The following is a 40603-nucleotide window of genomic DNA, read 5'->3' on the forward strand; positions in this document are numbered from 1 at the left end:
TCCGCCAGAGTACGCTCCAACAATAGCATTGCCTCACTAGCAAGCATCTTCGGTGATCGGCCAGAAAAAGATGCCGTCAGCGCTTTGGTGCCAGGAATCACTGCTTCGTACTCTTTCCCCAAATCCATGAATCTCGCTTTAGAAATATCCTTTGCGGCCTCCTCAAAATCATCGCTAATAAGCACCGATCTTGACTGGCGCTGAGCTTGATAGAAAGCCGAATTCATCAGTGCAATGACATCTCTAGGTCGGTAAAGCGTGTGCTTGAGACAACTTTTGAAGCCATCTCGCCCATGCAACTCGTTTGCCGTTATTGAGTTCCAAACCTTTACGTCACTTTCCTTAGTTATCCCAAACAAGCTTCTAATCCGCGCACAGACCATGTAGAAAAGTTCCTGCGGATCCCAATGAAGCCTAAGCACCTGAGATTCTAGATTCCTAGAAAAATCATTATCTTCGGTCTCTATTGCGCTAAATATATTATCCCTAATAAATACGACCGCCCTAACGCTTCCACCCAAAGCAGTTCGAACTTCGTCAGTCCCATACAGGATCCCATCAATGAGACCAGTCCCCACATCATCCGGCTCATAGCCTTCGTCAAGTCGATCAGTTAGCACTATGAAGGTCTGAGCGCTATTCTCAGCCACCAACGAAATCAAATTAGTCACGTGATGGAGCGAAAGATAATCAGCAAGATCTGCAATTCTTTCTTCCTCAGCCAGTGAAGTTCCGGCGAATTCCTTCATGGTATGACGAAGTCTGGAAACGATTGTAGCGCCTGCCCTTCTCCATCTAGATAAATGCTCTCTCAGAAGCGGTTCACCTTCAACCCTTGACTTCGACTTGTAGTCGACCGCCAGTGCTTGGAGGACTTCCATCAGAAGTGCGTAACGCCATGCCAAACGCACCCCCGCACGAATCCTCATAACTGAGTTTCCGAACATTCGGCCGATAGGTCGCAGGCCAATTAGCTCATCCTCGTTTGGCGCCACCAAAATGAGCGGAAATTTTCTACCTGACCACACCTTCTTAAGTTGATAAGTAAGCGCACTTTTACCGGCACCTCGACGCCCGACAACAATAAACCTATCGGTAGATTCAAAAAGCGTCTTGTAATCTCGCCACTCAAAGAACGCCAAATCTAGAGCATTGTGATCCAGCTCGGCTCTAACTTCCCCAAATGCATTTGGTCGAGCAACCATTAAACACTCCGGATTAAGTATGCTACAGAATAATCTTCATCGACTAACGCCTCTGCACGTGCGAATTTTGCATATTCCCAATACATCTCTCATGTCATACAACGCATGACTGACCTGCCGAGCCCCGCTTCCATCGGTACCGTGAGCACGTTCTTGCGCTCGCTTGCAGCGCACTGGAGGTACGACAGGTGACGGCGTTTTCGTCTGGCTCTTTGCTGCCAGCGGTGTGCCCTAGTTCAGTCTCACCTTCGCGCGATAAGCAGTACAGCTGGATTGCCAAGCCTGAACGTTGGCGATAGGCAGCCGTCCTCCAGGGACCAACCCAGTCCGATCTAGGCAGCGACACCGCCGCTGCCTCCGTTAAGCGTGCCAATTTCACTCCTTCCAGGGGCGACGAGCCGCCGTGCTTCTTGTGCTCGCAAACCATGGACGCTTCTGGATCTTGCGCCGGGCCATAGTCGAGGTGGTCAGCACGCCGTCGCGTTAGTTGAGAACCTCGAACGCCCTGTAGGCGCCCTCCTCGACGAGGTCGAGAGTGTGTCGACAGCAAAGGTGCCCGGCCCAGGGGGGGCGATGAAGTTGATTCCCGCTCTGGCCAATGCTCGTATGAATGACGCACGCGCTCTTCCTTGGGCGTGGTGATGGTTGAGTCTAATGCAGGAAAACGTCTCAATGCGCCAGCGCACAGACAGTTCCCAGCCACGGCGGGATCGGCCCCTCCCTGCCCCGTTGATGCTGCGCGCTGTAGCGTCAGGAGTCGATATCCCCGTTGGAGTCCGACACGACCCCCATTCGACAAGCCCCTCAAGCGCGAGTGCAGATCGACGACGCGGCCGGCCTGAAGCTCGTGCCCAAGGCCAAGCGCAAAGGCCTTGAATTGCGCTGGACCGAGCTGGCCAGCGGTGATGCGGCGCTGGCGACGGCGCTGCGGGTCTCGCTGGAAGCTCGCTGAATACGCAGGCAGCTGCTGATTGACCGAAGCGCCGCGGTGTGTAGGATACACACCCATGAAGAGCGGAGACCTCATCAAGGCAGTGGAAGCTGCGGGCTGGACGCTGGATCGGATCAGCGGTTCGCACCACATCTTCACCAAGCCGGGTCATTACCCCCTCTCGATCCCACACCCCAAGAAAGACCTCGGCCGGGGACTCGTGGCGAAACTGAAGAAGGCCGCAGGCATCTGAGGAGGCCCCATGCGCTATCCAATCGCAATCGAACCGGGCGATGACGGCACGGCGTTCGGTGTTGTCGTTCCCGATCTCCCGGGCTGTTTTTCGGCCGGCGACACGATCGACGAGGCCATGACGAATGCTGAAGAGGCGATCCATCACTGGATCGAGGTCGCCATTGATCAGGGCATGGAGATTCCTGCCCCCTCCACGGTGGCGCGCTGGGCGAACGAGGACGATTACGCGGGCTGGACGTTCGGCTTCGTCAAGGTCGATCCCGCCGCACTCGACGATCGAATCGAGCGGGTGAACATTAGTATTCCTCGCCGGGTGCTGCATCGACTCGACGAACGTGCCAGGGCGGCCGGCGAAAGCCGGTCCGGCTATATCGCCCGGATGGCGCTCGGCGCTTCCTGAGCGGGCGGCCCATCCCGGCAGGATGCAGGCCCCGCTTTGTGCGGGGCTCTCGTCGCGGCCCTGTTTCTCGCGAATCGCCCGGGCGCGTCCACGCAGCCGGTCGCGCCCTATGGCGCTGCCATCGCGGATCGCGACCGGCATCACGCGCTTTTCCGACGATCGGCGCGCTCGGCGATTGCCAGCACCGAAAAACTGTGCCTAGACTGCCTGCGCGAATGGTGAGGCCAGCCGGGGATGTCGAGCGAGGCGCACGATTCGCGGCAAGGACAGTTGGAACGCAACGGGTGTGGACGGGGTTCGCTCGCTTGTCCGGGGCCGCGTCGACGACAGGTTCCGTTGCTCTCGATCTCATGACGACTCAAGGAGAAAGGATCATGAAGCGTTTCGTGCGTTCGGTGCTGCGTACCGGGTCTGGCCGCCAGACGGCCGTGTGGACATACGCCTACCTCTGGCCGAGCATCTACCTGGGCTGAGTCGCGCGTCGACACGGCGCCGCGCAGCTTAGTGCTGCGCGGCGTTTGCTTTATGGAGAAGGACTTCCATGCTCGACAAGCTCCCCGTCGTGGGCAGGCTCCTGGGCGGCCGCGTGGCCGACGATGCCGGATGGCGGCGTATGGAGGCGTTGTTGCGCAAATGCGAGCGTCGCCCCGTCCATCGGGCGTGGATCGGCGACGTCGTGGTCTGCGATGCCGCACTCGCGCGGCGGGCGCTGCTCGACAGTGAAGGCCGCCTGCAACGCCGGCCGAGTGTCTGGCAGTTCGGCCGCGGTCAGGCGGTCCCCGCCGCCACCGTCACCGAACTCAATCGCTGGCTGCATGGTGCCGCCGCCAGGCATGACGTGGACACGGCCGCACGGATCGCGGTCGAGCGCCTGGCGGCGGCGTCGGGCGACCTGCATCGCGCGTGCCTGCTGGCGGCGCTCGAATCGGTCGCCGGCATGCTGGGCTTCGATCGGCATCCCGAACTGGCGGCGGCCGTGCAGGTCTACATCGGGGAAGTCTTCCACGCCAAGCTCGTCGACGCGCGACTCGACGATGCGCAGGCGGCGCGTGCCAAAGCGCTGGCATCTCGGGTGGCGGCGATGCTCGACGGGTGCGATGCTGACCTGCCGCCGGCCCTGCATACCGACGGGGTGCTGGTCGGCGCCGCGCGCGGCGAGGTCTACCTGCACGCGGTGCTGTCGGTCGTCGGCGCCTCGGGCGTGATGCTGGCTTGGCTGGCCTGCGCGCTGCACATCGATGAGCTGGCCGGCATCGACATGCGCGGCGACGCGCGGGCCCGCCTCTTCGCCGGCAAGCCCGAGCACGTCGCGCTGGAACTGTTGCGCCTGTGGCCGCCCGCCTCGGCGCACGGCCGGCGCGTGCTCGAAGACCACCAGGTGGGGCCGGTCGAGGCGCTGCGCGACGACGACCTCGTGATCCCGGTGTTCGCCCTGCACCGGCATCGTGATGCATGGCCCGAGGCGCGCATATTCTCGCCACAGCGTTGGCAGGACGATCCGCGGCCCACGGCCTTCATGCCGTTCTCCGCCGGGCCGGGCGCCTGCATCGGCTCGCAGTTCGAGATCCGGTGGCTGGCCGCGGTCGTACGGCACGCGGCCACCCTACGGACGCTGCGGCTGGTCCAGGTCGGCCGATCCCCGCGCGCGAACACGATGTTCTCGCCGCCGCTGTGTCGGCTCGAGACGCCGAGTGGGACCGCCACCGGCAGCCCGTAAGCATCGTCGAGGGGCGGCCCGCCCTCGCCTAACCCCGCACCAGCGCGGCGTCCAACGCCTCGCACAGGCGGTTGCGGCTTTCCCGATGCAGGCGCGCAAGCAGCCAGTCAGCTCAGCTCACGGAGCGCAATGCGGCTAGTCGCTGCGCAAGTCGCCAGCCCTCGCAGGCACCGGCACGCGGGTCCTGTCCCGCTCCAACATCTGCTGCCGCTGCGTTTCGCTCATGAGCGAGCCGGCCAGCCAGTAGTCCCCACCCTTGCACGACTCCGGAACTGGAGGCGTCACCTGGATCGGGGCCTCCGGACCACCGGACCCGGCGAGGGCGATCTCATCGCCGACATGCGCAATGTTACCGGTGAAGCCGTCCGTGACGCGCACACGGCCATCCTCGGAGCGCCCGATCGTGCTGTCGTGATGCCAGATCACGAGCGGGCCCGTGCTTGAGCCGTTTCTGGATATGCGCAAGCATCCGGCGGCGTCGACGGTCAGCGTGCCCTGTATCAGTGCTTGACGGGACTCCGTGACGGGTACTGCGTTACGTAGAAGAACAGGTAAGCGTTCATCGCCACTCACGTTGGAGGCTCCTGTGCATGCGGCAAGGCTTGCTGCAGCTGCGATACTCAGTATGCGGATCATTGCTCGCTCCTTGTCGCAATTCATTGGGGTCGGACTCGATACTTTGGTCGACCGCACTGTTCCCGGATTTGTACCCGGTTTATCGAGACGCATGCCTATCGAAAAGTGAGGCGACCGGAAACAGCCCGGCCGCCTCGGTTCAGCTGCCTTCCGCTTCAGTAGAGAAACTGCAGCGCCAACTGGGAATAGGCATAGTCTGTGCTGGTGTACGTGCACAAGCCGGCAGTCGGATTGCCGCTCTTGTGTACGCCTGCGGCGACCGTGGAGATGAACCACGGTCCGCCGCTATCGCCACCCTGGCAAAGACCGGCAGCCGAGTCCAAACCGACGTACGTAGACGCACAGGGCTGAGTGCCGTTCGGACCGCAGGCCGAGCCCGGGTTGTGCGACGTCGATCGCACCGTGGCACAGCCGTAGCCGCCATTACGCCCATAACGGCATATCTGGGCGCCGATCGGGGTGTTGGCCTGGGTCCGCCGACCGGTGAGCTGACGCCACGCATTGGCATAGAACCAAGGGCCGTAGGTTGTCCCTGCGCCACCAGTCATCCAACCTAGGTCCACGGTGCTGTTGTCGAGGCGGGCGACATGGGTCAGGGTATGGAAAGCGCTGTCGATGCCAGTGTATTCGAAGATATTGTTCGACGGCGCGCAGTGCCCAGCGGTGAGCAGGCCATATCGGTTAGTCGAAGGGTGCTGCACCACGAAAGCGCCGGTGCAGACGTACCATGTGCCCGAAAGTTGATAGGAAAGGTGGCCGCTCCCGTAAACTGCCTGGTTCACGTTCGGGGTTTCCAGTTCGACAATCCTCACCGGTACGCCGGCACTACGTTCGATTGATTGGCGGATGTCGCTGACGCTGGCGACGTTCTCGCTACGAAGGACATACAGGACGATCTCTCCAGTCCTTTCATCGACATAGCCCCCCTGCCAGTTGGTCAGGCTTGCGTGCAGCTTCGGCACGAAGCTGTCGAACCAACGCTGCAGTTCGGCGAAGGTGTGCTCCGCCCCCAACTCGTAGGCCACCTCCAGACGATCGGCGCCGAACTGGTGGAATTCCGGCCGGATCGCTTCGTGACCCGTCAGGCGTACCACCAGGCGGCTTTCCGGTTCGTGTTCGATGTAGATGCCCGCGACGCGATCTTTGTGTTCGGAACGAATCCTTTCCGCCAGATCACCTGCGTGAAACTCTACATTCAAGCGGCTGCGCGCCTGCTCCGGCGTGATATTCAAAGCGTTGGCCGTGCCGATCACATCAACGTCCAATGCCTGCTCGAAGTTGAGCAGCTCCGCAGGCGCGATGCCTGTCGGCTCTGCAGCAGAAACAGCTCCCATCATTCCCACGCCACCAACAACTACAGCGCAGGCCATACGGCGAATCCATTTGGCGCTCATCCTTTCTCTCCATCCGTTGGGGAATGCCGCGGCACGGTTTCACCGCCTCGCGACGTTTCGGAAGCTAGAGGGGGATCGGTCGATTTCAGGTGAGGGTCAGATTTCCTGCCCAATGGAACCGTCCACTTCGATCATGCGACTATCGCACTCGCCGTCCGCGCATTGCTGGATACCAAAAATGTCGTAATGAACAGGCCCGCTGTCGAAGCTGGTCTTGCAATGCTTGCAGACGGCGGCGACTTCGCCGACGGCATCATCGCCTACGAAGGAACCTGGCTCGGCGGAGAGACTTTCGTTTCCTTCGGCAAGAATGCAGTCGCGGTACTGAAGAAACAGGGGCAAGTCGCGCAATTGCTGCCTTGAATGCCGGCATCGCCGGAGAACAGGACGTCGTGGCGACCAGGGCCCGCATCGGCGTTGCGTGGCGTCATGGTCCGCAGATACGGACTTTGAAGTGGCCTCAATCAACGTCTCGACCAGCCGGATGACGACGGAACGATTCCAGGGTCGTTGTCCGGCATGGCGAGGCCATCAAGTGCGACGTGGCTGCGGGTAGATGGCCGCTGGCCGGACCGCCGGGCCGGCAAAGCGAAGCCTCCGTAGGACGCAAGGTCCTGGGATGCACGGTCAGACGCGGCGTGTGTCCAGCGCCTCGCACAGGCGGTTGCGGCTTTCCTCAAGCCCCGATTCGGTGCGGTGGATGCGCACCGGGGCGCGTCCGTCGCGGCGGCCGAGGATGCGGCACACGGTGGCCTGCAGCGTTTCGGGGTCATCGTCGAAGTCGCCGTGGCGGGTCGCGGCGCTGCCGTCGGCCACGGCGGCGAGCGGTTCGCGGGCCGGGGACTGGATCCAGTCCAGGCGGTCGGTGGCCAGCAGGTCGCGGATGCCCGGGTGGGCCTCGATGAAGCGGGCCATGCCCAGCAGCGGGGTGCCGTGGCGATGCTCGCTGCGCACCCAGCTGCGCGCGCGCACCTCGAAGGCGTGGGCGACGAGATACAGCAGGGACTTGTTGTAGACCCGCGCGCAATGGTCGTCCTGCTCGGCGCGGTCGGTCAGCGTGAACAACGCGCCGTGGCCGATGCGGCCCTCGTGCAGTGCCGGCAGGAAGGTCCGGTCGAACAGGTCCACGGTCATCGCCGGCGCCCACAGCGTGAGGCTGGCGATGCGCTGGCCGATGCCGTGCATCGCGGCGGCCGGGCCGTCGGCGACGAGCCCATCGGTCGTCAGCAACTGCGCCAGCGGCGCGAGCAGCACGGCGCCGGCGCTGTGGCCGACCAGGTGCAGTTCGACGTCGGGATCGGCCTGCATCCATTCGCCCAGCAGCCGGGCGACCTGGGCGGCGCCGCCGGCCTCGGTGACGGCCTCGCCATCGCGCATGACGGCGTTGGTCGCCAGCAACGCGTTCTCCTTCATCTCGTCCCAGAGCGCCTTGCCGCCCAGCGCGCGGGCGAGCGGCTCGATGGTGTCGTCGACGCGGTCGAGCAGCAGGCCCTTGGCGCGGTCCATCAGGCCCTCGGTGCGCGGGCGCACGGCATCGCGCAGCAAGTTGCCCAGCGTGTTCCAGAAGCCGGTCTTCCAGACGAAGCACAGCGGGTAGACCTGCTGCGGCAGCATGAGCTCGCGCAGGTCGGCGACGCGCTGGATCGCGGCCTCCTCGGGCACGAGGCCGCCGTGGGCATAGAGCGCGATGCGCTTCTTCGGCCAGTCGCGGGTGATGCGCGGCAGGTCCTCGCGCACGAGGTTGCGCACGGCCTCCTGGCTGGTGCCGAAGCGGCCGGTCGTGCGCAGGCGGCCGTCGTTGCCGAGGCTGACGATGTGCGGGCGCAGGTCGGCCTGGGCGTAGCTGTTGGACTGGCGGGCCAGGAACGAGTTGCTGGTCGCCGTGGCCTGTACGCGCTGCAGGCGCACCGGCACCGCGAGCCGCGCGACCCAGACGTCGGTGCCGCGCTGCAGCCATTCGTCGTAGCTCACCCAGCCATGGCCGCGGCGGCCCCAGCGCGTGCTCCAGGAGTTCTGCAGCCAGAAGCCATCGCGGTCGTAGCCGACGATCGCGAACGCATGCCAGCCGGCGACGGGCTGTTCGGCCCAGGCGATGACGCCGCTGGCCGGTGGCGACAGCCAGCCGTCGTGCACGGCGGCCGAGGCGTAGAGCACGCCGACCTCGGCGAACGCGGCGTGCATCGCCACCAGGTCCTTGTGGTTGACACGGTAGTAGGCGCCGGGCGGGTGCTCCTGCGCGGCGCGGGCGCGTTCCTCGGTGTAGACCTCGTGCAGCGGGCCCGATTCGGCCGGCCAGCACTCCTCGGCGCAGACGCCGTGGCGGTGCCAGCCCTTCATCGCGCCGCGGCAGCTCGAGCCGGTGTAGTCCTCGCCTTCCCATTCGTCGTAGCGGCGGGCCATGTCGTAGAGCATCCGGGTGCTCACGCGCCGGGTGACCGGCTGGGGCCGGCGGCGGCGAAGCAGCGTGTGCGCGACGGTCGCCAGGCCGTAGGCGGTGCAGGCGCCGTCGCTGCGCTGGTCGAGCACCGGGACCTTCAGCGCGAGGAAGCGCTCGAGCGGCATCTCGGACGGCACATCCACGAGCGTGGGCTCGAACATGCGGTCGCGGAAATCGGCGGTGTCGGGCCGGGCGTCGAACAGCCGCGGCGTCGTGGCCGCCGTGCGCGGCGCCCTGCCCGCGCCGGTCTTCGTGGTCGCCATGCTGCCTCCTGCATGCTGCGTCGAACGCGGCCGGTGCCTGCCACCGGCCTTGGCGGATCCCCGGGCGCAGTGTGCACCGGTTGGACGACGCCGTGGAGACAACGTGCGCGAGGGCGGTCGCAGGGGCCGCGACCGGTGGCGGCCGCCGCTCAGTCCTTGACCAGACCGCCGTCGACGACGAGGTTCTGGCCGGTCACCGCGCGCGCCCACGGCGAGGCGAAGAACAGCACCGCGTCGGCGAACTCGGCCGGCGTGGTCACGCGGCGCAGCGGGGTGCTGGCGGCGATCAGGTCGAACACCGCCTCGGGCGTCGCGGCGCTGGCGTCGGTGGTGCGCAGCAGGCCGCCGGACAGCATGTTCACGGTGATGCCGTGCGGGCCGAGGTCAGCGGCCATCGTGCGCGTGAGCGAGAGCAGCGCAGCCTTCGCGGCGGTGTAGTCGTGGTACGGCACGACGGGGTTCTGGAACAGGTTGGTGCCGATGTTGATCACGCGCCCGAAGCCGCGCTCGCGCATGCCGGGCACGGCGGCCTGCAGGGTGTTGAGCGCGCCGCGCACGCTGCCCTCGAACTGCGCGGAGAACCGCGCCCAGTCGATGGTCTCGCCCTGCGGGCGGGCGTCGCCGTCGAAGGCGAAATCGACGAGCGCGTTGTTGACCACGGTGGTTACCGGCGCCCCGAACCGGGCGTGGGCTTGGGCGAACAGGTCGGCGACCTGGCCCGGATCGGTGACGTCGGCGCGCAGCGCGAGCGCGCGCTCGGCGCCGAATTCGTCCTGCAATGCCTGCGCGGCCGCGGCACTGCGGAAATAGTTGACCACCACGCGCGCGCCCTGCCCCAGGAACGCGCGCACGATCGCGGCCCCCAGGCCGCGGGCGCCGCCGGTGACGAGGACGATCTGGTCGGAGAGTGGGAGAGACATCGGCGAATCCATCGAGGCGAGAACAGCCGGCAAGCATGCCATTGCTGCGTGGGCCCGGGGGTCAGGCGAACAGCGCAGGGACGTGCATGCGCGCGGAGACGGCGTCAGCCTCGCGGCGTCGTGTGGTCACCTCTCCCGCGCGCGGGGGCGGTCGGGTGGCGGGCGATCCCTCCGCCGATCAGTTGGCTCACCTCCCCCGCGCGCGGGGGAGGTCGACGCGCGCAGCGCGTCGGGTGGGGGCACGGGCCTCTCGCGCCATGATCTGGCCTTCGACCATCACGTCGAACGGCGCAAGCAGCGCCTCGAAGCCACCGCCCGGCTCCAGCGCATCGAGCGCGGCGGCGACGGCCTCGACGGTCGCCAGCGCGTCGGGCGCGCGGGCACGACGGACGCGGTAGCGCGACGGGACCGCCGGGGCGAGCGCGAGCCGCGGCAGGGCGGCGAGCGCGGGATTGAGGCGCAGCAGGCGGCGGGCCTTGCGCCAGGTGCCGTCGGGCACGACCAGCAGCGTCTCCGCGCCCTCGCCCGTCGCCGCCCACGCCGCGGCATCGACAGCCGCCTCGCCCGGGAACAGCAGCAGCGGGCGCACGCCGGGCGCATCCAGCCACGCCGGCAACTCGGGAAATCGTTCGCCCACCCATAGCGTGGCGCGGCGCAGGCCGAGCGCGGCCAGGCGCGCGGTGTTGAGCGGATGCGCGGCCTCGTCGGGGTGCTGCAGCAGCAGGACCCGGCTGCGGCTGGGCAGGTCCGGCAGCCACGCGCACAGGCAGTGCGAGACCGGGCGCAGGCAGCGGGGGCAACGGGGACGGGTCATGGAGACAGGATCGCTGGTGGGGCCGCGGGCTCAGTCGGGAATCGCCAGCGCCAGCGTCTCCTTGATCTCCTCCATCACGATGTAGCTGCGCGACTCGCGCACGTGCGGCAGCGTCAGCAGGCTGCTGCCGAGCAGTTCGCGGTAGGCGGCCATCTCCGGGATGCGTGCCTTGATCAGGTAGTCGAAGTCGCCCGACATCAGGTGGCACTCGAGCACGTTGGGCACGCGCAGGGCGGCGCGGCGGAATTCCTCGAAGATGTCGGCCGACTTGTAGGCCAGGCCAATCTGCACGAACACCAGCAGCCCGGCCTTGAGCCGTGCGGGGTCGAGCCGGGCGTGGTAGCCCTGGATCACGCCCTCGCGCTCGAGCCGGCGCACGCGCTCGGTGCACGGCGTGGTCGACAGGCCGACGCGCTCGCCGAGCTCGGTGAACGAGATGCGGGCGTCCTCCTGCAGGATGCGCAGGATGCGGGCGTCGATGCGGTCGAGGTCGCGGTTGCGGGTGGTGCGCGGGGTGGCCATGAAATCTCCGGGCGAGCGCGGCGGCGAGCAGGACAATCCACCACGATTCTCCATTCGAACAGGGAATCCGACTGGCGGCACGCCACTATACTGCGCCGATTGCGTGCCGGCCGCGCCCTGCGCCGGCGAAATGTCTTGTGGAGCTGCGCGCATGCGGGTGTTGGTCCTGGGAAGCGGCGTGATCGGCGTGACGAGCGCCTGGTATCTGGCGCGCGCAGGGTTCGAGGTCACCGTGGTCGACCGCGCGGATGGCCCGGCCTGCGAGACCAGCCACGCGAACGCCGGGCAGATCTCGCCGGGCTACGCGTCGCCGTGGGCGGCGCCGGGCGTGCCGTTGAAGGCGATCGGCTGGCTGATGCGGCGCCACGCGCCGCTGGCGATCCGGCTCACGTCCGATCCGCAGCAGTACCTCTGGCTGGCGCAGATGCTGCGCAACTGCACCGCCGCGCGCTACGCGGTGAACAAGGAGCGCATGGTGCGGCTGGCCGAGTACAGCCGCGACTGCCTGGACGCGCTGCGCGCCGAGACCGGCATCGCCTACGAGGGTCGCCAACTGGGTACGTTGCAGGTGTTCCGCACCCAGGCGCAGCTCGACCATGCCGGGCGCGACACCGCGGTGCTCGACGAGGCCGGCGTGCCCTACGAACTGCTCGACCGCGCCGGCATCGCGCGCGTGGAGCCGGCGCTGGCCGGCGTCGCCGACCGCCTGACCGGCGCGCTGCGCCTGCCCGACGACCAGACCGGCGACTGCCGGCTGTTCACCGAGCGGCTGACCGAACTGGCGCGGCGCGAGGGCGTGACGTTCCGCTTCGGGCAGACCGTCGAGCGCATCGAGGGCAGCGGCGACCGCATCGACGGCGTGCGCATCGACGGGCGGCTGGAGACCTTCGACCGCTACGTGATGGCGCTGGGCAGCTGGTCGCCGGCGCTGCTGCGCCCGCTGGGCCTGGACGTGCCGGTCTACCCGCTCAAGGGCTACTCGCTGACGATCCCGATCCGCGACCCGGCGATGGCGCCGGTGTCGACCGTGCTCGACGAAAGCTACAAGGTCGCGATCACGCGCTTCGACACGCGTATCCGCGTCGGCGGCATGGCCGAGGTCGCCGGTTTCGACCTGCGGCTGGATCCGCGCCGCCGCGAGACGCTGGAAAAGGTCGTCGGCGATCTCTATCCGCACGGCGGCGACGTCGCCGCGGCCGAGTTCTGGACCGGCCTGCGCCCGGCCACGCCCGACGGCACGCCGGTGGTCGGCGCCACGCGCTACCGCAACCTGTTCCTCAACACCGGCCACGGCACGCTGGGCTGGACGATGGCCTGCGGTTCGGGCCGCTACCTGGCCGACCTGATCGCCGCACGCCCCACCGCGATCCGCGGCGACGGGCTGGACCTGTCGCGCTACGGCCACGCGCGGGACGCTGTGTCGCTGGCGGACACGCGCAGCGTCGCAGGCGCGACAATGGCGCGCTGAATTTCCTGCTGCAAGGACACCCGCAATGCGCCCCGCCCGCGCGCTGATCGACCTCGACGCCCTGCGCCACAACTATCGACTCGCCCGCCGACTCGGCGGCGGCAAGGCCCTGGCGGTGATCAAGGCCGACGCCTACGGCCACGGCGCGGTGCGCTGCGCGCAGGCGCTCGAGGGCGAGGCCGACGGGTTCGCGGTGGCGTTCCTGGAGGAGGCGCTGGCGCTGCGCGAGGCCGGCATCGCGGCGCCGATCTTGCTGCTGGAAGGCGTGCTCGCCGCCGATGAGCTGCCGTTGGTGGCCGAACACGATCTGTGGATGGTCGTGCACGCGCCGTGGCAGGTCGAGGCGCTCGCGCGCGCGACGTTGCCGCGGCCGCTGGACGTGTGGCTCAAGCTCGACTCGGGCATGCACCGCGTCGGCATCGACGCCGAGGCCTACGCGACGACGTGGCAGCGGCTGCGCGCGCTGCCGCAGGTCGGCGGGCTGGTGAAGATGACCCACTTCTCTCGCGCCGACGAGCCCGACCACGAGCGCACGCGCGAACAGATCGACACGTTCGCCGCGGTCACCGCCGGCCTGCCGGGCGAGACCAGCCTGTGCAACTCGCCCGCCCTGCTCGCCTGGCCGCAGGCGCGCGGCGACTGGGCGCGCGCGGGGCTGATGCTCTACGGCGCCTCGCCGTTCGCGCACGGCCACGCCGCCGGCGCCCAGCTGCAGCCGGTGATGACGCTCGAATCGCAGGTCATCGCGGTGCGCGACCTGCCGGCCGGCGAGCCGGTGGGCTACGGCGGTACGTTCGTCGCGCCGCGCCCGACGCGCGTGGGCGTCGTGGCGATGGGCTACGCGGACGGCTACCCGCAGTTCGCCGCCACCGGCACGCCGGTCGCGATCGACGGCCGCCCCGGCCGGCTGATCGGGCGGGTGTCGATGGACATGCTCACCGTCGACCTGACCGACCACCCGGACGCCGGCGTCGGCAGCCGCGTCGAGCTGTGGGGCCGCCAGGTCGCGGCGACCGAGGTCGTCGCCCGCAGCCAGACCAGCGCGTATCGGTTGCTGTGCGGGGTCAAGCGGGTGCCGTTGGTGTCGGTGGGAGGCTGAGGGCGCTTGATGGATTCCTGCGCGATGCGGGGGGGTAATCAGCGCGCTGATGCTTTTGGCCCCTTCCCCCGTGAAACGGGGCATTGCGCTCTTTATGGGTGGAAGGTTGGGATGGAGGCGGATTTCCGCGACGAGCCCGTGCCCCCACCCGGCGCGCGATGCGCGCCGACCTCCCCCGCACGCGGGGGAGGTGATTCCGCGCGCGCGCAGGCGGAGGATGTGATCGCGCGCGATGACGGCTTTTAGCCCCTTCCCCCGTTTTTGCGGGGCATTGCGCCCTTTACGGGTGGAAGGTTGGGATGGGGGGCTTTCCGCGACGAGCCCGTGCCCCCACTCGGCGCGCGGTGCGCGCCGACCTCCCCCGCGGGCGGGGGAGGTGATTCCGCGCGCACGCAGGCGGAGGTGTGATCGCGCGCGATGACGGCTTTTAGCCCCTTCCCCCCGTTTTTGCGGGGCATTGCGCCCTTTACGGGTGGAAGGTTGGGATGGGGGCTGCTTTCCGCGACGAGCCCGTGCCCCCACCCGGCGCGCGGTGCGCGCCGACCTCCCCCGCACGCGGGGGAGGTGATCGCGCAAGGCGTCCTTGGTCGCGCAAAACGCGCCTCAGTCGGCGCGGCCCAGTGCGCGGAGGGTGCCGCGGGCCTTGGCGCGGGTCTCGTCGAGTTCGCGCTGGGGGTCGGAGTCGGCGACGATGCCGGCGCCGGTGCGGAAGCGCGCGGTGTCGCCCTCGATCTCGGCACTGCGGATCAGGATGTTGAGATCGAGGTCGCCGTCGCGGTTGAGCCAGCCCATCGCGCCGGTGTAGGCGCCGCGGCCCTGCCCTTCGAGCTCGGCGATGATCTGCATGCAGCGGACCTTCGGGCAGCCGGTGATCGTGCCGCCGGGGAACACCGCGGCGATCGTCCGACCGGGCGTCGCATCCGCCCGCAGCCGGCCGCGCACGTTGCTGACGATGTGGTGCACGTGCGCGTAGCTCTCCACGCACATCAGTTCGTCGACCTCGACGCTGCCGGCCACGCACACGCGCCCCAGGTCGTTGCGTTCGAGATCCACCAGCATCACGTGCTCGGCACGTTCCTTCGGATGGCCGACCAGTTCCTGCACGCGGGCGACCTCGTCGTCGCCGTCGAAGCGGGCGCGGGTGCCGGCGATCGGCCGGGTCTCGACGAGATCGCCGCGCACCGAGACCAGGCGTTCGGGCGAGGCGCTGGCGACCGCCCAGCCCGCGCCCTGCAGCAGGCCGGCGAACGGTGCGGGGTTGTGCTCGCGAAGGCGGGCATAGAGCGCGGCGGGGTCCAGCGGGCCGTCGAACGTCGCGCGCCAGCCACGCGAGAGGTTGGCCTGGAACACGTCGCCGGCGGCGAGGTAGTCAAGCACGCGGCGCACGCCATCGACGAAGCGCGCCGGGGCGTCCTCGTCGAGCGCGACCGGCCCGCGCCACGCTGGCAACGCGGCAGGCACGGCCGCCGCGGCCTCGGCCAAGGCATCGAGCAGAAACTCGTGGCCGGGCTCGGCGACGGCGACGACCTCGCCGGTGGCATGGTCGCGCAGCACCGCGGCCGGGCAGCGCCAGGCCATCGCGACCGGCAGGCCGCCGGGGGCCGCGGGCAGGTCCAGCACCGGCTCGACCTGGGCGGCCAGTTCGTAGCCCAGGTACAGCGCCCAGCCGCCGCGGAACGGCCAGCGCGGTTCGTCGCGGTCGACGCGTGCGGCGCGCCACCGGGCATCGAGGAGGTCGAGGAACGCGCCGTCGAGCGCCCGGCCGTCGGCGTCGCGGGTCGCGCCGTCGTCGCCCAGCCGCAGCGTCGTGCCGTCGGTGGCCAGCAGCAGGTCCCAGCGCGACTGCGCGGTGCCGTGGGCGACCGACTGCAGCAGCAGCGGATGGCGCGCGGGCGCGGCGCGCTGCAGCGCGAGCAGGTCGGTGTCGGCGGGCAGCGGTCGGGTGATCAGCACGGGGCGGCCGTCGTCGGGGTTGCGGTCAGGCGTCGAGTTCGGTCCAGCGCAGGTACGCGGCGTCGAGCGCGTCCTGCAGCTGCTGCAGTTCCTGGCCATGGGCGGCGATGCCGGCCGCGTCGCGCTGGTAGAACGCCGGGGTGTTCATCTCGTCGGTCATCCGCGCGATGTCGGTCTCCAGCTGTTCGATCCGGGCCGGCAGCTGCTCGAGTTCGCGCTGCTCCTTGTAGCCGAGCTTGCGGCGCGCGGGCGTGGCCGGTGATGGCGGTGGCGACGTGGCCTCGGCCGTCGCCCGGACCGGCGCGGCGGGCGTGACGGATGCCGGCGCGGGCCGTTGGCGCAGCCAGTCCTCGTAGCCGCCGACGTACTCGCCCACGCCGCCCTCGCCCTCCATCACCAGCGTCGAGGTGACCACGTTGTCGAGGAAGTCGCGGTCGTGGCTGACCAGCAGCAGCGTGCCGGGGTAGTCGGCCAGCAGGTCCTCGAGCAGTTCCAGCGTCTCGACGTCGAGGTCGTTGGTCGGTTCGTCCATCACCAGCAGGTTGGACGGCTGCGCGAACAGCTTGGCCAGCAGCAGGCGGTTGCGCTCGCCGCCCGAGAGCCGGGTGATCGGCGCGCGGGCGCGCTCGGGCGTGAACAGGAAGTCCTGCAGATAGCCGATGGCGTGCTTGCGCGCGCCGTTGATCTCGACGAACTCCTGGCCTTCGGCGACGTTCTCCAGCGCGTTCCAGTCCTCGCGCAAGGTTGCGCGGTACTGGTCGAAGTACGCGATCTGCAGCTGCGTGCCGGTGCGCACCTCGCCCGACTGCGGCTGCAGCTCGCCCAGCAGCAGCTTGAGCAGCGTGGTCTTGCCGGTGCCGTTGGCGCCGATCAGGCCGATGCGGTCGCCGCGCACGATCGTCGTCGAGAAGTCGCGCACCAGCGTGCGGCCGCCGTAGCCGAATGTCACCTCGCGCGCCTCGAGCACCTTCTTGCCCGACGGCGTCGCCTGGGACGCGGCCATGCGCACGTTGCCGGTGAGGTCGCGCCGCTGCGCGCGTTCGACGCGCATCGCCTTGAGCCGGCGCACGCGGCCTTCGTCGCGGGTGCGGCGGGCCTTGATGCCCTGCCGGATCCAGGCCTCCTCCTGCGCCAGCAGCTTGTCGAAGCGCTGCTGCTCCTGCGCCTCGGCGTTGAGCCGCTCCTCGCGGCGGCGCACGTAGTTGGCCCAGTCGCCGGGCCAGCTGGTCAGCCGGCCGCGGTCGATCTCGACGATGCGCGTGGCCAGCGCGCGCAGGAAGCGGCGGTCGTGGGTGACGAAGACGATCGCGCCGGGCCACTGCTTGAGGAAGCCCTCGAGCCAGTCGATCGCGGCGATGTCGAGATGGTTGGTCGGCTCGTCGAGCAGCAGCACGTCGGGCGCGGCCACGACCGCGCGCGCCAGCAGCACGCGGCGCTTCATGCCACCCGACAGCCGCGTGAACGCGGCATCGCCGTCGAGCTGCAGGCGTTCGAGCACCTCGGTCACGCGCTGCTCGATGCGCCAGCCGTCGAGCGCGTCGATCCGGCCCTGGACCTCGCCCAGCGCATCGAAATCGCCGGCGTGCAGCAGGCGGTGGTAGTCGGCCAGCGCGGTGCCGGCCTCGCCCAGGCCACCGGCGACGACGTCGTAGACGCTGCCGTCCGCGCCGGCGGGCACTTCCTGCTCCAGCCGCGCGACGCGCACGCCCTGCTCACGGCGGATCTCGCCATCGTCGGGACGCAGTTCGCCGTCGATCAGGCGCAGCAGCGTCGACTTGCCGGCGCCGTTGCGACCGATCAGCGCGACGCGCTCGCCGCGTTCGATCGAGAATTCCACGCCGTCCAGCAGCAGCGGTCCACCGACGCCGTAATCGACGCCATCGAGAGTCATCAGAGGCATCCGCACAGTGTAGCGGCCCGCGCTGCGCACCGGACCGCCGTCGCATTCCCGGCAATCGGACGGACCTGAAGCGGCCGACTTAGGGCTTTCCCTAGTTGGACCGCCTCACGCATCGGGGTATCCAGAGCAGGACCCCGATCGCCCGCGCCTCCCGCATCGCGATCCGCCCCCGAAGGAGACGTCGATGAACGCCATTTCCGCCGTCGGCCCGCAGGCCGCCCTCCCCACGCTCGATTCGCCCGCCGGGCGCTCGGTCACCGTCCAGCACGGCGACACGCTGTCGGGCCTGGCCGCGCAGCTCGGCGTGCCGCTCGACAGGCTGTTGGCCGCGAACCCGCAGGTGCTGAACCCGGACGTCATCTATCCCGGCGACGCGATCAGCGTCCCAGGCGGCAGCGCGCAGGCCGCGAGCGGCGCCGGCGGCAGTTACACCGTGCAGCCGGGCGACTCGCTGTCGGGCATCGCCTCGGCCAACGGCACGACCGTGCAGGCGTTGCTCGACGCCAATCCCCAGATCCGCAATCCCGACCTGATCCTCGTCGGCAACCGGATCCAGCTGCCCGGCGGCAGCGGCGGCGGGACCGGCGGTGGCGACGGCCCCGGTCCGGTCGACGGCCCCGACCCGACCCCGCCGCCCGTGAACGGCGGCGCCGGCGGCGTCACCGCCGCCGAGCTGCAGCAGATCGTGCCCACGCTCAGCGCGGCGAAGGCCGAGGCGGTCGCGCCGCACCTCAACGCCGCGATGGCCGAGGCCAACATCGACACGCCGCAGCGCCAGGCGATGTTCATCGCCCAGCTGGCGCACGAGAGCGGCGGCTTCCACTACATGGAGGAGATCGCCAGCGGCGCCGCGTACGAAGGCCGCGCGGACCTGGGCAACACCCAGCCCGGGGACGGCGAGCGCTACAAGGGCCGGGGCTACATCCAGGTGACCGGCCGCCACAACTACACCGAGGCCGGGCGCGCCCTGGGCCTGGACCTGGTCAACAATCCCGAACTGGCCGCGCAGCCCGAAAACGCCGCGCGCATCGCCGCCTGGTACTGGGAGAGCCGCGGCATCAACACCGCCGCCGACGCCGGCGACTTCACCCAGGTCACGCGCCTGATCAACGGCGGCACCAACGGCCTGGCCGACCGCCAGGCGTACTACGCGCGCGCCAGCGCGATCCTGGACTGACCGGACCGATCGACGCGCCGCCGGGCCACCGGCGGCGGGCGGCCGTGAGACGACGCGCCGGCATGCCGAGGTGGGCCGGTGCCACGCCGGCGCACCGCGCCGCCGGCCACCTGCGCCACGCTCAGGGAATCTCGAATCCCGCGGGATCCTTCGGGATCCCCGCCTGCTCGAACAGCGCGGGCCCGATCTGCGACACCGGTTCGCCCTCGCAGCTGCGTTTGGTCGTCGCCGCACCGCCGGCCGGGCCGATCACGACGCCCGCCTTCTCCCAACCACGCCCGATCCCGGTGTACAGCGTGTGCACCTGGCCGTCGTGGTCGAAGCGCAGGAACGCGCCGCCCCCGCCCGAGTACATTAGCGTGTCGCCGCGGAACGCCTGGGCCGGCGCGGTGCCCGCGGCCGGATAGACCACGGCCGGCGCGGACGTACCCTGGCCGGCGCGGTACTCGAGGCGACCGCCATCGGCCGACGCGCACACCGCATCCACACCCGCCGCGCTGCGGCAGCCGAACACCACGGTCTCACCCGCGGGACAGAACGCGGCGGGGTCCGACGCGGCCGATGTCGCCGATGGCGGCGTTGCGTCGGCGGCGGCCGGGGCGGTCGACGCGTCGGGCGCATCCGGTGCCGGTACCGCGCCGGCGTCGGCCGGGGCATCCGCGACCGGCGCGGTGCCGGCATCGGCGCACGCGGCGAGCAGCAGCAGGGAAAGCGAGGCGACGAGCGGTTTCATGCGGACTCCGGGAAGCCTGGGACGGCGCCAGAGTGCCACGGCCCGCAGCGCCATGGCGCGATCGCGATCACGACCGGCGCCACGGCGGCCGCGCGACGGGCCCGTCGCGCAACCGTCGCCCGTGCGGCGGGGTCGGCCGCGCGCATCGGCGTGCCGGCCCGCCCAGCCGTCACGAACTGCAGGACAGCATCGAACACCCCGGCTTGGTCCGCGCCCAGTCGGGCCGGCGCGCAGCGAAGGCCTCGCGCCCCGGCTGGTCGTCGTACGGGCGGCGCAGCACGTCGAGCAGTTCGGCGATGCCGGACGCATCGCCGGCTTCGGCGCGATCGATGACCTGCTGGGCCAGATAGTTGCGCGGCACGTAGCGCGGGTTCGCCGCGTGCATGCGGTCGCGGCGCGCCGCGACCGGTTCGTGCGCCTCGGCCAGGCGGGCAGCGTAGTCGCGCAGCCAGGCGTCGAAGCCGGGCTGTACCGCCGCGCGGCGCTCGGGGTCGTAGAACGCGTCGGCGACCGCGTCGAGCGACGGCGCGCCGGGATCGAGGTCGGCCAGGCCGCGGAAGAACAGCGTCATGTCCACCTCGCCTTCGTGCAGCAGGCCGTGCAGGCGCTGCATCAGCACGACGTCGCCCTCGCGCGCATCCGGCAGGCCGAGCTTGGCGGCGGTGTTCGCGCGGTCGGCGGCGCCGTACGCGGCAGCGTAGGCATCGAGCCCGGCCTGCAGCGGCGCGACTTCGCCGAACAGCGGCGCCAGCGCCTGCGCCAGCCGGCCGAGGTTCCAGTGCGCGATCCGCGGCTGCCAGCCGAAGCGGTAGCGCCGGCCCTGCGCATCGGTCGTGTTCGGTGTCCAGTCCGGATCGTAGTCGTCGATCCAGCCGTAGGGGCCGTAGTCGATCGTCAGGCCCAGGATCGACATGTTGTCGGTGTTCATGACGCCGTGGACGAAGCCCACGCGCATCCACCCGGCGATCATCGTCGCGGTGCGGGTGCAGACCTCGGCGAACCAGTCGCCGTCGCGCGTCTCGCCACTGCCCGACAGGTGCGGGAAGTCGCGCGCGATCGTGAAGTCGGCCAGCCGGCGCAGCAGCGCCAGGTCGCCACGTGCGGCCGGCAGCTCGAAATGCCCGAAGCGCACGAACGACGGCGCGACCCGGCACACCACCGCGCCCGGCTCGGCCGCCGGATGGCCGTCGTAGAACATGTCGCGCACGACCGCGTCGCCGGTCGCCACCAGCGACAGCGCGCGCGTGGTCGGGATGCCCAGGTGGTGCATCGCCTCGCTGCAGACGAACTCGCGGATCGACGAGCGCAGCACCGCGCGGCCGTCGGCGGTGCGCGAGTACGGCGTCGGCCCGGCGCCCTTGAGTTGCAGCTCCCAGCCGACCGTCGGCGGCGACGCCCTCGCCCAGCGTGATCGCACGGCCGTCGCCCAGTTGCCCGGCCCAGTGGCCGAACTGGTGCCCGCCGTAGTTGCCGGCGTAGGGCATCATCCCCGGCGCCAGCGCGTTGCCGCCGAAGACCTGCGCGAATGCCGGCGAGGCGACCGTCGCGTCGTCGAAACCCAGCGCCTGCGCCATTTCGGCCGAGTGCGCGAGCAGCCGCGGCGCGGCGACCGGCGTGGGCAGCACCGGCGACCACAGGGCGCCCTCGACCTGCCGCCGCCGGCTGCCGGCCTCGGCATCGCCGGGCAGCTCGCGCACGAAGCGGTTGTCCAGTTGCAGGCCGTGCGCGAGCGCGACCTGCGGCAATGCGGGTGCGGACGCGCTCACCGGCCCAGCTCGTAGGGGCCGCCGACCTCGAGCGCGCGCCGGTACGCCGGGCGCGCATGGATCCGCTCGACGAAATCGCGGATGGCCGGACCGACGTGTTCGCCGGCGCGCGCCACTGCGGCCTCCAGCGGAAAGCTCATCTGGATGTCGGCGGCACTGAAGCGTGCGCCGAGCAGCCACGGGTGCGCCTGCAGTTCGCGCTCGACGTAGCCCAGATGCGTCGCCAGTTGCGGGCCGACGAAGGCCTGCATCGTCCGGTCGGCGATGCCGCGCGCGACCGGCCGCACGAAGAATGGCATCGGCGCGCTGCGCAGGCGCGCCATCACCAGGGTCAGCAACAGCGGCGGCATCGCCGAGCCCTCGGCGTAGTGCAGCCACTGCCGGTAGCGCAGCCGCGCGTCCTCGTCGCCGGGCTCGGGCGAGAGCGCGTGGCCGGTGTCGAAGCGCTCGACCAGCGTCTCGACGATCGCGCCCGACTCGACCAGCGTGCGCCCGTCGAGCTCGACGACCGGCGACTTGCCCAGCGGATGCACCGCGCGCAGCGCCTCGGGTGCGAGCATCGTGCGGGCGTCGCGCTGGTAGCGCACGACCTCGTAGGGCTGGCCGAGCTCCTCGAGCAGCCACAGCACGCGCTGGGAGCGGGAGTTGTTCAGGTGGTGCACGCGGATCGTCGCCATCGGGTCCTCGAGAAGTTCGGCACGTGGCGCCCATGATGCGCCAGCGCCTGCGAAGCGCCGAAGATGCCATCGGTCACTTTCGCGCACCGTCGCGATCGCGCCGGTACGGCGACAGCCGGCTGCAACGTCTGCGCGGCGTGAACGGCAGCCGGCGCGCTGTACGCGCCCGCCCACGGCGACCCGGCCCACGGGCCGGCCGCCGGTTACACTATGCGGTTCCCCGACCGGCACCGTGCCGGCGCTGACAGAGTCTGCACCATGAGCGCCGAGACGCCCATCGCTTCCGAATCCTCCGCCGCCCCCAAGTTCACCGACCTCGCCCTGCCCGAGCCGCTGCTGCGCGCGCTGGCCGGCGTAGGCTACGAATCGCCCTCGCCGATCCAGGCCGCGACGATCCCGCCGCTGCTCGACGGCCGCGACGTGCTGGGCCAGGCCCAGACCGGTACAGGCAAGACCGCCGCGTTCGCGCTGCCGATCCTGGCGCGCATCGACCCGGCCGCCCGCAAGCCGCAGGCGCTGGTGCTCGCGCCGACCCGCGAGTTGGCGATCCAGGTCGCCGAGGCGTTCCAGAAGTACGCCGCGCACATGACCGGCTTCCACGTGCTGCCGATCTACGGCGGCCAGGGCTACGCCCAGCAGTTGTCGGCGCTCAAGCGCGGCGTGCAGGTGATCGTGGGCACGCCGGGCCGCGTGATCGACCACCTCGAGCGCGGCTCGCTCGACCTGTCGGAACTGCGCGCGCTGGTGCTCGACGAGGCCGACGAGATGCTGCGCATGGGCTTCATCGACGACGTCGAGGCCGTGCTCAAGAAGACCCCCGAGTCGCGCCAGGTGGCGCTGTTCTCGGCGACGATGCCGACCCAGATCCGGCGCATCGCGCAGACCTACCTGCGCGAGCCGGTCGAGATCGCGATCAAGGCGACCACGACCACGGCCGCCAACATCCGCCAGCGCTACTGGATGGTCAGCGGCACCAACAAGCTCGATGCGCTGACCCGCATCCTGGAGGCCGAGCCGTTCGACGCGATGATCATCTTCGCGCGCACGAAGCTGGCGACCGAGGAGCTGGCCGAGAAGCTCTCGGCGCGCGGCCTGGCCGCGGCCGCGATCAACGGCGACCTCGACCAGAAGCAGCGCGAGAAGACCATCCAGCAGCTCAAGGACGGCCGCATCGACGTGCTCGTGGCGACCGACGTCGCCGCGCGCGGGCTGGACGTGGAGCGCATCAGCCACGTGCTCAACTACGACATCCCCTACGACACCGAGAGCTACGTGCACCGGATCGGGCGCACCGGCCGCGCCGGGCGCAGCGGCGAGGCGATCCTGTTCGTGGCCCCGCGCGAGCGCGGCATGCTCGGCGCGATCGAGCGCGCGACGCGGCAGAAGATCGAGCAGATGCAGCTGCCGACGGTCGAGACCGTCAACGAACGCCGCGTCGACCGCTTCCTGGAGAGGATCACCGGCGCAATGGAAAGCCCGCAGCTGGCGCTGTTCCGCGACCTGGTCGAGCGCTACGAGCGCGAGCACAACGTGCCCGCCGCCGAGATCGCCGCCGCCTTGGCGACCGTCGTCCAGGGCGACACGCCGCTGCTGCTCGACCCGCCGCGCAAGCCCGAGAAGCCGTTCGAGCGCGAATTCGTCGAGCGTCCGGGCGGCCGCGAGGCCTCGCGCGCGGCGCGCGAACCCAGGGCGCCCCGGGAAGCCCGCGAGCCGCGCCCGCCGCGCGCCGACCAGGGCCCGCGCGAGCCGGACGTGGGCATGGAGACCTTCCGCATCGAGGTCGGCTACGTGCACGGCGTGCAGCCGGGCAACATCGTCGGCGCGATCGCCAACGAGGCCGACCTGGAGAGCCGCTACATCGGCCGGATCGACATCCGCGACGACTACAGCCTGGTCGATCTGCCCGAAGGCATGCCGCGCGAACTGCTCGAGCACCTGAAGAAGGTCCGCGTCGCCGGGCAGTCGATCCGCATGCGCCGCGCCGAGGACGCCGACATGGCCGCCGCCCCGCCGCGCACCGGCAAGCGTCCGTTCGCCGGCAAGCCGCACGGCAAGCCCGGCTTCCGCCCCGGCGGTCCGCGCAAGGGGCCGAGGCGCGACTGACGCTGCGCATTGGCGCCCCGGTCTTCTGGCGAGCGGCCTCTGCGCCAGTCTGCAGGCGCGCGATCACCTGTAGGAGCGCGCTCGCGCGCGATGGCGCCTTCCCGGGCAAGCCTTTCGCGAGCAAGCGCGCCTACCACGGTCGCGCGATCACCCGCAGGCGCGCGCACATATGCCGCCCGAACGCCGGAACGACGGCGCTGGGCGGCACGGTCCGGTGGCGCCCCCTAGAATCGCCGCATGCCCCGCATCCTCGTCTTCCAGCACGTCGCCGCCGAACCGTTGGGCACGCTCGACCCGCTGATCCGCCGCCGCGGGCACCGCATCCGCTTCGTCAACTTCGAACGCGAGCCCGACGCGCAGCCCAACGTCGACCGCTATCGCGGACTCGTCGTGCTCGGCGGGCCGATGAACGTCGAGGACCGGCACGCGCGCGCGCACCTGCTGACCGAGCTGCGCGCGATCGAGCGCATGCTGGAACTCGGCCGGCCGGTGCTCGGTATCTGCCTGGGCGCGCAGTTGCTGGCGCACGTGCTCGGCGCGCCGGTGCGGCGCATCGCACGGCCGGAGATCGGCTGGTACCCGCTGCGCAGCACCGAGGCCGGACTCGGCGACCCCGTGCTCGCCCCGCTCGGCGCCGGCGCACCGGTGTTTCAGTGGCACGGCCGGCACTTCGAGATTCCCGGAAGCGCTGTGCATCTGGCGCGCACCGACAGCTGCGAGCAACAGGCCTTCCGCTACGGCGACAACGCCTACGGGTTCCAGTTCCACCTCGAGATGGACGCCCCGCTGATCGAGCGCTGGCTCGGCACGCCCGCCTATCGCGACGAACTCGCCACCGCCGGCCTGCCGCACGACGCCGACGCGATCCGCGCGCTGACGTCGCGCCACATCGCGCCGATGCAGGCCCAGGCCGAGGCGGTGTTCAACAACTTCCTCGACCTCGTCGGCCGCCCCGACCGCCGCTTCGTGCTGCCGTCGCGCGAGTTCGGCTGAGCGGACGCGCCCGCGTGGCCAGGCCGACATGCTCCCGCTCTTCGGGTGGGGCCACGGGCCCGCGCTAGAAGCGCCCCCATCCCAACCTTCCCCCGCGTTGCGGGGGAAGGCGCAAAGCCGCACCTCGCGTTGCGGGGGAAGGCGCAGAGCCGCTCCACCGCGTTGCGGGGAAAGGCGCAAAGCCCACCTCCCCCGCCTGCGGGGGAGGTCGACGCGCCCCGCGCGTCGGGTGGGGGCACGGGCCTTCCTCTTAGAGCCTGCCTCTTAGAGCCTGCCTCTTAGAGCCTTCCTCTCAGAGCCTTCCTCTTACGGCCACCCTCCTCAGCCCCCCTTAAAGCAGCCCCCCGATCTCCGGCAACGCCACGTCCGGCAGCCGGACATCCGGCCCCAGCACATGCCAGACCTCGCCCAGCGGCGGCCAGCCCATGTACGGCGCCAGCCACCAGTAGGCGGCGACCAGGATCAGCACCGTCACCAGCAGTCGCAGCACCACGCCCGCGACCTTGAACGCGAGCCAGATGCCGACGATGACCAGCACGAAGCCGAGCCAGCTCATGCGGCCTCCGCGCCGTCGTGCAGCGGTCGCAGCGCGGGGTCGAGCGCGACTCGGTCGTCGAACACGAAGCAGCGGCCGTCGTAGCCGACGCCGCCGACGCGCTCGAAGTAGCCCAGGATGCCGCCGTCGAGCTGCAGCACGTTATCCATGCCGTCGGCGCGCATCCACAGCGCGGCCTTCTCGCAGCGGATGCCGCCGGTGCAGAAGCTCACGACCGTCGCGTCGCGCAGCCCGTCGCGGTGCGGCGCGAGCGCGTCGGGCAGCTCGGTGAAGTTGTCGATCGGCAGCGTCAGCGCACCGGCGAACGTGCCGTGCGCGACCTCCTCGCGATTGCGCGTGTCGAGCAGCACCAGCCGGCGGCCGGCGTCGTCGTGGCCCTGCGCGATCCAGCGCGCAAGCGCCTCGGGCGCGACGTCGGGCGCGCGCGCCGGCGCCGCCAGCGGCATCGCCTCGGGCCGGCGGAAGCTGATGATCTCCGGCTTGACCTTGACCTTGAGCCGCGCGAACGGCACCGCCGCGCTGGCGCTGCGCTTGACCTGCAGCGCGGCGAAGCGCGGGTCGGCGCGCAGTGCCGCGACCAGCGCGTCGATCGCCTCGGCGCTGCCGGCCAGGAACAGGTTGATCCCCTCCGGGGCGACGAGCACCGTGCCGCGCAGCCCGCCCGCCTCCGCCAGCGCGCGCAGCCGGTCGGCGACGGCGTCGGGGTCGTCGATGGCGGCGAAGTGGTAGGCGGCGAGGTTGTCGATCATGGGCGCGATTGTAGCGGGCCCCGGCTCCCGGCCTCTGCGCCGACGCCGTCTCCCGCGGGAACCGGTTGGGAGCGCGAAGGATCAGGCCGCCTAAAAGCCGGAGCGCGGCATGTGCGCCGATCTCGGGATCGGGCCGTTCCGCCGGCCGCCCCATGCCCCCACCCCAGCCCTCCCCCGCGCCGCGGGGGAGAGAGCGCGATCGCAGTGGCGCGTAGCGACTGTGGGACGGCGCCTCTCCGCGTCGCGGGGAGGGAGCGCGATCGCAATGGCGCACAAGTGCTGCGGGTCAGCCCCTCCCCGCGCCGCGGGGGAGGGGGCGCGATCGCACGATGCGTAGCTATTGCGGGACAGCCCTCCCCCCGCCTTACGGGGAGCACACAATCCCACGCCTGGGTCCAAGCCGTCAGTGCAGAGAACGCCGAACCTGAGGCGTGAGTTCAGCGCTCGTAATGCTCGCGCACGAAGCGGTCGAACAGACGCACACCAAAGGCCGACGCGCCGGCCGGCGTCGTCGACACCTCGTTGCCGTCGCGCCAGGCCATGCCGGCGATGTCCAGGTGCGCCCAGGCGCGGCCCGGGTCGATCCACTCGCCGATGAAGTGCGCGGCGGTGCCCGAGCCGGGACGGCCGCCGCCGTTGCGCAGGTCGGCGATCGGCGATTCGAGCATCTTGCCGTAGCCCGGGTGCATCGGCATGCGCCAGACCGGCTCGCCGGCGGCCTGGCCGGCGGCGGTGAGCTGCGCGGCCAGCGCGTCGTCGCGGGTGAACAGGCCGGCGTAGTCGTTGCCCAGCGCGGTGACGATCGCGCCGGTCAGCGTCGCGATGTCGACGATCACGCGCGGGTTGTCCTGGCGCTGCACGTACCACAGCGCATCGACCAGCACCATGCGCCCTTCCGCGTCGGTGCTGATGATCTCGTAGGTCTTGCCGGACGCGCTGCGCACCACGTCGCCGGGGCGCGCGGCGGTGCCTGAGGGCATGTTCTCGGCCAGCGCGGCGACGGCCACGGCATTGACCTTCGCATTGCGGCCGGCGAGCGCGAGCACGGCGCCGGTCGCGCTCGCCGCGCCGGTCATGTCGTACTTCATGCGCCACATGTTTTCGCTGCCCTTGATCGAGATGCCGCCGGTGTCGAAGGTGATGCCCTTGCCGACGAACGCGACCGGGGTCTCACCGCGGGCGCCACCGTTGTAGCGCACGACCAGCAGCCGCGGTGACCGCGCACTGCCCTGCCCCACGGCCAGCAGGCTGCCCATGCCCAAGCGTTCCATCGCCGGCACGTCGAGCACCTCGATGCTGACGTTCGGCTTGCCCGCGAACGCGGCGCGCGTGCGCGCGACGAACGCCTCGGGATACAGCGCATTGGCCGGCTCGGTGACCAGGTCGCGCGCGAACGCCACGCCCTCGGCGACGGCCTTCCAGTCGCCGTCCCACGCGCGCGCGGCGTCCGCGCCGGCCGGGCTGCGCACGACCAGCGTGCCGGTCGCGGCCGCGTTGGCGTCGCTGCCGCTGCGGTACTTGTCGAACCGGTACTGGCCCAGCGCGGCGCCGAATGCGAGCTGCGCGGCGGCGCCGGGCTCGGCGCCCTCCCACAGCACGTCGACCTGCGGCGCCTTGCTGCGCGCGGCGAACCGGCCGACGTGGCCGCCGACGTCCTCGATCCGGCGCGCATCGGGCGTGCCGGCGCCGGTGCCGACCAGCAGCACGCGGTCGTAGCCGGCGATGCCCGGCAGGTCGAGCTGGCTGTCGGCCTTGCCGCTGAAGCCGGCCGCCGCGATGGCCCGCGACAGCGCGCCCTGGCTGGCGCCGTCGATCCGCGCGAACGCGCCGCCGCGCGCCGCGCCCTCGGGCGCTTCGGGGACCGCGAGCACCAGCGTGCCGCCGGCCGGGGCCTGCGCGGCATCGAAGCGGATGTCGCGCTGCGCGGCGGCAGGCAGGGCGAACGAGGCGATCAGGCTCGCGAGCAGCAACGGCTGCAGCGGTCGGGGTCGGCGCATGGGCTCTCCGGAAGGCGGCGATGGGGACGCCCGCGACCGGCGCGGGCAACCATCGACCTTAACAACCCGCGCCGCCCGGGCGCCGTGCCGATGGTCATGCCCGCCCGACGGCGCTCACGCCTTCGGCGAGCCGTCCTTCGCGACGTGGCGGCTGGCCCACATGTTGTCGACGAGGTTGGGATAGCGGCGGCCGCCTTCGTCGGCACGCTGCCGCGCCGCATCCTTCTGCGCCTCGCTCAGCTGCGTGCGCGCGGGCCGGGGCTTGGGGTTGGGCCGCGTCCAGGGCTTGGTCCTGGGCTTGGGAGGCGCGCGCGTGGGCGTGCTGGGCATGGCGGCGCGCTCGTCGGGCGGCGGAGGAAGCGCCCGTCCCCGTCCGCCGGCAGCGGTGCCGGCCAGGACGGCGACGGGACAGGCGCGCAGCGTGCCGCCGCCGACGTGGCGACGGCGTGATGCGCGATCAGCGCGAGAGCAGGTAGCCGGGCACGGCCATCAGCCCGATCAGGCACACGATCGCGACGACGATCAGCACCACGCGCAGCGGGTCTGCGCGCACGATGTCGGCGAAGGTCTCGGCGGTGCCATCGCGTTCGGCCTCGGCCTGCGCCGCCCGGGCGCGGGCTTGGCGCCCGGCCTGATAGTCGGCCATCAGCGCCTTGGCGCGCGGCAGGTCGTCGTTGTCGCGCAGCCAGATGCCGCCGTGCGAGATGCCGAACGGGCTGGGCCGCGTCTGGTACCAGTCGATGCGGGCCTCGTCGAGGAACGCGCGCACGTCGGCGGCCTCGTCCTCGGGCACGTAGCGCAGGTTGAGCAGCAGTTTGGCCATGGCGACGGGCGGTGCCGGTGTTCGGAAAGGGAGTGGCGTCGAGCCGCCGCAGGCAGCGGCGAGCGCCTGTGATGATAGCTGGGCGTCAGCGCTTGGTCGTCACCGCGCGGCGGAGGTTGTGGCGCGCCTGCGCATCGAGCCGCGCATGGAAGCCGTCGTCGAGGTACAGCCGCTCGCGCGCCAGCAGCGACTTGAGGAACCGCCGGCGGTTGAGTGCGTAGAGCCAGCGCGGCACGTGGCGGTACTCGGACGCGATGCCGCGGTCGTAGGCGTCGAACGCGGCCGGCTCGGCGCCGAGGATCGCCATGTCGCAATCGAGGAAGCGCCGGGTGTCGTCGCCCTGCGCGTCGTCCGGGAAATCGCCCGGCGCGTGGCTGCCGTGGCGCGCGGTGAGCCCGATCAGCGCGCCCACGCGCGCGACGTCGATGCCGGCGTCGGGCACCCAGCGCGCGATCGCCTCGGCGGCCAGTTGCGCCGAGCGCGCCTCGTTGTCGTCGCGGCCGGCCTCGTAGATCGCGTCGTGGTAGAGCACCGCGAGCCACACCTCGACCGGCTGCGCCCAGCCCTCGCCCGCGGCGACGGCGTCGTAGTGGCGCAGCAGCTCGGCCACGTGGTCGAGGTTGTGGTACGCGCGTGGCGGCGTGGCGTACGCGGCCTCGAGGGCCTCGCGCATCGGCGGCGGCAATGCGATCGGCGCGGACGCGCTCATGCCGCCGCCCGCCACGGCCGCACGACCAGCAGCGCGCCGGCACACACCAGCAACGCACCGACGATGCGGGTCGCATCGATCGGCCGCGACGGCGACAACACGCCGAAGTGGTCGACCAGCAGCGAGCCGACGAGCTGCCCGGCCACGATCAGGCAGATCAGCCCGGCCGCGCCCAGCCGGGGCACCAGCAGCGTGCCGCTGAACACGAAGGCCGCGCCGATCAGGCCGCCCAGCCACAGCCACGGCGGCAGCGCGACGAGCTCGCGCAGCGTCGGCCACGGCGTGCGGCCGGCGGCGAGCGCCAGCGCGAGCGCGCAGGTACCGACCGCGAACGAGACGAACGAGGCGAACAGCGCGCCCTGGGTCAACGCGCCCAGGCGCGCATTGAGCAGCGCCTGCAGCGGCAGCACCATGCCCACCAGCGCGGCGAGCGCGATGCTGGACAGCAGCCAGACGTTCATGCGGGTTTCCTGCGCGGCGGCAGGCCAGTCTACGGGCCGCGACCGGCGCACGGCGTGCCGGCGGTCATCCGGCCGGCCGGTCGCGCGGCAACGCGAGCAGCGCGCCCAGGCTCAGCAACGCGGCGACGGCGAGATACGCGCCGACGGCCTGCAGGCCGAAGCGGCCACCCAGCCAGGTCGCCAGGTACGGCGCGAGCGAGGCGCCGAAGATCCCGGCCAGGTTGAACGCCAGCGAGGCGCCGGTGTAGCGCACGGTCGCGGGGAACAGTTCGGCCAGCAGCGTGCCGACCGGACCGTAGGTCAGGCCCATCAGGCCCAGCCCGAGCATCAGGAACGCCAGCGTGGCGCCGGCACTGCCGGCGACGAACAGCGGCGAAAAGCCCAGGCCGAACAGCGCGATGGCGATGCTCGCGACGATCATCGTGCGGCGCCGGCCGACCCGGTCGGCGTACAGCGCCGACAGCGGGATCGTGGCGGCGAAGCACAGCACGCCGACCAGCTGCAGCAGCAGGAACTGCTCGCGGGTGTAGCCCAGCCGCGCGGTGCCCCAGCTCAGCGCGAAGACGGTCATCAGGTAGAACAGCACGAACGTCGCCAGCGCGAGCAGCGTGCCCAGCAGCACGCCGCGACCGTGATGGACCAGCACCTCGCGCATCGGCAGGCGCACGCGGGCATGGCGGTCGAGCACGCGCTGGAAATCGGGCGTCTCGGTGATGCGCAGGCGCACCCACAGGCCGACGAGCACCAGCGCGGCGCTGGCCAGGAACGGGATGCGCCAGCCCCAGGCCAGGAACGCGCCCTCGTCCATCAGGCGGCCGAGCAGCAGGAAGGTGGCGGTCGAGAGGAAGAAGCCCAGCGGCGCGCCGAGCTGCGGGAACATGCCATACCAGGCGCGCTTGCCGGGCGGCGCGTTCTCGGTGGCGAGCAGCACGGCCCCGCCCCACTCGCCGCCCAGGCCCAGGCCCTGGCCGAAGCGGCACAGGGCCAGCAGGATCGGCGCGGCGATGCCGATCTGGGCGTGCGTGGGCAGCAGGCCGATGACGACGGTGGAGATGCCCATCGTCAGCAGGGCGGCGACTAGCGTGGCCTTGCGGCCGATGCGGTCGCCGTAGTGGCCGAAGACGGCCGAGCCGATCGGACGCGCGACGAAGGCCAGCGCGAAAGTGGCGAGCGACTGGAGCGTGGCGGCGGCGGGGTCGGCATCGGGAAAGAACAGCGCGGGGAACACCAGCACCGCGGCAGTGGCGTAGATGTAGAAGTCGAAGAACTCGATGGTGGTGCCGATCAGGCTGGCGAACAGCACACGGCCTTTCGAGTTGGGAGGCGTCGGGGGCATGGCGGGGACGGCGCGTGGGAAGCCGGCATTCTGGGCCGGAACGGGCCGGGCTTGTAAAGGCGGGGGGGGATGACGAGAAGCACCGGCCCGGCGCGACTTCGTCGGATATCGCGCGCCCTTCTTTCAGCAGCACGCGGTTTCAGCGGCTCAGTTCTGGCTCTGCAAAAAAATGCGCTGTGCTGATGTGCCGTCGGGAAGGCCGCACAGCAGCGCGAGCGCCCCGCCGGGTACCACGCCGAGTCGCGGCCCGATATCCGCTTTGTCGTCGCGGCACCCGGCGGGCGCTGCAAGACTTCGTGCGAACGGAGCGACGAGCAGGAGCAGCGCGTGCAACTCGGAACTACTGTCGACCTTCGCATAAGGGTCACCTCCCCCGCCCGCGGGGGAGGTCGGTGCGCGCAGCGCGCCGGGTGGGGGCACGGGCGGTCGCGCAGGAGCGCGACACGCCCCGGTCAGAACGTCGTGCGCAGCGACAGGGTGACGTTGCGCGGTTCGCCGTAGAAGTTGCCGCGGCCGGTGGCCGAGATGCGGGTGTAGTAGACCTTGTCGAACAGGTTGCCGACGTTCAGGCGCACCATCAGGTTGTCGCGCACGCGATAGCCGACGAGCGCGTCGAAGACGGCGTAGCCGCCCTGGCGCACGACGGTCGGCACGGCGGCGTACGCGCTGCCGCCTTCGACCGGCGAGTACCAGTTCACGCCCGCGCCCAGTTGCAGGCCGGTCAGCGGGCCGCGGGAGACGTCGTAGTGGGTGAACAGCTTCAGGCCGTGCTTGGGCGAGATGCGGGTGAACGGTCGATCCTCGTTGGTCGTGTCCTTGGCGTAGGCGTTGGTGTTGAACGCGTAGCCGCCGAAGATCGACCAGTTCTCGGTGATGCGGCCGTTGGCCTCGAGCTCGACGCCCTTGGACTCGACCTCGCCCTCGGCGACGTAGAAGCCCTCGTTGTCCGGGTCGGGCTGCGCGCGGCCGACCTGGTCGATGCGGTAGGCGGCGGCGCTGAGCAGCAGGCGGCCGTCCATCAGCGCGCCCTTGACGCCGCCCTCCCACTGCTCGCCCCGCGAGGGGTCGATCAGCCGGCCGTCGGCGGTGCGGCTCTGCTGGGGCTGCAGGCTCTCGACGTAGCTGCCGTACACCGTCCACTCCCCGGTCAGGTCGTAGGTCAGGCCGGCGAACGGCGTGACTTCCGAGGGCATCCGGTTCTCGGTCCAGGGACCCAGGCGCACGGGCTGCGGGTTGGTGAGGCTGGGGCGGTCGCGGGTGAAGCCGTCGCGGGCCTCGAGCGTCCAATGGCTCACGCGGGCGCCGGCCAGCAGGTTCAGGCGCTCGCTCAGGCTCAGGTTGGCATGGCCGTACACGCCCCACTGACGGGTCTTGGTCAGGCCGCCGCTGTTGGGCTGGTAGGCCGGGCGCGGGATCGCGGTGTCGGGATTGAACACATCGATGCGCGCGAACGCGCTGTCGCGCCATTCGGCATAGGTGTAGTCGTTCTTCTGCAGGTCGGCACCGACCAGCACCTCGTGCTCGCGCCCGAACAGCTCGAACGCGCCGCCGACGTTGACGTCGACGCTGGTCCAGCGCTCGGTCGAGTCGCCGTAGTAGGCGATCTGGTTGACCCAGCCGTTGTCGGGCGTGACCGGGCCGTTGCCGACGTAGGCGTAGTAGTTCTCGGACTCGTCGCGGGCACGCTGGAACGTCGCCTTGGCGCGCCAGGTCTCGCCCAGGCGCCAGTCGAGCTCGGCGAAGCCGACAACGCTCTGGCTGTCGAGGGCGTTCCAGTCCGCGCCCAGGTAGGTCGAGCGCCGCACCGGCAGCAGGCCGCCACCCAGGTAGCCCGGCAGGCCGGTCTGGATCGGCGCCAGGTAGTCCTGGTAATGCGCGCCCACGGTCATGGTGGCGGTGTCGCCCAGATCGAGCGAAGTCACGCCGTAGGCGACGTAGCGCTCGCGGCGGCCGACGTCGTAGAACATGTCCGACTCGTGCGCCGAGGCGGCGAAGCGGCCACGCAGCTGGCCGCCCTCGACCAGCGGGCCGCCGACGTCGATCTCGGCGCGGGTGTTGTCCCAGCTGCCGGCCAGCAGCGCGCCGCTGGCCTGGAACGTGCGCTGCGGGCGCTTGCGCACGAGGTTGATCGCGCCGCCGGGCTGGGCCGCGCCCGAGAACAGGCTCGACGCGCCGCGCAGCACCTCGACGCTCTCGTACACGGTCAGGTCCGGGCGCGGGCCGGGATAGCTGGTCGACGGCACGCCGTCGATGAGATAGGTGCTGATGTTGAAGCCGCGCGAGATGTAGGTCTGCCCTTCGGACCCGACGCCGGTGACGGTGATGCCGGGTGTCTGCAGCAGGGCGTCCTCGAGCGTGTAGAGATTGCGCAACTCGATCTGCTCGCGCGAAATCACCGAGATCGTCTGCGGGATGTCCTTCAGTTCCACCGCCTGCTTGATGCCGGCCGCGTAGCGGGTGCCGTGTACGTCGACCTGGTCGAGCGAGGTCGCGTCGGCGTAGCGGCCGCTGTCGGTGTCCTCGGCCTGCGCCAGCACGGGCGCGGCGGCGACCAGCAGGCCGAGCGCCAGCGCCAGCGGGCGACGGCCGGACGACGGCCGCGGCGCGCGTGCGGCGCGGCGGGACATGACGGACGAAGAAGCGGAACGCGCGGTACGACGGGACATGGGGGTTCTCGGACGATGGACAAAAGACGACACGCGTCGCGCCCCGGAAAGGCGCGACGTGCGGCAGGAAGGGCTGGCCCGGTGCGATGAACATCGCGCGGGTGGCGACTGCGACGGATGGCATCGCCGACGGCGCGCCATATCGAGAATGGTTATCGTTCAGAGAAAAATTGTCAACGCTGCGTGGGGCGCGGACGAGCGCTCGCAGCTCGCGGCGCGTGCGTCCGCCACGTCTCGGCAAACGGATCGCGCCGTCCCTCGTCGAGATGCGGACGTCGATGCACCGCGACGGATGATCGACGCGAGTGTCGCCGGCCGGGCATCCTCCGCCGGGACGCCCAGGTGTCCGCCTCCGTCCGGACGGATGCGGACGCGGCGATGCGCGCCCTGCCCCGCCTGCGCCGCGGCAGGCGGGCTTGGAACGCGAAGCGTCAGCGCGCGTCGCGGCCCTGCGGATCGCGCCAGCCGCGCACCACCAGGGTGTCGGCGTCGACACTGGTGACGATGCGTCGCGCGACGCTGCCGACCGCCAGCTCGTACATCGCGCCGCGGCCATGCGTGCCGACGACGACGAGTTCGGTGCCGTAGGTCTCCACGTGCTGCTGCGCCAGCCGCGCCGGATCCCCGGCCTCGACCAGCAGTTCGATCCCCGCCCCGGCCGAGCCCAGCGTCCGCAGGAAGGCCTCGCCCTCCTCGCGCAGTTGCCGGCGCGCCTGCGCGAGCGCGTCGTCGCGCGAGCCGTCCATCAGCCCGAGCATCGGGACCGTAAAGCCGTGCAGCAGCGTGACCCGCGCGTCGGGAAACAGCGCGCGCGCCCGGCACAGCGCGCGCCGCGACGGCTCGCTGAAATCGCTGGCCACCAGCACGCGGCGATAGTCGGCGTACGCGCGTCGGCGCACCAGCAGCAGCGACAGGTCGGCACGGCGCAGCAACCGGTCGACGGTGGAGCCGAGCACGGTGGGGCCGAGCACGCCCTCGCGCACGGGACCTGCCACGACCAGCGGATCGTCGTCGCGCCCGTCGTGCGCGAGCGCATCGAGCAGACCCGACAGATGCTCGCCGGCGGGCGCTTCGGCCACACGCACGTCCCAGTCGACGTCGCCCGCCAGGTCCTGGCGCAGCCGTCGCTCGGCCTCGGCCGCCGGCGACGGCGGGCGGTACCAGGCCGGCGCGTCGCCGCGGATCGTGTCGCGTGCCTGTGCCCGCGACGGTTCGACCGCGCTCGCCGCGATCGCGACCGTGCCCGGCCGTGCGGCCAACCGCTGCGCGCGGGCGGCCGCGCGGTCGCAGCGCGGTCCCAGATCCGTGGCCAACACCACCGTCGCGGGCGCCGGGCCCGATGTCGTCTCGCTCATGCGTGTCTCCTCACTGTGTCGCGGCCGCAGCCGCCGGCTCGAGTTCGGCGAAGATCCGCAGCCGGCGCAGCAGCCATTTCTCGATCTCCAGCACGACCATCATCGCCACGCCCACCAGCACGATCGCCAAGCCCTCGAGCGGCGGGACCGGCCGGGTGTCGAACACCGCGTGCATCCACGGCGAATAGGTGAAGGCGAGCTGCGCGACGACCACGACCGCGACCGCACCGAGCACGGCCGGCGTGCCGCGCAGGCCGCGCAGCGAGAACGAGCTGCCATGCAGGTAGCGCACGCTGAAGAGATAGAAGATCTCCATCACGCAGAACACGTTGACGACCATCGTGCGCGCGGTCTCGACGTCGTGCCCGCGGGCCTGGGCCCAGCCGAACACGCCGAACGCGCCGGCGCTGAACAGCAGCGAGACCAGGACGATGCGCCAGAGCATGAACGGCGAGACCAGCGGGGCGTCGCGTCCGCGCGGCGGGCGGGCCATGACGCCGCGCTCGGGCGGCTCGAACGCCAGCGCCAGGCCCAGCGTCACCGTCAGCACCATGTTGATCCACAGGATCTGCGGCGGCGTCATCGGCAGCACCCAGCCGGCGACGATCGCCAGCAACACCGCGACCGCCTCGCCGCCGTTGGTCGGCAGCGTCCAGGCGATGACCTTGCGGATGTTGTCGTAGACCGCGCGGCCCTCGTGCACCGCCGCGGCGATCGAGGCGAAGTTGTCGTCGGCCAGCACCATGCCGCTGGCCTCCTTGGCCGCCTCGGTGCCCTTGTTGCCCATCGCGATGCCGATGTCGGCCTGCTTGAGCGACGGCGCGTCGTTGACGCCGTCGCCAGTCATCGCGACCGTGTGCCGGCGCGACTGCAGCGCGCGCACGATGCGCAGCTTGTGCTCGGGCGTGGTGCGCGCGAACACGCTGGCGCGCTCGGCGAGGTCCGGCAGGTCGGCGTCGGACACCTGTTCCAGGGCCTGCCCGGTGACCACCTGGATGTCGTCGGCCAGGCGCAGCTGGCCGGCGATCGCGGCTGCGGTCGCGGCATGGTCGCCGGTGATCATCTTCACCGCGATGCCTGCGCTGCGGCAGTCGGCCACGGCGCGCACGGCCTCGTCGCGCGGCGGGTCGATGAAGCCGACGATGCCGGCGAACGTCAGGCCGCGCACGGCGTCGATGTCGAACGCGGACGGCACCTGCGCCAGCCGCTGCCACGCGAAGCCGAGCACGCGCTGGCCGTGGGCACCGGCATCGTCGATCGCCGCCTGCCAGAACGCGGTGTCCAACGGCACGGTGTCCGACGACGCGGCGTCGCCGCTGGCGCCCCTCTGCCCAGTGCTCAGCGCCAGCACCTGTTCGGGCGCGCCCTTGACGCAGACCAGCGCACCGTCGCCGTCGCGATGCAGCGTGGCCATGAAGCGGTGCGCGGCATCGAACGGCACCTCGTCGAGCCGAGGGTGCGCGGCGGCGAGCGCGGCCGCATCCAGCCCCGCCTTGCCGGCGAGCGCCAGCAACGCGCCCTCCATCGGGTCGCCGTCGATGCGCCAGCGGTCGCCGTCGCCGTGCAGCCGGGCGTCGTTGCACAGCAGCCCGATGTGCGCGACGGCGTGCGCGGCGGCCTGCGCGGCCTCGCCGCCGGTCTCGACCTGCAACGCGCCCTCGGGCACATAACCGCTGCCCTCGGCCCGCACGCGGCCGGCGCTCGCGACCACGCTGCGCGCGGTCATCTCGTTGCGGGTCAGCGTGCCGGTCTTGTCGGAGCAGATCACGGTCGTCGCGCCCAGCGTCTCGACCGCGGGCAACCGGCGGACGATCGCGTTGCGCGCGGCCATGCGGCGCACGCCGATCGCCAGCGTGATCGTGATCACCGCCGGCAGGCTTTCGGGAATCACGCCCACCGCGAGCGCGACGACGACCATCAGCGCGTCGAGCCAGCCGTAGCCGCGCATCGTCACCGCGAACGCGAACAGCACGACGGCCGCGACGATCGCGAACGTGGTGAAGCGCCGGCCGAATCGGGCGATCTGCTGCAGCAGCGGCGTGGTCAGGGTCTCGACCTGGCCCAGCAGCGCACCGATACGGCCGATCTCGGTCGCCGGACCGGTCTCGACGACCAGCGCCGTCGCCTGCCCGGCCGCCACCAGCGTGCCGGAGTAGAGCATCGAGCTACGGCCGGCGAGGTCGGCCTGCGCCGCCACCGGCGCGTGCGATTTCTCGGCCGGCACCGACTCGCCGGTCAGTACCGATTCGTCGACACGCAGGCCGCGCGCGCGCAGCAGGCGGGCGTCGGCGGGCACGCGGTCGCCGGCCTCGAGCAGCAGCACGTCGCCGGGCACCAGCTCGGCGACGTCGACCTGGCGCCGCGTGCCGTCGCGCAGCACGCGCGCCGACGGCGCGAGCATCGAATGCAGGGCCGAAAGCGCCTGTTCGGCGCGCCCTTCCTGCACGTAGCCGACGATCGCGTTGACGGTGACCACGGCCACGATCACCGCGGCATCGACGTGGTGGCCAACCGCCAGCGCGATCGCGGCGGCGGCCAGCAGGAACAGGATCAGCGGGTCGTTGAAGTGTCGCAGGAAGCGGCGCCAGGCCGGCACGCGCGCGGGTGACGGCAAGGCATTGGGCCCATGCCGCCGCAGCCGCTCGGCGGCATCGGTCGCATCAAGACCTTCGCGACGGGCCGACAGCCGCGCAAGCGCGGCATCGTCCTCCAGGGCATGCCACGGCACGTTGTCGCCGGATGCTTGCGGAAACGGGGCGCTGCCCCGGGCCTCAACCGCCACGCGTCCCGCCCCGCTTGGTTCCGCCCGAAGGCGGCGCGAACGCGGACAGCAGCGTTTCCCAAGGGGCGAGCGCGGCGCGCCAGGCGTCGTCGAGTTGGGGTGGGGCCGCGCCGGTCCCCAACGCGTCGGCCGTCGCCTGCTGCCAGGCCTGCAGGGCGCGCGTCAGCCCACTGGCGAAGGTGCTCTGGGCGCTGGTGGCGATGCGGGCGAGCTCCTGGCTGTCGCCGGCACGCTGCTGGAGCTGTCGCCAGAAGGCGTCGGCGGGCAGCGTGGCGAGGGCCTGCCAGTCCTGGGCGCGCAGCAGTTCGCGGATCTCGGCATCGCGTTCGGCGAGGCCGTCGCCGACGGCGCGGTTCGCGAGATCGGCCCATTGCTGGCCGCTTTCCTGGATCAGTCGTGCGATCTGGAGCTGGAGTTCGAGATTGGCCTTGAGCAGTTGCAAGGGCAGTCCGGTCGCGTCGCGCATGGTCGTTGCCTCCGTGTCGGAATCGGAAGAGGGGCTCTGCGGTACTGCGGTGGCCGGCGCGACGGCCTGGGCCGTCCGGTCGTGCGGATCCCGACGCGGGGCGCCGCCGGCCATGGGGATCGAGCCTCATCTTCGCGCGATTCACGGTGCGGCGCACTGATCGCGATCAATGGCGCGAAGTCGAACGGCGTGCCCGCGACATCGAGCTCTCCCCGCCGGCGATCCCATCCTGCGTGCGCCCGCCGGGTATCGCGCCGAGTCGCGGCCCGATATCCGCTTGGTCGCCACGACACCCGGCGGACGCTGGACACGTCGCGGCGATCTGACCGAAGAGCAACAAAAGCCCTCCCCCGCCTGCGGGTGTATAGACCGGACACATGGTGGACGGGTGTTCGGGGACATGGTGGACACATTCAAGCTCGGCATTTCGGTCCGACAGGAGCGCGCGATGCCGTGGCAGGAGGTGTCGACGATGACGTTGCGTGAGGAGTTCACCCGGTTGGCGCTGCGGGATGGCGCCAACCTTCGGCAGTTGTGTCGCCGATTCGGGATCAGCCCCACGACGGGCTACAAATGGCGGGCGCGTGCACGGTCGGGTGAGCCGCTATCGGATCGCTCTCGCCGGCCCCATGCCACGCCGCTGCACTGCGCGCCGCAGGTCGAGGCCTTGATCGTGGGGTTGCGGACGCAGCATCCGGCCTGGGGCGCGCGCAAGCTGGCGCGTCGGCTGGAGGTGCTGGGCCATGCGATGCCAGCCGTCAGCACCGTGCATGCCGTCCTGCGCCGCCACGGTCTGATCTCGCCTGCCGCCTCCCAGGCAGCCCAGCCTTGGCAGCGCTTCGAGCACCCGGCGCCCAACGATCTGTGGCAGATGGACTTCAAGGGCTATGTCCCGATGCATCGGGGCCGATGTCATCCGCTGACCGTACTCGATGACCATTCCCGCTACGCCTTGGTCCTGCAGGCCTGCGGCGAGGAGACGCGCGATACCGTCATCGGGCACCTGACCACGGCCTTCCGGCGCTACGGCGTGCCGCTGCGGATGACCATGGACAACGGCGCGCCCTGGGGCACCGATGGCGCCCACTACACCCGACTCGATCTATGGCTGATGCGGCAAGGAATCCGCGTCGGCCATTCGCGGCCGTTTCATCCACAGACACAAGGCAAGGACGAACGCTTCCACCGCACGCTGAAGGTCGAAGTGCTGCAGCACACGCCCCTGATCGACCTCGCCCAGGCGCAACGCGCTTTCGATGGCTGGCGGGCCATCTACAACCAGCAGCGCCCACACGAGGCGCTGGGGATGGGCGTGCCGGTCGATCGCTATCGCCCTAGCG

The 40603-nt window shown here is 70.8% G+C and carries 34 protein-coding genes and 2 pseudogenes; 11 read left to right on the forward strand and 25 right to left on the reverse strand.

Features of this window, described 5'->3' with window-relative positions; all coding sequences use genetic code 11:
* The coding region (locus WQ56_RS18820) for a hypothetical protein (RefSeq protein WP_343123210.1) at window positions 1-1205 on the reverse strand (1205 nt) is incomplete at its 3' end.
* Window positions 1206-2019: 814 nt separating this feature from the next.
* Here WQ56_RS18820 and WQ56_RS15630 point away from each other — a divergent pair.
* From WQ56_RS15630 to WQ56_RS15640, 4 genes are all read left to right on the forward strand, one after another.
* On the forward strand, window positions 2020-2157 hold the full coding sequence (locus tag WQ56_RS15630) for a hypothetical protein (RefSeq protein WP_231583439.1): 138 nt from the start codon (window positions 2020-2022) through the stop codon (window positions 2155-2157).
* A 55-nt stretch (window positions 2158-2212) separates the two neighbouring features.
* Entirely contained in the window at window positions 2213-2389 is a 177-nt protein-coding gene (locus WQ56_RS18260; protein ID WP_082132466.1) for a type II toxin-antitoxin system HicA family toxin, read from the forward strand.
* 9 nt (window positions 2390-2398) lie between these two features.
* Window positions 2399-2791 carry a type II toxin-antitoxin system HicB family antitoxin gene (locus WQ56_RS15635; RefSeq protein ID WP_047138075.1) on the forward strand — a complete coding sequence of 131 codons (393 nt, stop codon included), beginning with the start codon at window positions 2399-2401 and terminating at the stop codon, window positions 2789-2791.
* Between the two features lie 541 nt (window positions 2792-3332).
* Complete coding sequence (locus tag WQ56_RS15640; protein ID WP_047138076.1) at window positions 3333-4508, forward strand: cytochrome P450; 1176 nt, start codon at window positions 3333-3335, stop codon at window positions 4506-4508.
* Between the two features lie 135 nt (window positions 4509-4643).
* On the opposite strand, the gene WQ56_RS18825 is transcribed toward WQ56_RS15640, so the two are convergent.
* Window positions 4644-5144, reverse strand: coding sequence for a hypothetical protein (locus WQ56_RS18825; RefSeq protein WP_156170582.1), 501 nt, complete (start codon window positions 5142-5144; stop codon window positions 4644-4646).
* Between the two features lie 155 nt (window positions 5145-5299).
* Window positions 5300-6538 (reverse strand): hypothetical protein, encoded by a 1239-nt coding sequence (locus tag WQ56_RS15650; protein ID WP_156170583.1) that lies wholly within the window; start codon window positions 6536-6538, stop codon window positions 5300-5302.
* 144 nt (window positions 6539-6682) lie between these two features.
* On the opposite strand from WQ56_RS15650, the pseudogene WQ56_RS18265 reads away from it, so the two are divergent.
* Window positions 6683-6901: pseudogene (locus WQ56_RS18265) on the forward strand (VapC toxin family PIN domain ribonuclease); the annotation flags it as partial.
* A gap of 264 nt (window positions 6902-7165) precedes the next feature.
* Here the strand turns inward: WQ56_RS18265 and WQ56_RS15660 are convergent.
* The 4 genes from WQ56_RS15660 to WQ56_RS15675 all read right to left on the reverse strand — a co-directional run bounded on the left by WQ56_RS15660 (window position 7166) and on the right by WQ56_RS15675 (window position 11494).
* Window positions 7166-9238: a C1 family peptidase gene (locus WQ56_RS15660; protein WP_052773050.1), complete on the reverse strand. Its 2073-nt coding sequence runs from the start codon at window positions 9236-9238 to the stop codon at window positions 7166-7168.
* 149 nt (window positions 9239-9387) lie between these two features.
* On the reverse strand, window positions 9388-10170 hold the full coding sequence (locus tag WQ56_RS15665) for a 3-oxoacyl-ACP reductase (protein WP_047138079.1): 783 nt from the start codon (window positions 10168-10170) through the stop codon (window positions 9388-9390).
* Window positions 10171-10345: 175 nt separating this feature from the next.
* Window positions 10346-10972, reverse strand: coding sequence for a DTW domain-containing protein (locus WQ56_RS15670; protein ID WP_082132468.1), 627 nt, complete (start codon window positions 10970-10972; stop codon window positions 10346-10348).
* Between the two features lie 30 nt (window positions 10973-11002).
* A complete protein-coding gene (locus WQ56_RS15675; protein ID WP_047138080.1) occupies window positions 11003-11494 on the reverse strand; it encodes an AsnC family transcriptional regulator in 492 nt (163 codons plus the stop codon).
* 151 nt (window positions 11495-11645) lie between these two features.
* Here WQ56_RS15675 and WQ56_RS15680 point away from each other — a divergent pair, with 151 nt between their 5' ends.
* Together WQ56_RS15680 and alr are read left to right on the forward strand one after the other, a co-directional pair.
* The gene (locus tag WQ56_RS15680; RefSeq protein WP_047138081.1) at window positions 11646-12962 is read left to right on the forward strand and encodes a D-amino acid dehydrogenase; all 1317 of its coding nucleotides are present in this window, start codon (window positions 11646-11648) and stop codon (window positions 12960-12962) included.
* A gap of 25 nt (window positions 12963-12987) precedes the next feature.
* Window positions 12988-14061, forward strand: a complete 1074-nt coding sequence (gene alr, locus WQ56_RS15685; RefSeq protein ID WP_047138082.1) for an alanine racemase — start codon at window positions 12988-12990, stop codon at window positions 14059-14061.
* 603 nt (window positions 14062-14664) lie between these two features.
* Here alr and WQ56_RS15690 read toward each other — a convergent pair.
* Together WQ56_RS15690 and WQ56_RS15695 are read right to left on the reverse strand one after the other, a co-directional pair.
* Window positions 14665-16014, reverse strand: a complete 1350-nt coding sequence (locus tag WQ56_RS15690) for an aminodeoxychorismate synthase component I (RefSeq protein ID WP_047138083.1) — start codon at window positions 16012-16014, stop codon at window positions 14665-14667.
* Window positions 16015-16039: 25 nt separating this feature from the next.
* A complete protein-coding gene (locus WQ56_RS15695) occupies window positions 16040-17914 on the reverse strand; it encodes an ATP-binding cassette domain-containing protein (RefSeq protein WP_047138098.1) in 1875 nt (624 codons plus the stop codon).
* A 184-nt stretch (window positions 17915-18098) separates the two neighbouring features.
* Between WQ56_RS15695 and WQ56_RS18270 the strand changes: the two genes are divergently transcribed.
* Entirely contained in the window at window positions 18099-19091 is a 993-nt protein-coding gene (locus WQ56_RS18270) for a LysM peptidoglycan-binding domain-containing protein (protein WP_082132469.1), read from the forward strand.
* Window positions 19092-19212: 121 nt separating this feature from the next.
* Here WQ56_RS18270 and WQ56_RS17800 read toward each other — a convergent pair whose 3' ends face one another.
* From WQ56_RS17800 to WQ56_RS15715, 3 genes and pseudogenes are all read right to left on the reverse strand, one after another.
* On the reverse strand, window positions 19213-19824 hold the full coding sequence (locus WQ56_RS17800) for a hypothetical protein (RefSeq protein WP_052773051.1): 612 nt from the start codon (window positions 19822-19824) through the stop codon (window positions 19213-19215).
* A gap of 169 nt (window positions 19825-19993) precedes the next feature.
* Window positions 19994-21542 (reverse strand): annotated as a pseudogene (locus tag WQ56_RS15710) (YdiU family protein).
* Between the two features lie 44 nt (window positions 21543-21586).
* Window positions 21587-22267, reverse strand: coding sequence for a glutathione S-transferase (locus WQ56_RS15715; protein ID WP_047138084.1), 681 nt, complete (start codon window positions 22265-22267; stop codon window positions 21587-21589).
* Between the two features lie 276 nt (window positions 22268-22543).
* On the opposite strand from WQ56_RS15715, the gene WQ56_RS15720 reads away from it, so the two are divergent.
* Window positions 22544-24370 carry a DEAD/DEAH box helicase gene (locus WQ56_RS15720; RefSeq protein ID WP_156170586.1) on the forward strand — a complete coding sequence of 609 codons (1827 nt, stop codon included), beginning with the start codon at window positions 22544-22546 and terminating at the stop codon, window positions 24368-24370.
* Window positions 24371-24607: 237 nt separating this feature from the next.
* Complete coding sequence (locus tag WQ56_RS15725) at window positions 24608-25363, forward strand: hypothetical protein (protein ID WP_047138086.1); 756 nt, start codon at window positions 24608-24610, stop codon at window positions 25361-25363.
* Window positions 25364-25694: 331 nt separating this feature from the next.
* Here the strand turns inward: WQ56_RS15725 and WQ56_RS15730 are convergent, their stop codons facing one another.
* The 13 genes from WQ56_RS15730 to WQ56_RS15785 all read right to left on the reverse strand — a co-directional run bounded on the left by WQ56_RS15730 (window position 25695) and on the right by WQ56_RS15785 (window position 39263).
* A complete protein-coding gene (locus WQ56_RS15730; protein ID WP_047138087.1) occupies window positions 25695-25919 on the reverse strand; it encodes a hypothetical protein in 225 nt (74 codons plus the stop codon).
* On the reverse strand, window positions 25916-26668 hold the full coding sequence (locus WQ56_RS15735) for a sulfurtransferase (RefSeq protein ID WP_047138088.1): 753 nt from the start codon (window positions 26666-26668) through the stop codon (window positions 25916-25918). Before WQ56_RS15735 ends, WQ56_RS15730 begins: the two co-directional genes overlap by 4 nt.
* 437 nt (window positions 26669-27105) lie before the next feature.
* A complete protein-coding gene (locus tag WQ56_RS15740; RefSeq protein WP_082132470.1) occupies window positions 27106-28665 on the reverse strand; it encodes a leucyl aminopeptidase in 1560 nt (519 codons plus the stop codon).
* A 114-nt stretch (window positions 28666-28779) separates the two neighbouring features.
* Window positions 28780-28995, reverse strand: a complete 216-nt coding sequence (locus WQ56_RS15745; RefSeq protein ID WP_047138089.1) for a hypothetical protein — start codon at window positions 28993-28995, stop codon at window positions 28780-28782.
* A gap of 127 nt (window positions 28996-29122) precedes the next feature.
* On the reverse strand, window positions 29123-29488 hold the full coding sequence (locus WQ56_RS15750) for a DUF6164 family protein (protein WP_047138090.1): 366 nt from the start codon (window positions 29486-29488) through the stop codon (window positions 29123-29125).
* 85 nt (window positions 29489-29573) lie between these two features.
* A complete protein-coding gene (locus tag WQ56_RS15755) occupies window positions 29574-30197 on the reverse strand; it encodes a hypothetical protein (RefSeq protein WP_047138101.1) in 624 nt (207 codons plus the stop codon).
* Window positions 30194-30658, reverse strand: coding sequence for a DMT family transporter (locus WQ56_RS15760; protein ID WP_047138091.1), 465 nt, complete (start codon window positions 30656-30658; stop codon window positions 30194-30196). The genes WQ56_RS15755 and WQ56_RS15760 overlap by 4 nt, the downstream gene beginning before the upstream one ends.
* Window positions 30659-30722: 64 nt before the next feature.
* Complete coding sequence (locus WQ56_RS15765; protein WP_047138092.1) at window positions 30723-31994, reverse strand: MFS transporter; 1272 nt, start codon at window positions 31992-31994, stop codon at window positions 30723-30725.
* A gap of 147 nt (window positions 31995-32141) precedes the next feature.
* Window positions 32142-32327, reverse strand: coding sequence for a hypothetical protein (locus WQ56_RS18830; RefSeq protein WP_156170584.1), 186 nt, complete (start codon window positions 32325-32327; stop codon window positions 32142-32144).
* A gap of 119 nt (window positions 32328-32446) precedes the next feature.
* On the reverse strand, window positions 32447-34621 hold the full coding sequence (locus WQ56_RS15770; RefSeq protein ID WP_052773052.1) for a TonB-dependent siderophore receptor: 2175 nt from the start codon (window positions 34619-34621) through the stop codon (window positions 32447-32449).
* A gap of 470 nt (window positions 34622-35091) precedes the next feature.
* Window positions 35092-36015 (reverse strand): universal stress protein, encoded by a 924-nt coding sequence (locus tag WQ56_RS15775; protein WP_047138093.1) that lies wholly within the window; start codon window positions 36013-36015, stop codon window positions 35092-35094.
* Between the two features lie 10 nt (window positions 36016-36025).
* On the reverse strand, window positions 36026-38743 hold the full coding sequence (locus WQ56_RS15780; protein WP_197076510.1) for an HAD-IC family P-type ATPase: 2718 nt from the start codon (window positions 38741-38743) through the stop codon (window positions 36026-36028).
* Window positions 38744-38786: 43 nt separating this feature from the next.
* Window positions 38787-39263, reverse strand: a complete 477-nt coding sequence (locus tag WQ56_RS15785; RefSeq protein ID WP_052773054.1) for a phasin family protein — start codon at window positions 39261-39263, stop codon at window positions 38787-38789.
* A gap of 400 nt (window positions 39264-39663) precedes the next feature.
* Between WQ56_RS15785 and WQ56_RS18835 the strand changes: the two genes are divergently transcribed.
* A partial coding sequence (locus tag WQ56_RS18835) for an IS481 family transposase (RefSeq protein ID WP_156170512.1) occupies window positions 39664-40603 on the forward strand: 940 nt, incomplete at its 3' end.

This window comes from Luteimonas sp. FCS-9, assembly GCF_001014645.1.
Taxonomy (GTDB): domain Bacteria; phylum Pseudomonadota; class Gammaproteobacteria; order Xanthomonadales; family Xanthomonadaceae; genus Luteimonas.

What these genes read in the sequence shown, in the direction of transcription:
- WQ56_RS15695 (WP_047138098.1), bottom strand. Translation starts at nt 17,914, where the DNA reads ATGCCTCTGATGACTCTCGATGGCGTCGATTACGGCGTCGGTGGACCG.
- WQ56_RS15715 (WP_047138084.1), bottom strand. Translation starts at nt 22,267, where the DNA reads ATGGCGACGATCCGCGTGCACCACCTGAACAACTCCCGCTCCCAGCGC.
- WQ56_RS15660 (WP_052773050.1), bottom strand. Translation starts at nt 9,238, where the DNA reads ATGGCGACCACGAAGACCGGCGCGGGCAGGGCGCCGCGCACGGCGGCC.
- WQ56_RS15725 (WP_047138086.1), top strand. Translation starts at nt 24,608, where the DNA reads ATGCCCCGCATCCTCGTCTTCCAGCACGTCGCCGCCGAACCGTTGGGC.
- WQ56_RS15760 (WP_047138091.1), bottom strand. Translation starts at nt 30,658, where the DNA reads ATGAACGTCTGGCTGCTGTCCAGCATCGCGCTCGCCGCGCTGGTGGGC.
- WQ56_RS15765 (WP_047138092.1), bottom strand. Translation starts at nt 31,994, where the DNA reads ATGCCCCCGACGCCTCCCAACTCGAAAGGCCGTGTGCTGTTCGCCAGC.
- WQ56_RS15745 (WP_047138089.1), bottom strand. Translation starts at nt 28,995, where the DNA reads ATGCCCAGCACGCCCACGCGCGCGCCTCCCAAGCCCAGGACCAAGCCC.
- WQ56_RS15730 (WP_047138087.1), bottom strand. Translation starts at nt 25,919, where the DNA reads ATGAGCTGGCTCGGCTTCGTGCTGGTCATCGTCGGCATCTGGCTCGCG.
- WQ56_RS15635 (WP_047138075.1), top strand. Translation starts at nt 2,399, where the DNA reads ATGCGCTATCCAATCGCAATCGAACCGGGCGATGACGGCACGGCGTTC.
- WQ56_RS15750 (WP_047138090.1), bottom strand. Translation starts at nt 29,488, where the DNA reads ATGGCCAAACTGCTGCTCAACCTGCGCTACGTGCCCGAGGACGAGGCC.
- WQ56_RS15680 (WP_047138081.1), top strand. Translation starts at nt 11,646, where the DNA reads ATGCGGGTGTTGGTCCTGGGAAGCGGCGTGATCGGCGTGACGAGCGCC.
- WQ56_RS17800 (WP_052773051.1), bottom strand. Translation starts at nt 19,824, where the DNA reads ATGAAACCGCTCGTCGCCTCGCTTTCCCTGCTGCTGCTCGCCGCGTGC.
- WQ56_RS18270 (WP_082132469.1), top strand. Translation starts at nt 18,099, where the DNA reads ATGAACGCCATTTCCGCCGTCGGCCCGCAGGCCGCCCTCCCCACGCTC.
- WQ56_RS15640 (WP_047138076.1), top strand. Translation starts at nt 3,333, where the DNA reads ATGCTCGACAAGCTCCCCGTCGTGGGCAGGCTCCTGGGCGGCCGCGTG.
- WQ56_RS15735 (WP_047138088.1), bottom strand. Translation starts at nt 26,668, where the DNA reads ATGATCGACAACCTCGCCGCCTACCACTTCGCCGCCATCGACGACCCC.
- alr (WP_047138082.1), top strand. Translation starts at nt 12,988, where the DNA reads ATGCGCCCCGCCCGCGCGCTGATCGACCTCGACGCCCTGCGCCACAAC.
- WQ56_RS18260 (WP_082132466.1), top strand. Translation starts at nt 2,213, where the DNA reads ATGAAGAGCGGAGACCTCATCAAGGCAGTGGAAGCTGCGGGCTGGACG.
- WQ56_RS15770 (WP_052773052.1), bottom strand. Translation starts at nt 34,621, where the DNA reads ATGTCCCGCCGCGCCGCACGCGCGCCGCGGCCGTCGTCCGGCCGTCGC.
- WQ56_RS15740 (WP_082132470.1), bottom strand. Translation starts at nt 28,665, where the DNA reads ATGCGCCGACCCCGACCGCTGCAGCCGTTGCTGCTCGCGAGCCTGATC.
- WQ56_RS15775 (WP_047138093.1), bottom strand. Translation starts at nt 36,015, where the DNA reads ATGAGCGAGACGACATCGGGCCCGGCGCCCGCGACGGTGGTGTTGGCC.
- WQ56_RS15665 (WP_047138079.1), bottom strand. Translation starts at nt 10,170, where the DNA reads ATGGATTCGCCGATGTCTCTCCCACTCTCCGACCAGATCGTCCTCGTC.
- WQ56_RS15650 (WP_156170583.1), bottom strand. Translation starts at nt 6,538, where the DNA reads ATGAGCGCCAAATGGATTCGCCGTATGGCCTGCGCTGTAGTTGTTGGT.
- WQ56_RS15785 (WP_052773054.1), bottom strand. Translation starts at nt 39,263, where the DNA reads ATGCGCGACGCGACCGGACTGCCCTTGCAACTGCTCAAGGCCAATCTC.
- WQ56_RS18825 (WP_156170582.1), bottom strand. Translation starts at nt 5,144, where the DNA reads ATGATCCGCATACTGAGTATCGCAGCTGCAGCAAGCCTTGCCGCATGC.
- WQ56_RS15670 (WP_082132468.1), bottom strand. Translation starts at nt 10,972, where the DNA reads ATGACCCGTCCCCGTTGCCCCCGCTGCCTGCGCCCGGTCTCGCACTGC.
- WQ56_RS15675 (WP_047138080.1), bottom strand. Translation starts at nt 11,494, where the DNA reads ATGGCCACCCCGCGCACCACCCGCAACCGCGACCTCGACCGCATCGAC.
- WQ56_RS15755 (WP_047138101.1), bottom strand. Translation starts at nt 30,197, where the DNA reads ATGAGCGCGTCCGCGCCGATCGCATTGCCGCCGCCGATGCGCGAGGCC.